The sequence below is a fragment of the Pseudomonas sp. S10E 269 genome (assembly GCF_002798465.1).
GTDB classification, from domain to species: Bacteria; Pseudomonadota; Gammaproteobacteria; order Pseudomonadales; family Pseudomonadaceae; genus Aquipseudomonas; species Aquipseudomonas pergaminensis.
In genome coordinates this window covers 4,575,444-4,633,114 of record NZ_PHIJ01000001.1, presented here as the reverse complement: position 1 = coordinate 4,633,114, position 57,671 = coordinate 4,575,444, and the positions used below count along the sequence as shown (strand labels likewise).

The following is a 57,671-nucleotide window of genomic DNA, read 5'->3' as shown; positions in this document are numbered from 1 at the left end:
CGGTGGCGCTGCGCATGGCACGTGGGATCGCTTCGGTGGGCGCGCACCTGCACCGGCACGGCATCACCCATGGTGACCTGTACGGCCACAATATCCTGTGGAATGAAGCGGGCGATTGTCTGCTGGGGGATTTTGGCGCAGCGTCGTTTCATGCGATGGCGAACACGGTGGAAACCAGGGCGTTGCAGCGCATAGAAGTGCGGGCGTTCGGGATTTTGCTGGGGGAACTGCTGGAACGGGTTGAAGGACAGGTGAGCAGTGAATTAGTCGAGCTGCAAAAAAGATGCTGTCAGCGCGACGTGCTGGCACGGCCGAGCTTCAACGAAATAACACACATCCTGTAGGAGCCGGGCTTGCCGGCGATGGCGTCCTTGAAGCCACCATCGCCGGCAAGCCGGACTCCTACAAGGCATTGTCAGTCAGCACGTAAGCGTCAGCCAGCCAACCCGACAAACATATCCTGCACGTCATCGTGGTTGTCCAGGCCTTCGAGGAAGGCTTCGACTTCCGCCATCTGCTCATCGCTCAAACCGCTCACCGGGTTCTTCGAGAGATAGCCCAGCTTGGCCGACAGCACGGTGAAACCCTGCTCCGGCAAGGCCTTCTGCACGGCGTCGAGGTCGGTGGTCTCGGTGATGAACAGGGTGGTGCCCTCTTCTTCACCGTCTTCGAAATCCTGGGCACCGGCTTCGATAGCGGCCATTTCCGGATCGGCATCCGGGCTGTCCGGCGAGGCTTCGATCAGGCCGACGTGGTTAAAGTCCCAGGCCACGGAGCCGGAAGCACCGAGCTGGCCCTTGCGGAACGCCACGCGGATTTCCGCCACGGTACGGTTGATGTTGTCGGTCACGCACTCGACGATCAGCGGCACCTGGTGTGGGGCGAACCCTTCATAGGTCACGCGGTGGTATTGCACGGTTTCGCCGAGCAGACCGGCGCCTTTCTTGATGGCGCGGTCCAGGGTTTCCTTGGGCATCGAGGCTTTCTTGGCCTGTTCCACGACCAGACGCAGGTGAGCGTTGGTGGAGGTGTCCGCGCCGTTGCGGGCGGCGATGGTGATTTCTTTCACCAGCTTGCCGAAGATCTTGCCCTTGGCATTGGCTGCCGCTTCTTTATGTTTGACTTTCCACTGTGCGCCCATGACTCACTCTCTTTTCGTCCATCGCGCCGAAACGTCTACTGGCCGGCGCTTTGGGGGCAGAGTTTATAGCGCAAAAACACTCTAATCCACCAAAAAACCGGCCAGGCCTTCAGGTGCGCAGGGGGTTGATCGCCACACTGCGGTCCGGCACGAAGTCGCCCGCCTGGGCCAGTACCGCCGGTCTGGCGTTCCAGTAAGGCATCAGCACCAGGGCGGAAAACAATGCGGCGCCGGCAAACACAATAAAGACCGTCACGGTGTCAAAGTAACCCGGCAACAAGCCGCCGAGGATCGCGCCGACCGAACCACAGCCGTTGACGAAGCCAGCCGCCGTGGCGCCCGCCTTGGCGGTACCGAAGTCGATCGCGGCGGTGCTGCTGATCATCGAGTCCGGCCCGTACAGGGTCAGGCCCATCACGAACAGCAAGGCCATCACCAGCATCACGCTGCCGGTGTGCAACGCGCCCATGAACAACGCCAGGGCCACGGTCAGCGCCAGCAGGCTCAGCACACAGGCGGGCATGCGCCGGGCACCGAACAGTTTGTCGGAGGCCAGGCCGATCAGGATCGGCCCAAGCAGCCCGGCCAGCTCGAACGCCGTGGGCACAATCGCCGCCCCGACCTTGCCCACCGATGGCATTTGCTCATAGACGATCACTGGGCCCCACAACAGGATCGCGTAGCGCGCCGGTTTCAGCAGGAAATACGCCAGCCCCAGGGTCAGCACCGTGCGGTTGCGCAGGATGGCGCGCAGCGGCTCCAGCATGCTGATGCGTTTTTCGGCGGCAGCCTGCTCTGCGGTCAAGACGGGCTCCGGCTCTACCGCGGGCAAGCCCACATCCTGTGGTGTGTTGCGCTGGAAGATGAAGAACAGTACCGCCACCACGCCCACCACCGCCGCGCTGGAGATAAACGCTGCGTGCCAACTGCCGACCAACGTGTAGGCCCACCACCCGGCGAAGGGCGACGCCACCAGCCCACCAAACGCGTAGCACGAACTCCACAAACCCAATACCCGCCCGCGCTGCTGCGCCGGGAAGAAGCTACCGAGGTTCTTGCAGAGCCCTGACCAACCGGTGGACTGCGCCAGCCCCTGGATCAACATGCAGGTGACAAAGATCGGCAAGGTCGCAAACGTGCCCATCACCAACGCGGCCGCTGCCGAAATCAGCAAGCCGCCCAGCACCACCACCCGTGGCCCGAAGCGGTCGGCCAGCATGCCCCAGGTGAATTGCCCCACGGCGTACGCCGCCAGGTAAAGGCCATCGAGGTTGGCCATCATCATTTTGTCGAGGGGGAAACTCGGGTCGTCACCGATCCCCAGCTTTGCAACGGAAAATGCTTTGCGCGTGAAATAGAAGGCGGCGTAGGCCAGCCAGGTGATGGCAAAAATCTGCACGCGCCAACGCTTGATGCTACCCATAGGAATATTCATGGTGGTTCTGACCTCAGGTGTGAGTGTGCCGGCAGAATCGAAAACAAATGCCTGTTTTTTTATTGTTGAGCACTGCAATGCCTGGCCTTGTAGGGCGCGGCATTGGTCAGATGAGCCCTGTTTGCCAGGACCCATGGTCACCGCAGTTGTAGGACTCAACCTACAGCGACTGGGGCGTATCAAAGCAACGGCTGACTAATAGGTAAAATCGATTTATCGTATTTCAAATATAAGTTCAGCTTGTAAGAGGATCTGCGATGTCGGTTTCCCACGCCCAACTCAAAGCCTTTCATGCCGTGGCACTCCACGGCAGTTTCACCCAGGCCGCCGAGCGCCTGTTCCTCACCCAACCGGCGATTTCCGACCAGGTTCGCAAGCTCGAAGAACGCTTTGGCGTGCTGCTGTTTCATCGCAATAAACGCTCAGTGCGCCTGACCGACCTGGGCGAGCGGCTGCTGGCCATCACCCAGCGCCTGTTTGTGATCGAGGCCGAAGCCGAAGAGTTGCTACAAGACTCTCGCGCCTTGCAGACCGGCACCCTCACCCTGGCGGTGGATGCTCCCGTGCACTTGCTCCCGCAGATCGCACGTTTCTGCCAACGCTACCCAGGGATCAGCGTGAAGATCGAAACCGGTAACACCGACGAATCGCTGTTTCGCCTGTACAACTACCAGGCCGACCTGGCCCTGCTGGGGCGCGACGTCGACGACGAACGCCTGCTGTCTCTGCCCTTGCCCGACGGCCAGTTGCTGGCCTTTGTCGCACGCAACCACCCCTGGGCCGGACGAGCATCCATCTGCCTCGCGGACCTTGACGACACGCCGCTGGTATTGCGCGAAATTGGCTCCGTGACCCGTCAGACGCTGGAACAAGAGATGAACCAGGCCGGGCTGCGCATTCGCCCGGCGATCCAGGTCGACGGCCGTGAAGCGGCGCGCGAAGCGGTGGTGGTGGGGATTGGGGTGGGTGTGGTTTCTGCCGCGGAGTTCGGCGCCGACTCACGGGTGTATGCCATGCCGATCCGCGATTGCAGCCAGCGGATGAAAGAGACCCTGGTGTGCCTCAAGGAACAGAGTTCACGCCGGGTGGTGGCGACCTTTCTCGACATCGTGCGCGACAGCCTTCAACCCGGCGCCAGCTCAAAGAACGCCTGAATCAAGCGCAGCGACCGGCGCCGCTCCATGCAACCGAGCATATGCCGGTTTACCAGGCCCTCCCCCTGGATCGGCACCGCCTGCACCCGGGGGTCCTGGCTGACCTCCATGGACGAAACCACGCCAACGCCCAACTCGGCCGCAACGGCCTCGGTCACCGCCTCACGGCTGTCCAGCTCAAGCAACACCTTGGGTTGCACGCCGGTGGCGGCACAGGCGTCGTCGAAGGTGCGCCGGGTGATCGAGCTGGGTTCTCGCAGCACCATGATCACCGCATCCAATTGCGCCAGGCGAATCCCCTTGGGCTGCAGCGTCCAAGGGTGCGCGGCCGGCACCAACGCGCAGATCCGCGACTCGCTCAACGGTTGCAGGTGCAGGCCATTGCGCGGCTCCACTTCCGTGAGCACCGCCACATCCGCATGCTCGGACAACAACGCCGCCAGGGTTTCCTGGGCGTTGCCCAGGCGCAGGTTGACGGTGATGCCCGGGTAACGTGCGCGCAGGCTGGCGATCATCGGCATGACCAGGTGCGGCCCGTCCGCCGCGACTTCCAGGCGCCCGGTGAGCAACTGGCGGTTGGCCTCCAACAAGGTCTGTGCCTCGTCCACCAGGCCGAAGATCGCCCGGGTGATTGCCGCCAGGCGTGCGCCCTCTTCCGTCAGCTCGACCCGTCGCGCGGTGCGGCGCAGCAGCGGGATTTGGTAGTACTCCTCCAGTGCCTTGATGTGCCCGGTCACCGCCGGCTGGCTGATGAACAGCCGCGCGGCGGCACGGGTAAAACTGCCCTCACGGGCCACGGCATCGAATGCACGCAATTGGAACAGGTTCATAGCTATCGGCCTCACTGATAGCTCGCATAACAACAAACAATTTGATTGATAACAAGCCAAACTGCAATTTAAGCGCCGTAGCTTCAACCCCCGATGCCTTGCGAGGACTTGAGATGACCACTGCCGCGCCCATCCTGCTGACCCCCGGTCCCCTGACCACCTCCGCCCGTACCCGCCAGGCCATGATGGTGGATTGGGGTTCATGGGATGACCGTTTCAACCAGCTCACTGCCAGCGTGTGCGAGCAATTGCTGGCGATCCTTCACGGCGAGGGCAGCCACCACTGTGTGCCCCTGCAAGGCAGCGGCACCTTCGCGGTGGAAGCGGCCATTGGCACCCTGGTCCAGCGTGACGGCAAAGTACTGGTGCTGATCAACGGCGCCTACGGCAAGCGCCTGGCGAAAATCTGTGAAGTCCTGGGCCGCGATTTCAGCACCTTTGAAACCGCCGAGGACGAACCCACCACCGCCGCCGATGTGGACCGCCTGCTGCAGGCCGACAAGGCCATCACCCACGTGGCGCTGATCCACTGCGAAACCAGCACCGGCATTCTCAACCCTCTGCCGGACATCGCCCAGGTGGTTAAAAGCCACGGTAAACGCCTGATCATCGACGCCATGAGTTCGTTCGGCGCGCTGCCCATCGACGCCCGCGAAGTGCCGTTCGACGCGCTGATCGCTGCCTCCGGCAAATGCCTGGAAGGCGTACCGGGCATGGGCTTCGTCTTTGCCGACAAGCAGGCATTGGCTGCCGCCCAAGGTCACTGCCATTCCCTGGCGATGGACCTGTTCGACCAACACAGCTACATGGCCAAGACCGGCCAATGGCGGTTCACACCGCCGACCCACGTGGTGGCGGCCCTGCACGAGGCGCTGCTGCAATACCAGGAAGAAGGCGGCTTGCCCGCGCGTCATAAACGCTACGCCAGCAACTGCCAGGCGCTGCTCGACGGCATGGGCGAACTGGGCCTGCGCAGCTTCCTGCCAGCAGATATCCAGGCCCCGATTATCGTCACCTTCCACGCGCCCCAAGACCCGCGCTACCAGTTCAAGGACTTCTACGAACGGGTCAAGGCCAAGGGTTTCATCCTGTACCCGGGCAAGTTGACCCAGGTGGAAACCTTCCGCGTGGGCTGCATCGGCCATGTCGACGCGACAGGGATGCGGGCGGCGGTCAAGGCGATAGCCGACGTGCTGCAAGAAATGGAAGTACTCGAGATTTGACTCCCCCGTGTAGGCGCTGGCTTGCCGGCTCCTACAGTGCCCCTATGACCCACAGGATTTGTAACCATGAACTATCAAAACCCCAACACCCTCCAGGCCGTGATCCTCGACTGGGCCGGCACCGTGGTCGACTTCGGCTCGTTCGCCCCCACGCAAATCTTTGTCGAGGCCTTTGCCGAGTTCGACGTGCAAGTGTCCATCGAAGAAGCCCGTGGCCCGATGGGCATGGGCAAGTGGGACCATATCCGTACCCTCTGCGACCAACCGCAAGTCGCCGAACGCTACCGCAAGGCCTTCGGCCGCACGCCCACCGACGATGACGTGACCGCCATCTACCAGCGCTTCATGCCGTTGCAGATCGAGAAGATCGCCGAACACTCGGCCCTGATTCCTGGCGCCCTCGACGTCATCGCCCGGCTGCGCGTGCAAGGCATCAAGATCGGCTCCTGCTCCGGCTACCCCAAGCAAGTGATGGACAAAGTCGTCGCCCTGGCCGCCACCAATGGCTATATCGCCGACCACGTGGTCGCCACCGACGAAGTACCCAACGGTCGCCCCTGGCCTGCCCAGGCCCTGGCCAACGTGATCGCGCTGGGCATCGATGACGTGGCGGCGTGCGTGAAGGTCGATGACACGGTGCCGGGCATTCTCGAAGGGCGCCGTGCCGGGATGTGGACCGTGGCCTTGACCTGCTCCGGCAATGCCTTGGGCCTGACGTATGAACAGTTCCGCGCCCTGGACAGCACCATCCTGGACCGCGAGCGCAAGCGTATCGAGGCCATGTTCGAAGGCTCGCGCCCGCATTACTTGATCGACACCCTCAACGACCTGCCCGCCGTCATCACCGACATCAACGCGCGCCTGGCCCGTGGGGAAATGCCGCAAAGCCACTGATAGAGGTCAACACAACGGCATTTACGCCAGGCAAAGCGCTCAAAACCGGCATACAGTTAAAGGACTCCATCGCCAAAGAATGGAGGTTTGCCCTGATGAGTGAGGAACCCAGCAATGCCGTGGAAAAACTCCGATACGCGCTACAGCACCATGTCGATCGCGTTGCACTGGTTGATGGTGGTGCTGCTGGCGGTGGTCTACGCCTGCATTGAGTTACGCGGCCAGTTCCCCAAAGGCAGCGGTGCGCGCACATTGATCGTCGAGATGCACTTTATGTTCGGCCTCACCGTGTTTGTGCTGGTGTGGCTGCGGTTGTTCGCACGCAGCCTGGGGGTGGCACCGAAGATCGTACCGGCGCCGCCGCAATGGCAAAGCCTTTTGGCGACCCTGATGCACTTCGCACTCTACGCGTTGATGATCGGCATGCCGATTGCCGGTTGGCTGATCGTCAGTGCCGAGGGCCATTCGGTGATGTTCTACGGGATGGAATTGCCGCCGTTGATCGGTGAGAACAAGGACCTGGCCAAGCAGATCGAAGGCTGGCATGTGTGGTTCGGCGAGGTCGGTTATTGGCTGATCGGGCTGCATGCACTGGCGGGGATTGCCCATCACTACATCCTGCGGGACAACACGGCGTTGCGCATGATGCCGGGGGGGAGCAGGCTTGCTCGCGAAGGCGGCGGGCCAGCCACCAAATCTGCTGAATGATAGACAGCATTCGCGGGCAAGCCTGCTCCCACAGGGGGTATTCGTTAAACTTCAAACCCTCGGCGGCCTTGGAGGCCGCCGGTGTGGACGAACACCAGGCGAGTACCGGGTGCGAAGCGCCCGGCCTCGATCTGCATCTTCAAGGCCAGTAACGCCTTGCCGGTGTAGAGCGGCTCCAAGGGCAGCGCGCAAGCCCGTTCCGTGGCGTCGATGAAGTCGAGCAGCACCGGGTCGACTTTGGCGAAGCCACCTCGGCTGGCGTCCAGCAGCTCATAGCCGCCCTGCACGAGGGCGTCGACGTTCTGTGCCGCGCCGTGGTCATCCGGCACCGCCATGGCGCCGTACACCCGGTGCGCGCCCGCCTCTGCCAGCACCAACCCCGCCAAGGTGGTCCCCGTACCCGCCGCCAACCACCACGCGTCGTAATCCGCCCAGCCCACGCGGTGTAACTGCGCACGCACCTGCTCGACCAGCACCGCACACCCCAAGGCACCCGCACGGCCTCCGCCGCCTTCGGGCACGGGGTGCAGGTCGGGATACTGCTCGCGCCATGGCAGCCAGAAACCCGGTTCATGCCGCGCGCGATAGCCGCCATAGCCCAGCCAATGCAGTTGCATGCCGAAGGCTTTCAGGTCTTGGATTGTGGGGTTGTCTTGAGGATGACCACGCAGCAGGCCCACCGTGGGAAAACCGAAACGCTTCCCCGCTGCCGCCAGCGCATGTAGATGGTTGGAGTAGGCACCGCCCAGGCTGATGATGCCGCGCGCATCTTGCGCCTGCGCCAAGTGCCCGGTGAGCTTGAACCACTTGTTGCCGCTGATCAGCAGGTCAATGCGGTCCAGGCGCAACACGGCCAACTCGACGCCGTTGAGCCATTCCAACCGCAAAGGTTCAAGCGGTGCGTGGGGAAGCCAATCGAAGGGACCCATCGGGAGGGATCTGCATGAAAAACGGGGCGGTAGTCTAACACCGCCCCGTCCGGGGTCTTACAACTCGGCCGCGAGTCGCGAGCCTTGGTTGATCGCGCGCTTGGCGTCCAGCTCGGCCGCCACATCGGCGCCGCCGATCAGGTGCACCTTCTGGCCGGCCGCGACCAGGCCATCCTGCAGTTCGCGCAGCGGGTCCTGGCCGGCGCAGATGATGATGTTGTCCACCGCCAGCACCTGGGGCTCGCCCTCGGCGCCAATGCGGATATGCAGGCCTTCATCGTCGATCTTCAGGTACTCGACGCTGTTGAGCATCTGCACCTGCTTGTTCTTCAGGCCGGTACGGTGGATCCAGCCGGTGGTCTTGCCCAGGCCATCGCCGACTTTGGAGGTCTTGCGCTGCAGCAGGAACACTTCACGCGCCGGTGCATGGGGTTGCGGTTTGATCCCAGCCACACCGCCACGGGCTTGCAACTGGGTGTCGATGCCCCACTCCTTCCAGAACGCTTCGCGGTCCAGGCTGGTGGAAACCCCCTGGTGCACAAGGAATTCCGACACGTCAAAACCGATACCGCCCGCGCCAATCACCGCGACGCGCTTGCCGACGGGTTTACGCGCCAGGATCACGTCCAGGTAGCTCAGCACCTTCGCATTGTCGATCCCTGGAATCGCCGGAGTGCGCGGGGCAATGCCGGTGGCCAGGATGATCTCGTCATAGCCGCCTGCCGCCAACTGCGCCACGTCGACGCGGGTGTTGAGGCACAGCTCCACGTGGGTGGTCTGCAATTTGCGCTTGAAGTAGCGCAGGGTTTCAAAGAACTCCTCTTTGCCCGGCACACGCTTGGCGATATTGAACTGACCACCGATCTCGCTGGCCGAATCGAACAGCGTCACCTGATGGCCGCGCTCCGCCGCCACCGTGGCCGCCGCCAGACCGGCAGGGCCGGCGCCGACCACCGCGATCTTCTTGATGTGCTGGACCGGCAGGTAGTTAAGCTCAGTCTCGTAGCAGGCCCGCGGGTTGACCAGGCAGGTGGTCAGCTTGCCACCAAAGGTGTGGTCCAGGCAGGCCTGGTTGCAGCCGATGCAGGTGTTGATCTCATCGGCGCGGCCGGCGGCGGCCTTGTTGACAAACTCTGGGTCAGCCAGGAATGGGCGCGCCATCGAGACCATGTCGGCATCGCCTTCGGCCAGGATCTGCTCGGCGATTTCCGGGGTATTGATGCGGTTGGTGGTGATCAGCGGAATCTGCACCGCACCGCGCAACTTGGCGGTGACTTTGCTGAACGCGCCGCGTGGCACTTTGGTGGCGATGGTCGGGATGCGCGCTTCGTGCCAGCCGATACCGGTGTTGATGAGGGTCGCACCGGCGCCTTCAATGGCCTTGGCCAACTGCACGATTTCTTCCCAGGTGCTGCCGCCTTCCACCAGGTCGAGCATCGACAGGCGGAAGATGATGATGAAATTCGGGCCCACGGCGTCACGCACGCGGCGCACGATTTCCACGGCCAGGCGCATACGGTTTTCGTAGCTGCCGCCCCAACGGTCGGTGCGATGGTTGGTGTGAGCCGCGAGGAACTGGTTAATGAAGTAGCCTTCGGACCCCATGATTTCCACGCCGTCATACTCGGCGACCTGGGCCAGCAGCGAGCAGGTGACAAAATCCTGGATCTGCTTTTCGATGCCCTCTTCGTCCAGTTCCTTGGGCTTGAACGGGTTGATCGGCGCTTGAATCGCACTGGGCGCAACCTGCTTGGGGCTGTAGGCATAACGGCCGGCATGAAGAATCTGCATGCAGATCTTGCCGCCCGCCTCGTGCACCGCCTGGGTGACGATCTTGTGCTTCTGCGCTTCTTCGTCGGTGGTCAGCTTGGCGGCGCCTGCATACACGCCGCCCTCGTCATTGGGGCCAATACCGCCGGTCACCATCAAGCCAACGCCGCCACGGGCGCGCTCGGCAAAATAGGCCGCCATGCGTTCGAAACCGCCGGGCTTCTCTTCCAGGCCGGTGTGCATCGAGCCCATCAGGGTACGGTTGCGCAAGGTGGTAAAACCCAGGTCCAACGGGGCCAGCAGGTGCGGGTAGGCAACAGCGGTCATGGTCAAGCTCCACAACGGATCATCACGGGACGTGGAAGGCTCGAATGGCCTGCCATCGGTTTATGTCCCACAGACTAAGAGGCGGTGGACGACGGCTCAATGACTGAAACTGACAACTTATTGATCCAAATGCACAGTGCCCCTTGGCAAGGCCGCCCATGCGCCCTACCCTAGTCGGCGAACCCTGCACACGGTCTGTTGTCTGTTCCCCCATGCGTAAACTTCTGATTTTCACCATCACCATGGCCCTGGTTGCCGCCATCGCCGCGTATCTGGTCTGGACCCAGGAGCGCCCCGTGGGGCATTACCTGTCGGACCTGCGTATCACACTGGCCGTCAACGAAGGCTTGCCTGCCGACCGTGGCAACTTGCTGGGCATCCAGCCGGAGTTGTTCCCCGCCGACTACCAGAGCCTGGAACGCCTGCACCTGAAGCTCGCGGCCTACCTGCAAAAAGCCCGTGACCAGGGGCTGATCAATGACAAGACTATCGTGGTGCTGCCCGAACATATCGGTACCTGGCTGATGCTCACCGGCGAAAAGAACGAGGTGTACCAGGCACTCCACGCCAAAGAGGCGATGAATTGGCTGTCGGTCAGCAACCCGCTGCTGTTCGCCCGCGCCTGGATCAGTGCCACGGGCGACAACCGCACCGACGACGCCTACCTGCGCATGAAAGCCCAAGACATGGCGCGGGACTATCAGGTGTTGTTCGGCGGCCTGGCCAAGGAGTTCGGCGTTACATTGGTGGCCGGTTCCATCACCCTGCCGAACCCGAGTGTGAGCCAGGGTCAACTGCAGGTCGGCCATGGCGCGCTGTATAACGCCAGCGTGGTGTTTGCCGCCGATGGCTTGCCGATCGGCGACCCACAGCGCCAGCTCTACCCGATCTACGATGAACGCGGCTTTATCCAGCCCGGCGACGAAAACGTCGTCAGCGTGGTCGACACCCCGGCCGGGCGCCTGGGTGTGCTGGTCGGCAGCGACAGTTGGTACCCGGACAACTACCGCAAACTCAACGAGCAAGGTGCGCAGTTGATTGCAGTGCCGGCCTTTGTGCTCGGTCGCGATACCTGGGATCGCCCTTGGCGCGGGTTCAAAAGCGTGTCCACCCCGACCGAAATCAGCCTCAAGCCCGAAGAGCTCAGCGAGGGCGAGGCCTGGCGTCGGCTCACGCTGATCAGCCAGCCCCCCATCAGCCAGGCCAGCGCCGGCATGAGCGTGTTCCTGCGCGGGCAGTTCTGGGACCTGGGCACCGCCGGGCACAGCTTTCTCAGCAGCAATGGGCAAATCAGCGCCGATGGTGAAGCCCGTGGCGCACGCCTGTTGAATATCTGGCTGTGAAACCGGTCCGGCTGGGGGATCTGTCGGTGGGCTTCGTGCACACCCTGGCCGATGCCATCCACAGCCACGGCCTGGACCCACAGCCGCTGCTGTTGCAATACGGCCTCGACCCGGCGCGCCTCGCCGAGGCCGGCGCACGCTTGTCGATCCCACGCTACATGCGCCTGGGCCATGCGGCCATCCAGCTCACCGGCGACCCGGGCCTGGGCTTGCGCATGGGCCAGCTCAGCCGCTTGAGCCAGGCCGGGCTGGCCGGCGTCACTGCCGCCCAGGCGCCCAACGTACGCGAGGCGGCACGCGCATTGACGCGCTTCGAGGCGCTGTACGGCTCCAATTATCGCGGGCAGTCGAGCTTTGTCGAAGATGCCGAAGGCGCCTGGCTGCGCTTCTATTCCATCAGCCCCTACAACGCCTACAACCGCTTTGTGGTGGACTCGATCATCGCTGGCTGGCTGCATCAATTGTCGAGCCTGGCCCAGCAACCGGTGCAAGCGCAGCGCATCGAAATCGAATTTGAAGCGCCGGACTACAGCGAAGACTACGAAGCGCTTGGAGACGTTCACTTCGGCGCCGACGCCAATCAATTGCGCCTCAACCAGCACACCCTGGCGCTGCGCAACCCGCAGCACTGCCCAAGCACCTGGCAATTGCTGTTACAGCTGTGCGAAAGGGAATTGGAGCAGTTAACGCGCACCCGCAGCCTGCGCGAGCGCATTACCCGTTTGCTCGGGCCGATGCTCAATGGCGGCCGGGAACCCGACCTGGAAGAAGTGGCGGCACGCCTGAAGCTGCCCACCTGGACGCTGCGCCGCAAACTGGCCGAAGAAGGCACTCAGTTCCGCGCGATTCTCAACGATACCCGCCGCGACCTGGCCATGACCTACATTCGCGATACGGAATTGGCGTTCGGCGAGATCGCCTACCTGCTCGGTTTTGCCTCGGCCCAGGCGTTTCAACGGGCCTTCAGGCGATGGAACAACCAGACCCCAGGGGAATTTCGCCGCAGTCAGCGGCATTCCGCCTGAAGTCGGTCTTACAGCTCTGTTGCATCGTCAGCGGGTTCCAGCGGGTCCGACTCAATCGCGTGGTACTCGAGCAGTTCTTCCTGGTAATCGTCCATGCCGGACTCCTTCTTGATGTTAAAAGCGGCTGCTGATTAATGACCTGCACAGCCAGCCTAAAGTGCCGTCATGACGAAAAAATGTCGACGCCATGACGTTCCTGCGCTCAAGGTTTAAACGTAGCAGCGTTGCAGGGATTTAGCACCCGGCCATCGAGACACTATTGCAATCATTGCAATTGCAATCACATACAGATTTCCATTAGGGTAATGGCATTCGTCGCCAGGTGACCCTCTCCATGACCACCGCTACCGCACACGCCGCGCAGCTTTGCATCGACGCCTTGAGTGCTGCCACGCCCGCCAGCCGCTCACCGCTGTACACCGTGACAAGCATGGCCGACACCCTCGAATTCAGCCGTCAGGCCTGGGTGATCCGCGGCCAGTCACGCTCGCGGCGCGTGGGTCATTGGCCTAGTTGGTTCGCCCGTAATACCGTCGAAAAACCCTTGCTGTACCTGCACACTGCGCAGTCGTCGGCGCAGTTGAGTGCGCTGTCCGACGCCGCCCACCAGCGCGGCATCTTGTGCAACGACATCGAAAACCAACCCTCCCGGTGGCCCAAGGGTGCGCAGCCTTCCCTGCCGTTATGGCTCGCCACCCACCCGCGCTGCACGCCGTATGACCCGGCCTCCGGCGAGGAAGCCCGAGCGATTGTGCTGGCAGCGTTGCGTAGCCTGTATGTCGACGGCAAGCCCGGGTTCTATTACCTGGCCCTGCATGATCATGAAAGCGCGGCGCCCCTGAGTGAGCAGGACCGAGAAGCCGCACTCAAGGGCATGTACCGACTCCAACCTGACACCCCTGCGGATGTGCGCCTGCTCGGCGCAGGCCGGGCGCTTGAAGAGGTGCTGCAGGCCAGGCAGCTGTTGGAACAGGACTGGGACATCACCGCGCAACTGTGGAGCTGCCCCAGCTACACACGACTGGCCCGCGAGGCTGGCGCGGCTGAACGCTGGAATCGCCTGCACCCCGGGGTGCCCAAGTGCAGCTGCCATCTGCGCGATTGCCTGGCCGGGAATGCAGCGCCAGTGATTGCAGTGACCGGCTATCCGCAGGCGATTGTCGATCAGTTAGCGGCGCACGTGGATGCACGCTTTGTGGCGCTGGGCGCGGGGTCGGTGCAGGCGGCGGCGCCGAGTCGGTATTGGATCGTGGTAACGGCGCTCAGGGCATTGGCGGATGAAGGGCGGATCGACGCACGGCAGGTGCAGGCCGCGATGAATCGCTATGCAGTCGAATGCGCTGGACTGTAGGAGCCGGCTTGCCGGCTCCTACAAGGTTTTCGTGGGGCTTTAGGTTTTGCGGCGGCTGCGGGTCTGGACGCCGGCATCCATCGCCAGCCCGGCGGTGCGCTCCAGTGCGTCGGCAAAGCACTGGCGTTGCTCGGGCTCGATCTGTGACAGGAACAGCTCATCCACCGTGCTTTCGTAGATCTTCCACATCTGTTTACGCAGCACCCGACCGGCCTCGGTGATCGAGGCAAACGCTGCGCGGCCGTCGCCGTCGGAGCGGGAACGCACCACCAGGCCGTCCTTTTCCAGGCGGTCGACCAGCCGTGTGAGGTTGTAGCGCTCGATGGCCAGCACATCGGCCAGTTCGTGCATGCGGCGGGTACCGTCGGGGCCGCTTTCCAGGCCCCACAACGCGTCATACCAGGCATAGGGTGGCAGGCCCGCCTCTGCCAGGCGCCGCTCGATTTCGCGGATGACCGTCCTGTGGGCCCTGACAAAACGGAACCATACATCCGGCTCTTTCGACGACATGCAACACCATCCGGGCAATTTCAAGAAGGTTGCAATAGTAGCTCATCCCGCGCTAGATTCGGTCATGTAGTTGCAATTGCAATTACATTTGCCGGCACTCCCACAAGGAGCCCGCCACTTGAAATCCGCCTACCCTGGAGCCTCACATGACCCCGAACAACGCAGTCAGACGCGATGACGATCCACAGGAAACCCGCGAGTGGTTGGACTCCATCGAATCGGTGCTGTCCACCGAAGGCCGCCCGCGCGCCCACTACCTGATCGATCAGTTGCTGGATTTCGACGTGGCGCGGCATGGCGACTTCTACGGGCGGGTGACCACGCCCTACGTCAATACAATCCCGGTGGACCGTCAGTTGCCCTACCCTGGCAACCTGGCCATCGAACGCCGTACCAATGCGTTTATCCGTTGGAACGCCATGGCGATGGTGTTGCGTGCAGGCAAACACTCAGGCGTCGGTGGGCACATCGCGACCTATGCGTCAGCCGCAGTGCTGTACGACGTAGGTTTTGATCACTTCTTCCGTGGCCGAACCGACAGCTTTGAGGGCGACCTGGTGTACATCCAGGGTCACTCCTCCCCCGGCATCTACGGCCGCGCCTACCTGGAAGGCCGCATCAGCGAAGCGCAACTCGACAACTTCCGCCGCGAGGCCGGTGGCGACGGTATTTCGTCCTACCCACACCCACGGCTGATGCCGGACTTCTGGCAATTCCCTACCGTGTCCATGGGCCTCGGCCCCATCACCGCCGCTTACCAGGCGCGCTTTATGCGCTACCTGGAATTGCGCGGCCTCAAGCAACACCAGGGACGCAAGGTCTGGGCCTTCCTCGGTGATGGTGAAATGGATCAGCCGGAATCCCTGGCCGCCATTTCCCTGGCCGGGCGCGAGAAACTCGACAACCTGATCTTCGTGGTCAACTGCAACCTGCAACGCCTGGACGGCCCCGTGCGCGGCAACGCCAAGGTGATCCAGGAGTTCGAAAGCCTGTATCGCGCCGCCGGCTGGAACGTGATCAAAGTGATCTGGGGCAGTGGCTGGGACGCGCTGCTGGACAAAGACCAAAGCGGCCTGCTGCGCCAACGCATGATGGAATGCGTGGACGGCGACTATCAGAACTACAAGTCACAGAACGGCGCCTATGTACGCGAACATTTCTTCGGCAAGTACCCGGAATTACTCGCGTTGGTTGCGGACATGTCCGACGACGAAATCTGGAAACTCTCACGGGGTGGACACGACCCGGACAAGGTCTACAACGCCTATGCGGCTGCCGTGCGCCATGGCGGCCAGCCCACTGTGATCCTGGCGAAAACCGTCAAGGGCTTCGGCATGGGTGAGGCCGGCGAAGGCCAGAACATCAACCATCAATTGAAGAAAATGGGCGCCGATGCGGTAAGAGCATTCCGCGATCGTTTCGACCTGGACGTCGCGGACGGCCAACTCGCCGACATCCCCTACCTCAAGCCCGCCGCCGACAGCGAAGAGGCCCGCTACTTCGCCGCTCGCCGCCAGGCCCTGGGCGGCTACGTACCGGCGCGCCACAGCGTGGTCGAACCCTTGCAGATCCCCGAACTGGCCGCCTTCGCCACCCAGCTCAAGGACACCGGCGAACGGGCAATCTCCACCACCATGGCCTTTGTGCGCATCCTTGGCACCCTGCTCAAGGACCCGCACCTGGGCAAACTGATCGTGCCCATCGTGCCGGATGAGTCGCGTACCTTCGGTATGGAAAGCCTGTTCCGTCAGATCGGCATCCACTCGGCCGTAGGCCAGCTCTACACCCCGCAGGACGCAGGGCAACTGAGCTACTACAAGGAAAGCAAGGACGGACAGATCATGCAGGAAGGCCTGAATGAATCAGGCGCCATTTCCTCATGGATCGCGGCGAGTACGTCCTACAGCAACCACGCTGTGATGACCGTGCCGTTCTATATTTTCTACTCGATGTTCGGCTTCCAACGCGTTGGCGACCTCGCCTGGGCGGCAGGCGATGCGCGGGCGCGCGGCTTCCTGCTGGGGGCCACGGCAGGCCGCACCACGCTGATGGGCGAAGGCTTGCAGCATGACGATGGGCACAGCCATATCCTGTCGTCAGTGATCCCTTGCTGCGTGTCCTACGACCCGACGTTTGCCTACGAGCTGGCGGTAATCATTCGCGAGGGCATGCGGCGGATGTACGTGCAGCAAGAGGACATTTACTACTACATCACCTTGCTGAACGAAAACTACCCGCACCCGGCAATGCCCGAAGGTGTGGAGGACGGCATTCTCAAGGGTATGTACCGGCTCAGTGCCAGCACGCAGGCCCAGGTGCAACTGATGGGCAGCGGCTCAATCCTGCGCGAAGTGATTGCGGCGGCCGAGTTGCTGCACAAGGACTTCGGCATCCACAGTAATGTATGGAGCACAACCAGCCTCACCGAGTTGCGCCGTGACGGGCATGCCGTGGAGCGCTGGAACCTGCTGCACCCACAGAGCGAGCCAAGGGTGAGCTACGTGGAGCACTGCCTGGCCAGTGAAACAGGGCCGGTGGTGGTGGCGACGGACTACATGAAGCTGTTTGCCGATCAGATTCGCCCCTTCGTTCCCGGCCGGCGCTTTGTGGCGCTGGGCACGGACGGTTTTGGGCAATCGGACACCCGTGAAACCCTGCGGGCGTTCTTCGAAGTGGACCGGCATTTCATCGCGCTGGCGGCCTTGAAGGCCTTAGCGGATGACGGCGTGATCGGACGCGAGAAAGTCAGTGAAGCGATCAGCCGCTACGGGATCAACGTCGACAAAGTCGACCCCGTGGCAGTCTGAGTTACTGCGCAGGCGTCGGCAGGGGCGGAATCGCTTCTGTCGGCGCAGGCAAGTCCGGGTTGCTGGTGGCCGGTGCGGGTTCCGCCTGCGGCGCAATCGGCGCGGCCTCGGCAGGTGGCGTGACGGGCTGGGAGACAGGCTGCGGGGCGGCAGGCTCTTCCTTCGGCGGCTCGACCTTCTCGGTAGCCGGGGCGGCCTTGGGTTCCGGCACCCCCAGCTCGGCTTTCGGTTGCTCGGGGATATGCTCGGCCTTCTTCACTTCCTGTGGCAGGAACACATCCACCAGCGAAAAATAACGCTCGTAGAATTTCGGCGCCGAAACGGTCTCGCTCGCCACCTTCACCATCGAGTCATCGGTGGAGCCGATCGGCATCGACACCGAACCCAACACCCCAACTCCCAGGCTCGCGGAGTTGTTGACCTTCTTCAGCGCGTAGCGATCCTGCAAGGCGTTGGCGAACATCGTCGAATGGTTGGTGCCTTTGCCATCATCGGCACACACCACGTTGAAGCTGATCTGCAAGTGGGTTTCGCCGGTCTGCTGGAAGCTCTTGTTACCCACGACCAGTTTCGGGTCGCTGCTGGTGATGATGTAGCCCTGGCTCAGCAAGGCGCGCCGTGCGGCTTCACACGCGGCGACGTCAGTCACCGGGTAATCCCGGGAAAACGTACCGGAGTCGTCGAAATTCTCATGTTCATAAATAGCGGTCTTGGGTGACGAGCAGCCCGCGGCGCCCGCCAACACCAGCGCCAACCCGAGGCTACGCAAGTGAAATGATGTCGACATTGAAAATCCTGAGGAAAACGGTCCGGGCGGTATTGTGCAACAGAACGAGGCCTTGGCGCGCGCATTCCTGTCGGTAAAACGTCACAGCCTTAGATTGCACCACTCGCAGGAAAAAGCCCTGCGCACATATGCTCAATAAACACGCGCAATTTGACCGAGGCATGGCGACTTGATGGCCATAACAGCCAGAAACTGCCCCGATGTTCCAGGTGGTCATCCAGCACCCGTTGCAGGCGCCCGTCGGCAACGGCCTGATTGACCATGTAGTCCGGCAGGCAGGCGATCCCCAGGCCTTCATGCACCACGTGGATGAGGGACTCGATGGTGGTACTGACCAACGGGGCGCGCAAGACAGGTTCCGAGGCGCCGGCAGCCAGGCGCAACGGCCAGGGCTCCAGCTTGCCCGTGGCGCAGAACTTGTGACGCAGGCAGGCATGCTCGCTCAACTGCTGCGGCAGTCGCGGGGTGCCATGCTCGCGGAAATAGGCCGGGGTGCCCACCACTACCAACTGGTAATGCCCCAGGTGACGCGCCATAAGGCGCGAATCTTCCGGCTTGCCCGTGCGAATCACCGCGTCGAAACCTTCTTCGATCACGTCCACCATGCGGTCGGAGAAATCCACATCCAACTCGATCTCCGGGTAAGCCCGCATGAAATCGCTGAGCACCGGCATTAACAAGCCGCGCACCTGCGGCACGCTGATGCGCAACTTGCCTCGGGGCGTGGCGCTGGCCTCTGTCAGTTCGCGCTCGGCGGCTTCGACTTCGGCCAGGATACGCCGCGAACGCTCAAGGAACAGCGCTCCCTCGCTGGTCAAGGTGATGCTGCGGGTGCTGCGGTGAAACAGCCGCACGCCCAGGCGTTCTTCCATCCGCGCGATGCTCTTGCCGACGGCCGACGATGACACACCCAGTACACGCCCTGCGAGGGTGAAGCTGCGCGTCTCCGCCACCTGCACGAATACCGAGAGGCTGCCCAAGTTGTCCATGATGCCTCGTAATGATTAAGGACGCCTACGTCCGATAAGTTCGGAACCTTAGCCTGTTTTTCCGTGGACAACAGCCCCCTACTCTGCCTGCTTGCCCTTTTGCATGGATAGAGTGTGATGACTTCCCTCACTGATTCCCCCGTGACCGCTCAAAAAGACACCCTACCGCTGGGTGGTTTGCTGGCCTTGGCCAGTGCCGGTTTTATTACCATCCTTACCGAAGCCATGCCCGCCGGCCTGCTGCCGCAAATGGGCGAAGGCCTGGGCGTGTCGCCCGCACTGGTTGGCCAACTGGTGACGCTGTATGCCCTGGGCTCACTCGTCGCCGCCATCCCGCTGACGCTGTTGACGCGCGGCTGGCGCCGCCGGCCGTTGTTGCTGGTGGCCATTGGCGGCTTCGCCCTGGTCAACAGCGTGACCGCGCTTTCCAGCCACTATGGGCTGACCCTGGTGGCGCGCTTCTTTGCCGGCGTGTTCGCCGGGCTGCTGTGGGCATTGCTGGCGGGGTATGCCAGCCGGATGGTCGCGCCACACCTGCAAGGTCGAGCCATTGCAGTGGCGATGCTGGGCGCCCCGCTGGCGCTGTCGTTGGGTGTGCCCGCAGGTACGTTTCTTGGCGCCGCCGTTGGCTGGCGCCTGAGCTTTGCACTCATGACCGGCCTGACGCTGTTGCTGTTGATAGGGGCGCGCCTGCAACTGCCGGATTTCGCCGGCGAACAGGCCGGAAAACGCTTGGCCCTGCATCAAGTGCTGAGCTTGCCGGGTATACGTCCGGTGCTGTGGGTGACCTTTACCTACGTACTGGCCCACAACATTCTCTACACCTACATCGCCCCATTGCTGGTGCCGGCGGGCATTGCCGCCGACATCGACCGCGTGCTGCTGGTGTTCGGCCTCGCCGCGCTGTTGAGCATCTGGCTGGCCGGTGTGTTGATTGACCGGTGGTTGCGTGCACTGCTGTTGATCAGTTGCGCGCTGTTTGGTTTGGTAGCCTTGGCCCTGGCGTTCTGGATGAACCTGCCAGCGGTGATCTACCTCACCGTGGCGTTATGGGGCCTGGCGTTCGGCGGCCTGCCGGCCCTGCTGCAAACGGCGCTGGCCAAATCGGCCGGCGAGTCGGCGGACGCCGCGCAATCGATGCTGGTGACCGTGTGGAACCTGGGCATCGCAGGCGGCGGCCTGGTGGGCGGTGTGTTGCTCCAGGGCTGGGGCGTCGGCGCATTTGCCTGGGCGGTTGTGCTGCTGATGGTACTGGCCCTGGCCGGCGCGTTACAGGCGGCGCCCCAACAACTGGCCCGGCCACCCTTCAAGGTCAAACGTTGAAATACGCTGATACCCGCACGCCTCGTAAAAACGCACCAGGTCGCCGGTGCCGCCGGCGTAACAGTCCACGCGCAGGCGGTTGACCCCGGCAGCGCGGGCACGCTCATCGGCGAAAGCCAACAGCTGCCGACCCAACCCACGCGCACGTGCATCACGTGCGGCGATCAGCAAACGCACATAGACTTCCGGCTCAGACGCTGGCGGCACGTAAGGCATGGGCTCGCCCAGCACGAGTGCCGCCAGCACCCGTCCTTCAGGCGTTTCAACCACCCAGGCACCGGGCATGCTACACGCGTCCGTGACTTGCGCGACCCGCCGGGGCAATGCGGACCAGGGCTCGGTGCCCCATTGAGCGTTATTACCCATCCCGACAAACCAGGCAATTACCTCGTCAAACACCTGCAGCACGGCCGGGGCATCCGCTGCGCTGGCACGACGGATCACCCAGCCTTCTTTTCCTTGAATAGACACGCTTGAGACTCCTGGGTCGGCGATAACGAATGCCCAGTCTAGCGCACATAAAAAAGCCCCCGGACTTTTCAGGCCGGGGGCTTTTTGTTCAAACCAACATCAGAACTTCTTGATGTCAGCCTTGGTTTCCAGCTGTTTGCGGTAGGCCGCGAAGTCCTGCTGGCCCACGCGGGAGGCGAGGAAGCGGCGGTATTGCGCCTTTTCTTCGTCCGTTGGGGCAACGGCTTCGTTGACGCCGTTCAAGCGCACGATCACCAGGCTACCGTCAGCCAGGGTCACGGTGGTGAAGGTCGGCTTGTCCTTGGCCGCAGGCTTGGGCATGCGGAACAGGGCTTGCAGCACGGCCGGGTCGATCGCTTCCTGGCTACGGGTAGCCGCTTCAGTGACCTTCCATGCCTGGCCGTCGACCGGCTGGTTCAGCGGGGTCTTGCCATCACGCAGGCTGGCGATCAACTCGTCAGCGTGGGCCTTGGCAGCCGCGCTGGCGCGTTCCTTGGCCATTTGGGTGCGAATCGCCGCTGCAACGCTTTCCAGCGGCAGTTGCGAAGGCTTCAGGTGCTCTTTGGCACGCAGCACGATGATGGTTTCCGGGTCAAGCTCGATGGCGGTGCTGTTGGCCCCCTCATCCAGGACTTCCGGGCTGAACGCAGCGGTGACCACGGCACGGTTGGCCGCGACACCTTCGCCACCGTCACGGCCAAATGGCGCGGAGGTGTGAACGGTCAGCTTCAGGTCGGACGCTGGCTGGGCCAGGTCGGAGGCTTCGAATGCCGCATCTTCCAATTGCTTGGTCGCTTCGACAAAACGCTGCTCGACCTGCTGGGTCTTGAGCTCTTTGGTCAGCTTGTCTTTCAGGCTGGCAAACGTCGGCACTTGGGGTGCTTCAACGCCCAGCAGCTTGATCAAGTGCCAACCGAAGGTGCTGCGCACCGGCGCCGAGACCTGGTCCTTGTTCAACGCGTACAAGGCAGCTTCGAAGTCCGGATCGTAGACGCCAGGGCCGGCGAAGCCCAGGTCGCCGCCACTGTTGGCCGAACCTGGATCCTGGGAGAACTCCTTGGCCAGGGCTTCGAACTTCTCACCTTTGGCCAGGCGTGCCTGGATTTCTTCGATCTTGGCCTTGGCTTGCGCGTCGGTGACCTTGTCGTTGACTTCAATCAGGATGTGCGCGGCACGACGCTGTTCAGCGAGGTTGGCGGTTTCTTTCTGATAGGCAGCCTGCAGCTCATCGTCCTTCACGGTAACCTGGTCGAAGAAGGAGGACTTCTTCAGTTCCAGATAGTCGATGACCACTTGATCAGGGGTCATGAACTCTTTGGCGTGCTGGTCGTAGTAAGCCTTGACCTCGTCGTCGGTAAGTTTCACCGCCGCAGGGTTGGCCTTGATGTTGACGGTGGCGAAGTCGCGAGTCTGTTTTTCCAGACGGGCGAATGCCAGCACTTCGGAATCGGTGACGAAACCGCTGCCGGCAATACCTGCGCGAACCTGACCGATCAGCATTTCCTGGGTCAGCATCTGCCGGAACTGCAGGCGGCTGTAGCCCAACTGACGAGTGACCTGGTCAAAACGGTCGGCGTTGAACTTGCCGTCCACCTGGAATTCCGGCGTCTGCAGGATCACTTGGTCCAGCGCGGCTTCAGAGAAGCCAAACTTGGAATCGGCGGCGCCTTGCAGCAGCAGCTTGCGATCGATCAGGCCCTTGAGGGCCGCTTCGCGCAGCAGTTTTTCGTCCAGCAGGGAAGCATCGAAATCCTTGCCCAGCTGTTGCATCAGCTGGCGACGTTGCATGTCGACGGCCTGGCTCAATTCGGTCTGGGTGATTTCTTCACCGTTGACCTTGGCCACGTCCTGCTTACTGTTACCCGAAGCCTGGAAAATGGCTTCGATACCGGTGAACGCCATCAATGCGACGATGATCCCGATAATGGTCTTGGCAATCCAGCCTTGTGAATTGTCCCTGATATTTTGCAGCATGCGTCCCCCAGAAACGGTTGAACTTCAAAAATAGGCAACCGTGGAGCGTGGGTAGAGTCCGGATAGAAGAAAGGCGCATCCGAGGATGCGCCTTCTCGTAACTGGCGGAGCGGACGGGGGTTTGAACCCACACCCCCGGCGTGGCGACCCGATGGATACGTGGGTCAGCTGCCGCTCCGCTGCCAGGTCGAACCTGAGTCCGACCCGGGTAGGCAAAGGCTAGATCGAAGCTTAGTTAACGGCTTCTTTCAGGGCTTTACCGGCTTTGAAACCTGGTTTCTTGGCAGCAGCGATTTGCAGTGCTTTGCCAGTCTGTGGGTTGCGGCCAGTGCGAGCTGGGCGGTCAGTCACAGAGAAAGTACCGAAGCCTACCAGTACCACGGAGTCGCCGGCCTTCAGAGCGCCAGTGACGGATTCGATTACTGCATCCAGCGCACGGCCAGCAGCAGCTTTCGGGATATCAGCGGATGCAGCGATAGCATCAATCAGTTCCGACTTGTTCACTCTAAGTCCCCTTATATATCTATTGAGTATGATTCTAAGTTTTTTGGTGAAAGCAAAAACCAGTGCTGAATGGCCTACAGACACTTAAGAGCCGCTTTATAACAAGGGCTCTAAAAAGCTGTCAAGGAAGCCACCAGGCTTTAACGCATTAATGCGTGCTAATTCTTTCCTTGGAATCAGACTCGCGTTTTTCGTCCTTTGCAACTATCTCCGGAGCCACATCCGGCAAGGGCTCCGGCGCGTATTGCAGCGCAATTTGCAGGACCTCGTCAATCCATTTAACCGGTTTAATCTGAAGATCTTGCTTGATATTGTCCGGAATTTCCTTCAAGTCGCGAACATTCTCTTCAGGAATGATCACGGTCTTGATACCACCGCGGTGTGCAGCAAGCAATTTCTCTTTCAGGCCACCGATAGCCAATACCTGGCCACGCAGGGTAATTTCCCCGGTCATGGCAACATCGGCGCGCACCGGAATGCCGGTCAATGCCGACACCAGGGCCGTGCACATGCCTACGCCAGCGCTAGGGCCGTCTTTCGGGGTCGCCCCTTCCGGCATGTGGATGTGAGTGTCGTGCTTCTCGTGGAAGTCCAGGGGGATCCCCAGGCTCCGGGCGCGGCTGCGCACCACGGTCTGCGCGGCCGTGATGGATTCGACCATCACGTCACCGAGGGAACCGGTCTTGATCAGCTGGCCCTTGCCCGGGATCACCGCGGCTTCGATGGTCAGCAACTCGCCGCCTACCTGGGTCCACGCCAGGCCAGTCACCTGACCGACCTGATCCTGCTGCTCGGCCAGGCCATAGCGGAATTTCCGCACGCCCAGGAAGTGCTCAAGGGAGTCGGCCGTGACCTTCACCGAGAAGCGTTTTTCCAGTGCATGTTCCTTGACCGCTTTGCGGCAGATCTTCGCGATCTGGCGCTCCAGGCCCCGTACACCGGCCTCGCGGGTGTAATAGCGCACGATGTCGCGGATCGCCTCGACCTCGAACTCGATCTCACCTTTCTTCAAGCCATTGGCCGAAGTCTGCTTGGGCGCAAGGTATTTGACGGCGATGTTGATCTTCTCGTCTTCGGTGTAACCCGGCAGACGAATCACCTCCATCCGGTCCAGCAGGGCTGGCGGAATGTTCATGGAGTTGGAGGTGCACAGGAACATTACGTCGGACAGGTCGTAGTCGACCTCCAGGTAATGGTCGTTGAAGTTGTGGTTCTGCTCGGGGTCGAGCACTTCCAGCAAGGCAGAGGCCGGATCGCCACGCATGTCGCTGCCCATTTTGTCGATTTCATCAAGCAGGAACAGCGGGTTGCGCACGCCCACTTTTGTCATCTTTTGAATCAATCTTCCTGGCATCGAACCGATGTAAGTTCGGCGATGACCACGGATTTCCGCTTCATCGCGTACACCACCGAGGGCCATGCGCACGAATTTACGGTTGGTGGCGTTGGCAATCGACTCGGCCAGGGAGGTTTTACCTACACCAGGCGGGCCGACCAGGCACAACACCGGACCACGAATCTTCTTCACGCGCTTTTGCACGGCGAGGTATTCGAGGATGCGTTCTTTGACTTCTTCCAGGCCGTAGTGGTCAGCGTCGAGGATGTCTTCAGCGCGCGCCAGGTCCAGGCGTACCTTGGTCTGGGCCTTCCACGGCACCTGCACCAGCCAGTCGATGTAGGAACGCACCACGGTGGCTTCGGCCGACATCGGCGACATTTGCTTGAGCTTGTTCAGCTCGGCGGTGGCCTTGGTCAGTGCGTCTTTCGGCAGGCCGGCGGCATCGATGCGCTTTTTCAGCTCTTCGATTTCGTTGTGGCCTTCCTCGCTGTCGCCGAGCTCCTTCTGAATGGCCTTCATCTGCTCATTCAGGTAGTACTCGCGCTGGCTGCGCTCCATTTGTTTCTTCACGCGACCACGGATGCGCTTCTCGACCTGCAGCAGGTCGATTTCAGCGTCCAGCAGCGCCAGCACATGTTCAACACGGGCCGACAGGTCGATGATTTCGAGGATGTCTTGCTTCTGCTCGATTTTCAGCGCCATGTGCGCGGCCATGGTGTCGACCAGGCGACTTGGCTCATCGATGCTGTTAAGGGAGGAAAGGACTTCAGCCGGGACTTTCTTGCCCAGCTGCACATACTGCTCAAATTGCGAGAGCAGGCTGCGTACAAATACTTCGGACTCGCGCTCCGGAGCCTCGACTTCGTCGATCAGCGCCACTTCAGCGCGCAGGTGGCCATCCACCTCCATGAAGCGTTCGACCGCGCCGCGCTGTTCACCTTCCACCAGCACCTTGACGGTGCCATCGGGCAGCTTGAGCAATTGCAGCACGGTAGCAATGGTACCGACGCGATACAGGGCGTCTTCGCCTGGATCATCATCAGCAGGATTTTTCTGGGCCAACAGCAGGATCTGCTTGTCGCCCGTCATCGCGGCCTCGAGGGCTTCGATAGACTTCTCGCGCCCCACGAACAGCGGGATAACCATGTGCGGATAGACGACGACATCACGCAACGGCAGGAGAGGCAATTCGATGGTTGTCTTCATGATTTCGCCTCTATGACAGTTGAAAAGTAAGCTTGAAACCAAGATGGGGGCTGCATGCAAAAAAAACAAGCTTATTGCCAGTAGTTAAACGCAGTAAACGCTCTGGCGTAAAAAACGCCGTAAAAACAAAGGGGCCCCTGGAGGCCCCTTTGTTCATACCGACACTGCGAAACGCTTACGCGTCTGGCGCAGCCTTGGCAGCCGGCTCACTGTTTTCGTAGATATACAGTGGCTTGGACTTACCTTCTATAACGCTTTCGTCGATCACCACTTTACTCACCTCGGACTGCGAGGGGATCTCGTACATGGTGTCGAGCAGCACGCCTTCAAGAATCGAACGCAGGCCACGTGCACCGGTCTTGCGCTCCAGTGCCCGCTTGGCCACTGATTTGAGTGCGTCGGTACGGAACTCGAGGTCTACACCTTCCATCTCGAACAACTTGGCGTATTGCTTGGTCAGGGCGTTTTTCGGCTCGGTGAGGATCTGGATCAGAGCCGCCTCATCCAATTCGTCCAACGTCGCGAGGACCGGCAGACGGCCAACGAATTCCGGGATCAGACCGAACTTGACCAGATCGTCAGGCTCGACTTCACGCAGGGACTCGCCCACCTTCTTGCCTTCTTCCTTGCTGCGCACTTCTGCACTGAAACCAATGCCACCACGGGTGGAACGCTGCTGGATCACTTTTTCCAGACCAGAGAACGCACCGCCACAGATGAACAGGATGTTGCGTGTATCAACCTGAAGGAATTCCTGCTGCGGGTGCTTGCGGCCGCCTTGTGGCGGTACGGAAGCAACCGTGCCTTCGATCAGTTTCAACAGGGCCTGCTGCACGCCTTCACCGGAAACGTCCCGAGTGATCGACGGGTTGTCCGACTTGCGCGAGATCTTGTCGATCTCGTCGATGTAGACAATACCCATCTGGGCTTTCTCTACGTCGTAGTCGCACTTCTGCAGCAGTTTCTGAATGATGTTCTCGACGTCTTCACCCACGTAGCCAGCCTCGGTGAGGGTGGTGGCGTCGGCGATGGTGAACGGAACGTTCAGTAGGCGAGCGAGGGTTTCTGCAAGCAGGGTTTTACCCGAACCTGTAGGACCGATCAGCAAGATGTTGCTCTTGCCGAGTTCAACTTCGTCGCCTTTCTTGTCACGCTGGTTCAAGCGCTTGTAGTGGTTGTACACCGCTACGGCCAGAACCTTCTTTGCACGCTCTTGACCAATCACATACTGATCAAGGATGCCGCTGATTTCTTTAGGCGAAGGCAATTTATGCGCACTGCTTTCGGCCTGGGCTTCCTGCACCTCCTCGCGGATGATGTCATTGCACAGGTCGACGCATTCGTCGCAGATAAACACCGAGGGGCCGGCAATCAATTTGCGTACTTCATGCTGGCTTTTGCCACAGAAGGAGCAATAGAGCAGCTTGCCGTTGTCCTCGCCGTTGCGGGTGTCAGTCATTCGTTCGATCCAAATCCGATAGGCTTGCAACACAAGATGAAGGCTTATGCGGGCTTTTTCAAGCCCGCCAGTGGTCGGCATGCCGACCAGCCCTATTTTGAGCAGCTTATATTAAGCGGGGCGCTGACTGATCACTGCGTCGATCAGCCCATATTCCTTGGCCGCTTCGGCACTCATGAAGTTGTCGCGATTGGTATCGCGCTCGATTTCTTCCAGGGTACGCCCGCTGTGCTTGGCCATCAGCGTGTTGAGACGCTCACGAATGAACAGGATTTCCTTGGCGTGGATTTCGATATCCGAAGCCTGGCCCTGGAAACCGCCCAATGGCTGGTGAATCATAACGCGCGAGTTCGGCAGGCAGAAACGCTTGCCTTCCGCACCCGCGGTCAGCAGGAACGCGCCCATGCTGCAGGCCTGGCCGATGCAGGTGGTCGATACGTTCGGCTTGATGAACTGCATGGTGTCGTAGATCGACATGCCTGCAGTGACCGAGCCGCCTGGGGAGTTGATGTAGAGATGGATGTCCTTGTCCGGGTTTTCCGCTTCAAGGAACAGCAGCTGCGCACAGATCAGGTTGGCCATGTAGTCCTCTACGGGGCCCACCAGAAAGATCACTCGCTCCTTGAGCAGGCGCGAGTAGATGTCGTAGGCGCGTTCGCCACGAGCGGACTGCTCGACAACCATCGGGACCAGGCCGCCAGCGGCCTGGATATCAGAGTTCTGCTGAATATAGGAATTACGGAACATGCTCTGCAGTTACTCCCAAATAGTCATGTCTTGAAAACGCATAAGCCAGCGCGAGGCTGGCTTATGGTTGAATTTTCCAACGAGTTGGACAATCAGTCGGCTTGTGCTGCTTCCGCCGGTTTGACTGCTTCTTCGTAAGAGACCGCTTTATCGGTCACCTTAGCCTTCTGCAGAACAGTATCCACAACTTGTTCTTCCAGCACAACCGAACGCACTTCGTTCAGTTGCTGATCGTTCTTGTAGTACCAAGCCACAACCTGCTCAGGCTCCTGGTAGGCCGAGGCCATTTCCTGGATCATTTCGCGAACGCGGTCTTCGTCAGGCTTGAGGTCGAACTGCTTGACCACTTCAGCCACGATCAGGCCCAGCACGACGCGGCGCTTGGCTTGCTCTTCGAACAGCTCGGCCGGCAGTTGGTCAGGCTTGATGTTGCCACCAAACTGCTGAACAGCTTGAACGCGCAGGCGATCCACTTCGTTGGACAGCAGAGCCTTAGGCACTTCGATCGGGTTGGCGGCCAGCAGACCGTCCATGACCTGGTTCTTGACCTTGGACTTGATGGCCTGACGCAACTCGCGCTCCATGTTCTTGCGAACTTCGGTGCGGAAGCCTTCGATACCGGTTTCCTTGATGCCGAATTGGGCGAAGAATTCTTCGTTCAGCTCTGGCAGCTTAGGCTCGGACACGCTGTTGACGGTCACGGTGAACTCGGCGGCTTTGCCAGCCAGGTCCAGGTTCTGGTAGTCAGCAGGGAAAGTCAGGTTCAGAACGCGCTCTTCGCCAGCCTTGGCGCCAACCAGGCCGTCTTCGAAGCCCGGGATCATGCGGTTGGAACCCAGCACCAGCTGAGTGCCCTTGGCGGAGCCGCCAGCGAACACTTCGCCGTCAACCTTGCCAACGAAATCGATGTTCAGCTGGTCTTCGTTCTGGGCAGCACGGTCGGCCACTTCGAAACGAGTGTTCTGCTTGCGCAGGATTTCCAGCATGTTGTCCAGGTCCGAATCAGCCACTTCGGCGCTCAGGCGCTCGATGGCGATACCGTCGAAACCGGCCACTTCAAACTCAGGGAACACTTCGAATACGGCAACGTATTCCAGGTCTTTGCCAGCTTCCAGCGACTTAGGCTCGATCGACGGCGAACCAGCCGGGTTCAGCTTGTGCTCAACGACCGCTTCGTAGAAGGAAGCCTGGATCACGTCACCCACAGCTTCCTGGCGCGCATCGGCACCAAAACGGCGCTTGATTTCGCTCATTGGCACTTTGCCTGGACGGAAACCAGCGATCTTGGCCTTTTGGGCAGTCTGCTGCAGACGCTTGTTGACCGCAGTCTCGACGCGCTCAGCCGGCACGGAGATGCTCAGGCGACGCTCGATAGCAGTAGTATTTTCAACAGAAACTTGCATGGATATTCCTCGTTGCACAGACGTTAGCCGGCCATTTCCGACCCCAATCAAGGGCATGCATTCTAGTGGGTCAAACTCAAGAAGTCACCCTACTGGAAATACGCCCGAAAACAGCCGGCAATTTATCGGTACGAAGGCACTGATGCACCCCGCCCCGGTGACAAATACAGCCCATCACGCCAGGGCTCTGCGCCGCCCCTTCTATATATAGAAGAAGTCGTCATCCATCTCCCTGACGGCCAACCCCTGAGACAGGCTGGCAGGCAGTGCGGCATCATCGAGATACATAAATACGACGAAACGCCCTGCCAGTGCGACCCAATGACTGCGGCCGCGGAATATTCGAACCGCTAAAACCAAAAAAGGCGCCAGACTTTTAAATCTGGCGCCTTTCGAATATGGGGTGGACGAAGGGGATCGAACCCTCGACAACGGGAGTCACAATCCCGTGCTCTACCAACTGAGCTACGCCCACCATATTGCGTTAACAAAGAAACCAAACCACTTCTTCTTTGTTGAGCCCTACCCTGTTTTTCAACGGGGCCAAGCTTTATTTGGTGCGGATGAAGAGACTCGAACTCTTACGCCTCGCGGCGCTGGAACCTAAATCCAGTGTGTCTACCAATTCCACCACATCCGCGCTTGAAGCTCTTAAAGCAAAGGCGCCAGACGATTAATCTGGCGCCTTTTAAAAATATGGGGTGGACGAAGGGGATCGAACCCTCGACAACGGGAGTCACAATCCCGTGCTCTACCAACTGAGCTACGCCCACCATATAGCGCTACTTGTGCCAAAGCTGCCTAATGGCGCACCCGGCAGGACTCGAACCTGCGACCATCCGCTTAGAAGGCGGATGCTCTATCCAGCTGAGCTACGGGCGCCTGATTAATCTGTACTCTTGGAGGATTACAAACTAAGTGCTTCCAGCCTTGCAGAACAACACGCCATTCTGCTCGACCTTCTTAACCAGTGCTAGGCTGTGCCCGACAAGTGCGACGAATAGTATAGACGCCCTCGAAACCCGTCAAATCTTTTTTGAAAAAAACTGATTTTATTTAAGGGGTTAGGGCAATTTGCAGACCAAGCGCCTTTGCCCTCACGTCCTGGCATGCGAGAATGCGCGCACTTTTCTTCCCCCTCTCGATGGTTAATCACGCGTAATGACTGCACAACTTATCGACGGCAAATCAATCGCCGCCAGCCTGCGCCAGCAGATCGCCAAACGAGTCACCGAGCGCAGCCAGCAAGGCCTGCGCACGCCGGGCCTCGCGGTGATCCTGGTCGGCAGCGATCCTGCCTCTCAGGTTTATGTCTCGCACAAGCGTAAAGACTGTGAAGAGGTCGGCTTTATTTCCAAGGCCTACGACTTGCCTTCCGAGACCACCCAGCAGGCCCTTACCGACCTGATCGACGGCCTCAACGACGATCCGGCGATCGACGGCATCCTGCTCCAATTGCCACTGCCCGAGCACCTGGACGCCTCCAAACTGCTGGAGCGCATTCGCCCGGACAAGGATGTCGATGGTTTCCACCCTTATAATGTCGGCCGTCTGGCCCAGCGTATCCCGCTGCTGCGCCCGTGCACCCCAAAAGGCATCATGACCCTGCTGGAAAGCACTGGTGTCGACCTGTACGGCCTCGACGCCGTGGTCGTCGGCGCGTCCAACATCGTCGGTCGCCCGATGGCCATGGAACTGCTGCTGGCCGGCTGCACCGTGACCGTCACCCACCGCTTCACCAAGGACCTTGCCGGCCACGTTGGCCGCGCTGACCTGGTGGTCGTCGCCGCCGGCAAGCCGGGCCTGGTCAAGGGTGAGTGGATCAAGGAAGGCGCCATCGTCATCGACGTAGGCATCAACCGCCAGGACGACGGCAAGCTGGTCGGCGACGTGGTGTACGAAACCGCCCTGCCCCGCGCCGGCTGGATCACTCCAGTGCCAGGCGGTGTCGGGCCGATGACCCGCGCCTGCCTGCTTGAGAACACCTTGTACGCCGCCGAAACCCTGCACGATTAATAACCAGGCGTACTGAAAAAGCCCTGCTTTATCGCAGGGCTTTTTATTGCCCGCAATAAAACCTGTTTTTTCTTAGTTTTTAAGCACTTTCGTCCGGTTCTAGAAGAACATTCGACAGTTTCTGATCCATACTCCTAAAATGTAACGGCATTTATCAAAAACCCGTTTCCGAACGGTATTTCCTTACTTTTTTAGCGAGTTCATCCGCGTGAAAATTCGTCTTTCTATCATCAGCCTATTTTTCGCTTTCACAGGCCACTTCGCGCACGCCGCCGAAACCACCCAGGCCCCGCGTGATACGTCCAAGCTGCAAATCGCCTCTGGCAGCGCCATGCTGGTGGACCTGCAGACCAACAAGGTCATTTATTCCAGCAACCCGGACGTGGTGGTGCCCATCGCTTCGGTGAGCAAATTAATGACTGGCCTGATCGTGCTCGAAGCCAAGCAGAACATGGATGAGTACATCGATATCAACATCACCGACACGCCGGAAATGAAAGGCGTGTTTTCGCGCGTGAAGATCGGCAGCCAGATGCCGCGCAAGGAAATGCTGCTGATCGCCCTGATGTCCTCGGAAAACCGCGCCGCCGCGAGCCTGGCCCACCACTATCCGGGTGGCTATGCAGCCTTCATCGCCGCGATGAACGCCAAGGCCAAGGCACTGGGCATGACCAGCACGCATTATGTCGAACCCACGGGCCTGTCGATCCACAACGTGTCCACCGCCCGCGACCTGAGCAAATTGTTGGCCGCCGCGCGTCACTACCCGTTGCTGAGCCAACTGAGCACCACCAAGGAAAAGACCGTGTCGTTCCGCAAGCCCAACTACACCCTGGGCTTCTCTAACACGGACCACCTGATCAACCGCGCCAACTGGGACATCAAGCTGACCAAGACCGGCTTCACCAACCAGGCCGGCCACTGCCTGGTGCTGGTGACCAGCATGGGCAACCGTCCGGTGTCGCTGGTGATCCTGGATGCCTTTGGCAAATTCACTCACTTTGCCGATGCCAGCCGCATTCGCAACTGGGTCGAGACCGGCAAAAGCGGTTCGGTGCCGGATGTGGCGTTGCGCTACAAGGCTGACAAGAACCTGAAAAACCGTCCTAACGCCGCCGAAGTACGTCGCTGATCACACACTGATGCAGGAGCTGGCGTGTGTGGGAGCTGGCTTGCCTGCGATCGCATCACTGCGGTGTAACTGGAACACCGCAGTGCCTGCATCGCGGGCAAGCCCGGCCCCCACACAACCCCGCTCCCACACTGGAGCGTTGGTGTGTTGTTTACTTGCGTTCCGCCAGCACCTTCAGCGCCTGCGCCGCCGCGCCCTCCTGCCCCGCCTGGCCCGTCGCGTTGGCCGCATCCCGCCAGCGCTGCGCGTCCACATTGGCCGGCAACTGGCTCGGGCGCTGGGTGAGGATCGCCCAACTTCCGGCGCTGTTCCACTTTGACTCAAAGTCGCTGAAGCTCATCAACAACCGTCGGTCCATGCCCGAGCGCAGCAACACCGTGCTTTTCTGTTGATTGAAACCCACCACGACCACGTAGCGCGCGTCCGACCACAGCCCGCCGCCGATCCGCGCCATCACTGGATAACCCGCCGCCACCTGTGCAAGCACCGCTGTCAGCTTGGCGTCCACCGGGTACACCATCAGCCCGTACTCGCGCGCCAGCACCTGCATGTTGCGCTCAAGGTCCGCTTCGCCGCCCGGCAGGTGCAGCGGCTTATCCAGCAACCCCGGTGTCATGACAATGCCTTGTTGCGACAGCATGCTGGCTAATGCCGTAGGACCGCTCTGATAAGCCTCGCTGCGAAACGTCGGCACGCCATTGAGTTCGACACGTTCCGGCAGGCCCGCCAGTTTCGACGGCGTCGCGGAACAGGCCGCAAGCCCCAGGGCGCAGGCCAATAGAACGGATGTTTTAAGGTTCGACCGTAACCGCAATTTTCTACTCTCTTGATCAACTGCCGGTAAGGGCCCTGATCATAGGACGCCCGGCCACGCGGGTATAGCCCGCAGGCTTAGTAAAGGGAATGGATAGAGCAAAGAAGTTGGAAGGACACGACCATTGGTCAATAGCAGGCAACGGCCAGGTAGCTAGACTGTCCATTGAGAAGACTGTGTGTGCCCCGGACGGGGCGTAAGGAGGCCCGAATGAGCCTTGCAACAACGATTTTCCTATTGATCTGCGGTTGGCTGGCGGTAGCCGGCGCCATGTTGTGGGGGGTGTTGCGCATAACCCGCCGGCACCATCCCCCCCACGTCAAACCCGCTGCACCTGCCAAGCCCCATAAGGCGGCAGTGCATCACGCCTAGCCAGGCATGCAATTGAAGTCCTGAGTCGCCGCGACTTCCTTGCCGTGGCCATCCATCAAGGCGGCGCGCACGGTGGTGCCGAGGCTGGATTCCACCAGGGTGTAGTGCTCACCCGCCTTGAAGTGCTTGTATTCGACGCGACCCTGGCAGTCCTGCTGGTTGTCGTCGCCCGGTTCTTCTTCGAACAGCGTTACATCCAAGCGATGGTCGCCCGGCGGCACTTCAAAAAAGCGCCCGTCATCCACGCGCTTGCCGTCTACACGCTCGGCCATCAGGTCGTTCGGTGCCTCTTCTTTCAGACCGATCCACGCTTCGCTCGGGTCAGCCTTGGGGATCGGGCCGGCGCACGCCGACAACAACAGCACGGCACCGAGGGCGGGGATCAACAGCAGTGGTTTGAGTGAAATGGTTTTGAGTGACTGGGTTTTGAGTGACATGGCAGGGCTCCAAAGCAGGACATGTGTCCGATGGGTTACAAGCTTGGGGAGCGGACCTGTGTAGAACAAATGAATACATATGAAACGATCTTCAGCGCCTACCTAAATGTTCCTTCACCTGGCTGAAAGGTGCGTGTTAGGTGGGTCGCGTGAGACTGCCGGGGTTTGCAATCCTGCTCCTCTGGAGGTTCACGCATGCTCGGGCTGGTAAAGACCGCACTGCAAAAGCCGTACACGTTTATCGTGTTGGCCATATTCATCTGCATCATCGGGCCGATGGCGGCCCTGCGTACCCCCACTGACGTTTTCCCGGATATCGGCATCCCCGTGGTCGCTGTGGTGTGGCAGTACAACGGCCTGTCGCCGGACGCCATGGCCGGTCGGGTGATCTACACCTACGAACGCTCCCTGAGCACCACCGTCAACGACATCGAACACATCGAATCGCAATCGCTGCCCGGCATGGGCATCGTGAAAATCTTTTTCCAGCCTGGCGTGGATATCCGCACCGCCAACGCCCAGGTGACGGCGGTGTCACAAACCGTACTCAAGCAAATGCCTCCGGGCATCACGCCGCCGCTGATCCTCAACTACAGCGCCTCGACGGTGCCGATCCTGCAGATGGCGTTCTCCAGCCCGAGCCTTTCGGAAGCGAAGATCCGCGACCTGGTGCAGAACAATATCCGCCTGCCGCTGAGCGCCCTGCCCGGCCTGGCCATGCCCACGCCCATGGGCGGCAAGCAGCGCCAGATCACCCTCGACCTCGACCCGCAGGCGCTCGCCGCCAAAGGCTTGTCGGCCCAGGACGTGGGCAATGCCCTGGCGTTGCAGAACCAGATCATCCCGGTGGGCACCGCCAAACTCGGCCCCAACGAATACACGATCCTGCTCAACAACAGCCCCAAGGCCATCGATGAACTCAACGACCTGCCGATCAAGACCGTCGACGGTGCGCTGATCACCATCGGCCAAGTGGCCCACGTACGAGATGGTTCGCCGCCGCAGACCAATATCGTGCGCGTCGACGGCCACCGCGCGGTACTGATGCCGGCACTGAAAAACGGCAGCATCTCGACCCTGTCGATCATCGACGGCATCCGCCAGATGCTGCCGCGCATCAATGAAACCCTGCCGCCGTCGCTGAAGACTTCGCTGCTCGGCGACGCCTCGGTGTTCGTCAAGCAATCGGTGGGCAGCGTGGCCCAGGAAGGCATCATCGCCGCGTTGCTGACCAGCGCGATGATCCTGCTGTTCCTCGGCAGTTGGCGTTCGACATTGATCATCGCCGCCTCGATTCCGCTGGCCGTGCTGTCGGCCATCGCGCTGCTGGCGGTCAGCGGGCAAACCCTCAACGTGATGACCCTCGGCGGGCTGGCGTTGGCGGTGGGGATCCTGGTGGACGACGCCACGGTGACCATCGAGAACATCAACTGGCACCTGGAGCAAGGCAAGGCGGTGAAGACTGCGATCCTCGACGGTGCCGCGCAAATTGTCGGGCCGGCGTTCGTCTCGCTGCTGTGTATCTGCATCGTGTTCGTGCCGATGTTTTTGCTGCAAGGCATCGCCGGCTACCTGTTCCGGCCGATGGCCCTGGCGGTGATCTTTGCCATGGCCAGCTCCTTCATCCTCTCGCGTACGCTGGTGCCGACCCTGGCGATGTTCCTGCTCAAGCCGCACATGCCCGAGGCCGGTGCAGGGCATCATCCGGAAGATGCGTTCATCAACCACCACGAGGGCGAGCAGCACACAACACCACGCAACGCGGTGCTGCAATCGGTGCTGAATTTCCAGCAAGGTTTCGAGCGCCACTTCTCGAATATCCGTGACACCTACCACGGCCTGCTGACCCTCGCCCTGGGCAACCGCAAGGGTTTTATCGTCGGTTTCCTGGCCTGTGTCCTGGCGTCCTTCCTGCTGTTGCCCAGCCTGGGCCAAGACTTCTTCCCGGCCACCGATGCAGGCGCCCTGGCCCTTCACGTGCGTTTGCCACTGGGCACGCGTATCGAAGAAAGCGCCGCCGCCTTCGACCGCATCGAAGCGCGGATTCGTGAAGTCATTCCCGCCGAAGAGCTGGACACCATCGTCGATAACATTGGCATCCCGCTCAGCGGCATCGACATGGCCTACAGCAGCAGCGGCACCATCGGCCCGCAGGACGGCGATATCCAGGTCACCCTGAAAAAAGACCACGCCCCCACCGCCGACTACGTGAAAAAACTGCGCGAAGCCTTGCCGCAAAGTTTCCCCGGCAGCCACTTCGCCTTCCTGCCGGCGGACATCAGCAGCCAGATCCTCAACTTTGGCGCCCCGGCCCCGCTGGACGTGAAAATCTCCGGGCGCAGCGATGAAGAAAACCGTGCCTATGCGGTGGAGCTTGAGCGTCGCTTGCAGCACGTACCGGGCATTGCCGACCTGCGTATCCAGCAGTCCACCGGCTACCCGTCGCTGCAGGTGAACGTCGACCGCATGCGCGCCAATGGCCTGGGCATCACCGAGCGTGACGTGACCAACAGCATGGTCGCCTCCCTCGCCGGCAGCTCCCAGGTGGCGCCAACCTTCTGGCTCAATCCGGCCAACGGCGTGTCCTACTCCATCGTAGCGGCGACCCCGCAATACCGCCTCGACAGCCTGCCCTCACTGGAAGCCCTGCCGGTAACCGGCGCTGACGGTCAGTCGCAGATCCTGGGCGGCGTGGCGACTATTGCCCGCGTGCAAAGCCCGGCGGTGGTCACCCACTACAACATCGAACCGACCCTGGACCTGTACGCCAACGTGCAAGGCCGCGACCTCGGCGGCGTGGCCCGCGACGTGCAAAAAGTGCTGGACGACACCGCATCCATGCGCCCCAAAGGCGCGGTGATCAGCCTGCATGGGCAGATCGACGCGCTGCATGAAGCCTTCAGCGGCCTGAGCTTCGGCCTGCTCGGTGCGGTGGTGCTGATCTACCTGCTGATCGTGGTCAACTTCCAGTCGTGGGTCGACCCGTTCGTGATCATCACTGCTTTGCCGGCGGCCCTGGCGGGGATTGTGTGGATGCTGTTCCTCAGCGGCACGTCTTTGTCGGTGCCCGCCTTGACCGGCGCGATCCTGTGCATGGGCGTGGCCACGGCCAACTCGATCCTGGTGGTGAGCTTCTGCCGCGAACGCCTGGCCGAACATGGGGACGCACTGAAGGCCGCCCTGGAAGCCGGTTACACGCGCTTCCGCCCGGTGTGCATGACCGCCCTGGCGATGATCATCGGCATGTTGCCCCTGGCGATTTCCGAAGAGCAGAACGCCCCGCTCGGCCGCGCCGTGATCGGCGGCCTGATCCTCGCCACCACCGCCACCCTGTTGTTTGTCCCCGTGGTCTTCAGCCTGGTCCACGGTCGTCACCCTACTCGCGCAACTGCTGGAGAAACGTCTCATGTCGTCTGATCACAAACCCTCGCGCAAGCGTCTGATGCTCATGGGTGTCGGCGGCCTGACCCTGGCCGCCCTGTTGGTCGCCAACGGCCTGCACGCCCGCACATTGCACGAACAATCGGTCACCGCCTGGACCGAGACCGCCGCCGTCCCGCAAGTGATGGTGTTCCAACCGCAGCAGAATGCCGCGGGCGACACCCTGCGCTTGCCGGCGCACCTGGAAGCCTGGAGCAAGGCGCCGATCCACGCCCGCGTCAGCGGCTACCTCAAGGACTGGAAAGCCGACATCGGCACCCAGGTCAAGTCCGGGCAGATCCTCGCCGAGATCGACAGCCCCGACCTCGACCAACAACTGGCCCAAACCCATGCGCGGCTGGTGCAGGAACAGGCCAATGCACGCCTGGCCGCCACCACCGCCACCCGCTGGCAGAACCTGCTGGCCAGTCACTCGGTGTCGCGCCAGGAGGCCGATGAAAAAACCTCCAACGCCGCTGCCGCCAAAGCCAACGCCGAAGCCGCCGCTGCCGATTACGCCAGGCTTACGGCACTGGAAAGCTTCAAGACTATCCGCGCGCCATTCGCGGGCACCATCACTGCACGCAACACCGACATCGGCCAGTTGATCAAGGCCGATACCGACAGCGACCCGGAGCTGTTCAACATCGCCGACACCCACCAATTGCGCCTGTATGTGCCGGTGCCGCAGAACTATGCGGCGGTCATTCACCCAGGCCTCGAAGCCGAGCTGACCGTGCCCGAGCACCCCGGCGAGCATTTCAAGGCGCGCCTGATCGGCGACTCCACCGCCATTGACCGCCGCTCCGGCACCCTGCTCGCGCAGTTCGTCGCCGACAACCCCAATGGCGAGTTGCTGCCCGGCGACTACGCCGAAGCCACCCTGCCGATTCCAGCGGACACCCATGGCGTGAGCATCCCGGCCAGCGCGCTGATCTTCCGTGCCCAAGGCACCCAGGTGGCGGTGCTGGATGCGCAGAATCATGTGCACCTGCAAGACATCCACATCGGCCTCGACCTGGGCGAACGCCTGGTCATCGACCAAGGCCTGAAACCCGCCGACCGCGTGGTCGACAACCCGCCCGACGCCCTGCGAGAAGGCGACCCGGTACAACTAGCCGACGCCTCTGGAGGTACGCATGCGCCCAAGGCTTAAGCCCCTCGCGGCGTTGATGCTATTGGCGTTGCAGGGTTGCTCGATGGCGCCCACCTACACAGTGCCGTCACTTGACCTGCCCGCAAATTACCGCGAACAGACCAGCGATGGCCCGTGGCACAGCGCGCAGCCCTCCGACTCATTGGCGCCCGATTGGTGGACCCTCTACCACGACCCGCGCCTGAACGACCTGCAACAGCAACTGCTCAAGGCCAACCCGGACCTGGCGGCGGCACTGGCACACTTCGATGCCTCCCAGGCGTATGCCAGCCAGCTGCATGCCGGGCTGTTCCCGCAGATCACCGCCAGCGCGCAGCCATTGCGCCAGCGTCAATCGGACTCGCGGCCATTGCGGGGGACCACGCAGCCGTCGGTGTACAACAGCAATACGGCGGGGTTTTCGCTGAGTTATGACCTGGACCTGTGGGGCAAAATCCGCAACCAGGTCGCGGCCGGCGACGCCCAGGCACAAGCGTCCGGCGATGACTTGGCCGTGGCGCGCCTGAGCCTGCAACATCAGTTGGCGACGCTGTATGTGCAACTCAATGGGCTGGATGCACAGGCGCGGATTCTCAACAGTTCGCTGGAGGATTTCCGCCAGGCACTGCAACTGACTCGCAGTCGGTATGAGGGCCAGATTGCTTCGGAGCTGGACCTCACCCGCGCGCAAAACCAACTCGCCGAAGCCAAGGCGCAACTGGATGAAGTCCGCGGGCAGCGCAATCTTACTGAACACGCCATGGGTGAGTTGGTGGGTGTGGCGGCCAGTGACTTCAGCGTGCCGCCGAGCCAGCAACTGATCGCACTGCCGGGCATCCCGTCGCAGTTGCCGAGCCATCTGCTGCAACGCCGGCCAGACATCGCGGCGGCGGAGCGTCGCGTGTTTGCCGCCAACGCCAACATCGGCGTGGCCAAGGCGGCGTGGTACCCGGATTTCAGCCTGACCGGCTTGATCGGCGGGCAGACCCAAGGGGTTGGTAACTTGTTGTCCGCTAGCAATCGCTATTGGGCGCTGGGGCCGTTGGTGAACTTGCCGATCTTTGATGGCGGGCGCTTGAGCGCCAATGAACGCCAGGCCAAGGCCGAGTTTGAAGAAGCCTCGGCGCACTACCGCAGCCAGGTGCTGAAGGCCGTGCGCGAGGTGGAAGACAACCTGGCACAACTGCGCGATTTGCAGCAGGAGGCGCAGGATGAGCAAGCGGCGGCTGATGCGGCGCAGCACACCCAAGCGCTGGCCATGAACAGCTACCAGGCCGGGGCCGTGAGCTACCTGGACGTGGTGACGGCGCAGACGGCAGCGTTGCAAGCGCAGCGGACCTTGCAGGCGGTGCAGACCCGGCAGTTACAGGCGAGCGTCGGGCTGGTGACCGCGTTGGGTGGCGGCTGGCAGCCCTCTTCCTGACACTGTCCTTCCTCCGTAGGAGCCGGCTTGCCGGCTCCTACGGTGGGCAGTGAAGGCTTAGGCGGCGAGCTTGCCGCTGGCGATTGCCGCCGATGCGGCCACCATGGCGCGCAGCAGCACCGCACACCCTGCCGCCAGGTCATCCGGCGCGGCATTCTCGATTTCGTTATGGCTGATGCCGCCTTCACACGGCACGAAGATCATCCCCGCCGGGCCCAGTTCGGCGACGAAGATTGCGTCGTGACCTGCCCCGCTGACGATGTTCATGTTCGACAGGCCCAGGCCATTCGCCGCATTGCGCACCGCTTCCACGCAGCCTTTGTCGAAGTACAGCGGCGGGAAGTCCGCGGTGGGCTCCATCTCGAAACTCAGCCCATGTTTGGCGCAGGTGTCTTCAATGACCTGGCGCACTTGGGCAATCATCGAGTCCAGGCGCGCCGGTTCCAGGTGGCGGAAGTCCAGGGTCATGCGCACTTCGCCGGGAATGACATTGCGCGATCCCGGATAAGCCTGCAAGCAACCCACCGTCCCACACGCATGGGGTTGATGACCCAGCGCTGCCGCGTTGACCGCCGCCACCACTGCTGCCGCGCCCACCAGTGCATCCTTGCGCAGGTGCATCGGCGTTGGCCCCGCATGCGCTTCAACCCCACGCAGCTTCAGGTCAAACCACTTCTGCCCCAGTGCGCCGAGCACCACACCGATGGTTTTCTTCTCGTCCTCAAGAATCGGGCCTTGCTCGATATGTGCTTCGAAATACGCCCCCACCTTATGCCCACTGACCGGCCGCGAGCCCGCATAGCCAATCGCATTCAATGCATCGCCGACGCTGACGCCGTCCACATCGACCTTGGCCAGTGTGTCCGCCAGGGTGAATTTCTCGGCGAACACGCCGGAGCCCATCATGCACGGCGGGAAGCGCGAGCCTTCCTCGTTAGTCCACACCACCACCTCCAAGGGCGCCTCGGTTTCCACCTTGAGGTCATTGAGCGTACGCAGCACTTCCACACCCGCCAGCACGCCAAAGCAACCGTCAAACTTGCCACCGGTGGGCTGGGTGTCGATGTGGCTGCCGGTCATCACCGGTGGCAGGTTGGGATTGCGCCCGGGGCGACGAGCGAAGATGTTGCCGATGCCGTCGACGGTCACGGTGCAGCCAGCGGCCTCGCACCACTGCACGAACAGGTCGCGGGCCTTGCGGTCAAGGTCGGTAAGGGCCAGGCGACAGACGCCGCCCTTGGGGGTGGCGCCGAGTCTGGCCAGGTCCATCAAGGATTGCCACAAGCGGTCGCGGTTGATGTGCTGATGGGTCGATTGCAGAACGTCGAGGGCAGCGTTCATGGGGGATCTCCTCAGGCTACATTTCTTATGGATTGATTCAATTCCATCAATGGAATGCGGTCATACATGTGGGAGCGGGCTTGCTCGCGAAGAGGCCGTGTCAGTCGCTGCAAATGTCGCCTGAAAGACCGCATTCGCGATGCGAGCCCGCTCCCACATGTGGATTGCATTTCAAATGATCTACAGTGGTGTTTTCACCGCGACCGGGCTGGCCCCGCGCTTGGCATTCAGGCCGTAATACAACAAGCCACCCAAGGCCGAACCGGTAAACCAGCCATAGCTGTAGAACCAACTGAACGCATCGCTGCCCAGTGACAGCAAGGTCAGCACCACCGGCACGCCAAAGGCGATGAAGCCGCTCCAGTTCCACGCCGGGTAAACGTCATCGCGGTACAGGCCCGCCAGGTCGAGCTGCTGTTTGCGGGTGATGAAGTAGTCCACCACCATGATCCCGGCAATCGGCCCCAGCAGGCTTGAATAGCCGAGCAACCAATTGGAATAAACGGTCTCCAGGCTCACATCGGAAACGATCAGCCCGAGTTTTTTCAGCAGCTCATGGGCCATCAACGCCAACCCCACCAGGCCGGTCAGGATCACGGCGGTGGTGCGGTTGATCAGCTTGGGGGCGATGTTCTGGAAGTCGTTGGTGGGCGAGACAATGTTCGCCGCGGTGTTGGTGGACAAGGTGGCGATGATGATCAGCGCCATGGCAATGGCGACCCACACCGGGCTCTGGATATGCCCGATCAGGGTCACCGGGTCGGACACGCTGACGCCCACCAGTTTCACCGAGGCGGCGGTCATGATCACGCCGAGGGCGGCGAACAGGAACATGGTCAGCGGCAGGCCGAATATCTGCCCGAGGATCTGGTCCTTCTGGCTTTTGGCGTAGCGGCTGAAGTCGGGAATATTCAATGACAAGGTGGCCCAGAAACCCACCATCGCCGTGAGGCCGGCCATGAAGTAACCGGTGAGGCTCGCACCCTCGGGACGCTTGGGCGGGATCGCCATCAGTTCGCTGATCGACACGTTAGGCATCGCCCACACCAGCAGGCCAATCCCCACCGCCACCAGCAGCGGCGCCGACAGGGTTTCAAGGCGCTTGATCGATTCGGCACCGCGCAGCACCACCCACAAATTCAGGCACCAGAAAATCATGAAGCCAATCACTTCACCCGTGCCGCCGAGGGATTTCCAGCCCTCGAAAATCGAGCCCAGGAACAGGTGGATCGCCAACCCGCCGAACATCGTCTGGATACCAAACCACCCGCACGCCACCAGTGCCCGAATCAGGCACGGCACGTTCGAACCGAGGATGCCAAACGACGAACGCAACAGCACCGGAAACGGTATGCCGTACTTCGTGCCAGGAAACGCATTGAGGGTCAGCGGGATCAGCACCACGATGTTGGCGAGCAAAATCGCCATCAGCGCTTCGCCCACCGACAGGCCGAAATACGCAGTGAGCACGCCGCCCAACGTGTAGGTGGGCACGCAGATCGACATGCCGACCCACAGCGCGGTGATATGCCACTTGTTCCAGGTGCGTTCATGCACCTTGGTCGGTGCCATGTCGTGGTTGTAGCGAGGGCTGTCGAGGACGTCGGGGCCGGCGTCGAGTTCGTACAGGCCGTTGCGCTCAATGACTTGCGATCTGTTCTGTTGCATGGCCGCTCCACGGTTTTTTCGAATTATTGTTGCTCGCCTGCCATTGGGTGCAGGCGGCCGGAGTACCTCGTAAACAACATGACATCACGGATCCGGCCAGCCGCCACTGCACTCAATAACCGTGCCGACAACCGATACCGCACCCACACCGCGTATATAACTGGCTGATGTTAATCAGCTTTCCGATTGAGCCTTCGGTACTTGCCGCGTTACTCAGGCTAGATAACGTGGAAGTTGCCCGAACGATCAGGACTCAATCTGGTGCAACACGATTATTTTTATTCACTGCCTTCGTCAAGAGGCATGTCTCAAGCGTCTGATTTGCAATAAGAAATGTTGCTCAATTAAAGAACCTGTCAAGTGCGTCAAAATGGTGAGAGCGCGCTACATTTTGGTGATTTCAAATTTTTTGCCTTATTAATCAATGAATTAAACACGATATAAGCTTATAAAAAATCTTCTTGCCCAATCGAAAAACTCGGGCTAGCTTCTATTCCTGTCACCGATGACAGGAATTAACCGACCATCGGTAAGCAGCATTACAACACTTAGAACTGGCACAAGCCGGTCAAGCCTGTGAGGAACTCGACATGTCGCTGTTGATCCGTGGCGCCACCGTTATTACCCATGATGAAAGTTACCGCGCCGACGTGTTATGCGCAGGCGGTCTAATTCGCGCCATTGGCACGAACCTGGATATTCCCGCCGGCACTGAAATACTCGATGGTAGCGGCCAATACTTGATGCCCGGCGGCATCGATCCCCACACCCATATGCAACTCCCCTTCATGGGCACCGTGGCCAGTGAAGACTTTTTCAGCGGTACGGCGGCAGGCTTGGCGGGAGGCACCACGTCGATCATCGACTTCGTGATTCCCAACCCACAGCAATCCTTGCTGGAAGCCTTCCACCAGTGGCGCGGCTGGGCGGAAAAATCCGCGTCCGACTATGGCTTCCATGTGGCGATCACTTGGTGGAGCGAGCAGGTGCGCGAGGAAATGGCCGAGCTGGTCAGCCACCACGGCATCAACAGCTTCAAGCATTTCATGGCCTACAAGAACGCGATCATGGCGGCGGACGACACTCTGGTCGCCAGCTTCGAGCGTTGCCTGGAACTGGGCGCAGTGCCTACGGTGCATGCCGAGAACGGCGAGTTGGTGTATCACCTGCAACGCAAGCTGATGGCCCAGGGCATCACCGGGCCGGAAGCGCACCCGCTGTCGCGTCCGTCCCAGGTGGAGGGCGAAGCGGCCAGCCGCGCGATCCGCATCGCCGAGACCATCGGCACGCCGCTGTACCTGGTGCATGTGTCCACCAAAGAGGCGCTGGACGAAATCACCTACGCCCGTGGCAAGGGCCAGCCAGTCTACGGCGAAGTCCTCGCCGGCCACCTGCTGCTGGACGACAGCGTCTACCAGCACCCCGACTGGCAAACCGCCGCCGGCTATGTAATGAGCCCGCCGTTCCGCCCGCGCGGGCATCAGGAGGCGCTGTGGCACGGCCTGCAATCCGGCAACCTGCACACCACCGCCACCGATCACTGCTGCTTCTGCGCCGAGCAAAAAGCCGCCGGCCGTGACGACTTCAGCAAGATCCCCAACGGCACCGCCGGTATCGAAGACCGCATGGCGCTGCTGTGGGACGAAGGCGTCAACACCGGGCGTCTGTCGATGCAGGCGTTCGTCGCACTGACTTCCACCAACACCGCGAAGATTTTCAACCTCTACCCGCGCAAAGGCGCGATTCGCGTGGGTGCGGATGCGGACTTGGTGCTGTGGGACCCAGAGGGCACGCGGACCATTTCCGCCAAGACCCATCACCAGCAGGTCGACTTCAACATCTTCGAAGGCAAGACCGTGCGCGGCGTGCCGAGCCACACCATCAGCCAGGGCAAGCTTGTGTGGGCCGATGGCGACCTGCGCGCCGAGCGCGGTGCCGGGCGGTATGTGGAGCGGCCGACGTATCCGCCGGTGTTCGAGCAGTTGAGCAAGCGGGCGGAGCGTTCCAGGCCCACTGCAGTGAAACGCTAAAAGCGGCCTTCGGCCTATCGCAGGCAAGTCGAACCGTCGCACCGCCGGCTCCCACATTTGAACGATGTGAACCCGATCCCATGTGGGAGCTGGCTTGCCTGCGATAAAGCCAGCAACGGCAACACAAAAACCAATGCCCATCAGAGGCAGCACCTCAATAACCGTGAGGCCACCACCGTGATCCAGACCCTGACCCACCTCCCCCATCCCGCTGAGGATGGCGCCACCCTCGCCAGCCACTTCACCGACCTGGCACCGCCCCTCAATGCGCGCCAGGCGCAACTGGAAGCGTCGCGCTGCCTGTATTGCTACGACGCACCGTGCGTGAACGCGTGCCCCAGCGAGATCGATATCCCCTCGTTTATCCGCAATATCCACACCGAAAACGTGCAAGGCGCGGCGCAGAAAATCCTCTCGGCCAATATCCTCGGCGGCAGTTGCGCGCGGGTCTGCCCCACGGAGATTTTGTGCCAGCAGGCCTGCGTGCGTAACAACGCCGAAGAGTGCGCACCGGTGCTGATCGGCCTGCTGCAACGTTATGCGGTCGACAATGCCCACTTCACCGAACATCCCTTCCACCGCGCCGCGTCCACCGGCAAGCGCATCGCCGTCGTCGGTGCCGGCCCCGCTGGCCTGGCTTGCGCCCACCGCAGTGCGTTGCACGGTCATGACGTGGTGATTTTCGAAGCCCGGGAGAAAGCCGGTGGCCTGAATGAATACGGGATCGCCAAGTACAAACTGGTGGATGACTTTGCGCAGAAGGAGCTGGATTTCCTCCTGCAGATCGGCGGCATCGAGATTCGCCACGGCCAGCGCCTGGGGGACAACCTCACCCTCAGCGAACTGAATCAGCAATTCGATTCGGTCTTCCTGGGGCTGGGCCTGGCCGCGAGCAAACAGCTGGGCCTGCCCTTTGAGGACGCCCCCGGCCTGCTCGCCGCCACCGACTACATCCGCGAGTTGCGCCAGGCCGATGACCTGACTCAACTGCCGCTGGCCGACCGTTGCATCGTGCTTGGCGCCGGCAATACCGCCATCGACATGGCCGTGCAAATGGCCCGCCTTGGCGCCCGCGACGTCAACCTCGTGTACCGCCGTGGCCTGGCTGACATGGGCGCTACCCACCATGAACAAGACATCGCCAAGGCCAACCAGGTGCGCCTGCTCACCTGGGCCCAGCCCGAAGCCGTGCTGCTGGATGACCTGGGCCACGTACGCGGCATGCGTTTTGTGCGCACGCGCATGGAGAACGGCCGCTTGCACCCCACCGGCGAAACCTTCGAGCTGGCCGCCGATGCGATTTTCAAAGCCATCGGCCAGGGTTTCGACAATGAGGCACTGCACGACCCGTTGGCGCAGCAACTGCACCGCGTCGGTGAGCGCATCTTTGTCGACGAACAGCTGCGCACCAGTATTCCCGGTGTGTATGCCGGTGGCGACTGCGTCAGCCTCGGCCAGGACCTTACCGTGCAGGCCGTGCAACACGGCAAGCTGGCTGCCGAAGCCATGCACGCCCAACTCATGCTGAATGTGGAGGCTGCGTAATGGCCGATCTCTCGATTGTGTTTGCCGGTATCAAAGCCCCCAATCCGTTCTGGCTGGCTTCCGCGCCGCCCACCGACAAGGCCTACAACGTGGTGCGCGCCTTCGAAGCCGGCTGGGGCGGCGTGGTGTGGAAAACCCTGGGTGAGGACCCGGCAGCGGTCAACGTGTCATCGCGTTACTCGGCCCACTACGGCGCCAACCGTGAGGTGCTGGGCATCAACAATATCGAGTTGATCACGGACCGCTCCCTGGAGATCAACCTGCGGGAAATCACCCAGGTGAAAAAGGACTGGCCCGACCGCGCACTGATCGTGTCGCTGATGGTGCCGTGCGTGGAGGAATCCTGGAAAAACATCCTACCGCTGGTGGAAGCCACCGGTTGCGACGGTATCGAGCTGAACTTCGGCTGCCCCCACGGCATGCCCGAACGCGGCATGGGCGCGGCGGTGGGCCAGGTGCCGGAGTATGTGGAACAGGTGACACGCTGGTGCAAGACGTATTGCTCGCTGCCGGTGATCGTCAAGCTCACGCCCAATATCACCGACATCCGTGTGGCAGCGCGGGCGGCGTATCGGGGCGGTGCGGATGCGGTGTCGCTGATCAACACCATCAACTCCATCACCAGCGTGGACCTGGAACGCATGGTCGCCCTGCCGGTGGTCGGCACCCAGAGCACCCACGGTGGTTACTGCGGCTCGGCGGTGAAGCCCATTGCACTGAACATGGTCGCCGAAATCGCCCGTGACCCGCAGACCGAGGGCCTGCCGATCTGCGGCATTGGCGGCATCGGCAACTGGCGCGACGCAGCGGAATTCGTCGCCCTGGGCTGCGGCGCGGTGCAGGTGTGCACGGCGGCGATGCTGCACGGGTTTCGGATCGTGGAAGAGATGAAGGACGGGCTGTCACGCTGGATGGACAGCCAAGGCTACACAAGCCTGCAGGAATTCTCCGGGCGCGCGGTGGGCAACACCACGGATTGGAAGTACCTGGACATCAACTACCAGGTGATCGCCAAGATCGACCAGGCAGCCTGCATTGGCTGCGGGCGTTGCCATATCGCCTGCGAAGACACCTCGCACCAGGCCATTGCCAGCCTGAAACAGGCGGATGGCACGCATAAATATGAGGTGATCGACGATGAGTGCGTGGGCTGCAATCTGTGTCAGATCACCTGCCCGGTGGCCGATTGCATCGAGATGGTACCGATAGACACCGGCAAGCCGTTTTTGAATTGGACGCAGGATCCGAGGAATCCCTACCGGGAGGCTGTGTAACCCGAAATAGTGTGGTGAGCGAGCTTGCCTCGCGCGGGGAAAGCCCGCTCACCACAACAATGGGATCAGCTCACCGATATCAAGGCTCCAACCCAATCCCCCGCAAAATCACACCTGTCACCGTCTGGATCGCCTTCTCGAACTGCATATCCGACAACGGCTGGTGATCATTCAAAATGTTCACTTGGTGATCAAAGTCGGCATAGTGCTGGGTCGAGGCCCAGATCATGTACAGCAGGCTCGACGGCTCCACCGGCAGGATGCGTCTGTCCTCCACCCATTGGCGAATTTTCGCTTCCTTCATCTTGGCCCAGTCGTACAGGCTTTCATCCAGCGCCTCACCCAGGGTCGGCGCACCATGGATGATTTCGTTGGCCCAGACTTTTGAACCATACGGCCGCGTGCGCGAGCGCTGCATCTTGGCGCGAATGTAGCTACTGAGCACCACCCGTGGGTCATCGAAGGTTTCGAAGCTCAGGGCGTCCTGCTTCCACACTTCCAGCAGGTCGAACAGCACGGCGCTGTACAGCTCGCTTTTGGTGGTGAAGTAGTAATGCAGGTTGGAGCGCGGCAGTTGCACTTCTTCAGCGATGTCGGCCATGGCGGTGCTGCCATAGCCTTTTTCGGCGAAGACTTTCTCCGCCGCCAGCAGGATTTTTTCGACGTTGACCCGACGAATTCCGATCTTGTGATTGCCCATAAGGGCTCCCTGACAACAACTTGGCTTAAAGACTACCATCGGCTCTAGATCGCGGCGACAGGCCATAATGAAACTTCTGACGCGAGCCTTTCGCCTGGAAAACGGATTGGTTAGGATCGCGATCCCCATGAAGGATCATTGCAATGACTATTCGACCTCGCGTGGCCACCGACGACCCTGTGCTGGGAGCGCTGTGGGAGCGCTCGGTACGCGCCACCCATGACTTCCTCCCCGAGGATGACATTCAACGGTTACTGCCCCTGGTGCGCGATACTTACCTGCCCATGCCCGCCCTGGAGGTGTGGGTATACGAGGATCAGGACGGTATCGCCGGTTTTATCGGCACCGGAGGGCAAAATGTCGAAATGCTGTTTATCGACCCGGACCGTCGTGGCCAGGGCATTGGCCGCCAGTTGCTCGACCACGCCCGCGCCCGTCACGACACCCTTACGGTGGATGTCAACGAACAAAACCCCCAGGCCGTGGGGTTCTACCTGCACTATGGTTTTATCCAGGTCGCGCGCTCGCCGCTGGATGGCGAAGGCAAGCCCTTTCCCTTGCTGCACATGGCTCTACCGACTCCCTGAACCTGAAGGTATTGAACAATGTTGATCAAGAAAAGCCTCACCACCGTCGCCCTGCTCGCCTCCCTGCTGGGCGCTTCGGCGGCGTTTGCCCATGCCCATCTCAAGAGCGCTGAACCTGCGGCAGACAGCAGCGTCGCTGCGCCCAAGGACCTGCGGCTGACCTTCAGCGAAGGCGTCGAAGCCACGTTCACCAAGGTGTCCCTGAGCAAGGACGGCACCGAAATCGCCATCAAGGGCCTGGAAACCCCGGATGCCGACAAAAAAGTCCTGGTCGTCACGCCGGCCGCGCCGTTGGCCGCCGGTAACTACAAGGTGGTGTGGAACGCAGTCTCGGTCGACACCCACAAGAGCAACGGTGAATACAGCTTCAAGGTCGGCCAATAACCCATGGCAACCCTGCTGGTGCTGTGCCGCTTCCTGCATTTCACCGTCGTGTTGTTGATGTTCGGGGCCTGTGTGTTCAGGCCCTGGCTGGTGGGCGCTGAACCGCAACCGGTACTCGACCGGCAACTTCACCGTATCACCCGTGGGCTGGCCTGGCTGGGGTTGGGCTCCGGCCTCGCCTGGTTGCTGCTGATCACTGCCAGCATGGCCGGCAGCTGGGCGGCGGCGTTGCAGCCGGCCACGGTGCAACTGGTTCTGGGCAAAACCTTCTTCGGCCAGGTATGGACCTGGCACCTGCTGCTGAACCTGCTGCTGGTCATCGTGCTGATCAAGCCCTGGCCGGCATTGCGCCTGCCGGTAATCGCGCTGCTGCTGGCGACGCTGGCGCCGGTCGGGCATGGCGCCATGCTCGATGGGCTCAGCGGACAATTGTTGATCCTCAACCAAGTGGTGCACTTGGTCTGCGTGGGGGCGTGGCTCGGCGGGCTGTTACTGCTGGTCCTGATCCTCAGGCAGCCGCATGGCCACCCGGTGCCGGCGATCCTCAGGCGCTTCAGCGGCGTGGGCTATGGCCTGGTCGCCGGGTTGCTGGTCACCGGCCTTATCAACGTGCGCGTACTCACCGGGCAACTGTGGCCCACGCCGTTGTTCAACGGGTTCGCGCTGATCCTGTTGATCAAGGTTCTGTTGGTGCTGGGGATGTTGGCGCTGGCCTTGTTGAACCGCCTGCGCATCGAACGCTGTGAAGCGCGACCGGACACGCTGAAGGCCAGCGTGATGCTGGAATGGTTACTGGGTGTTTCGGCGGTAGCCGCCGTTTCGCTGCTGGGAACCCTTCCGCCGATGGTCATGGCTGGCTAAAAAAGAAATTGGAATGCAATCAATGTGGGCGCTGGCTTACCGATGCAGACACTTCGGTACATCAGACAGACCGAGTCGATGCCATCGCCGGCAAGCCAGCTCCCACATTTAGATCGTGGGGCTACAGTCAGATAGCGGTCAGCTGTCCGGCCGCCTTCGCGAGCAAGCCCGCTCCCTCAGTTGGATCGCGGGGTAACGGTTAGATTGTGGTCGGCTGCCAGGCCGCTTTCGCAGGCAAGCCAGCTCCTCCACTGACCCTGCCCCTCTAGATCAAGCCACCCCAGGTCATCGTATAACTTCCGCTTGACAGCCCTCAAAAACCCCGCAAATATCCCCCTCAATGTTGTACGACGACGTACGACAAATAATAAAAACAACAAAAAGGGAGTTCCACTGTGAGTCAATTCGCCCGCAATTCCTCCTCGTCTATCGGCCTCCTCGGTCTAGGCAGCCTGGCATTTACCCTCCCCCTCAGCGTCCACGCCGACGGTTTTATCGAAGACGCCAAGGCCACGCTCAACCTGCGCAACGCCTACTTCAACCGCAACTTCACCAACCCGACCAACCCCCAGGGCAAGGCCGAAGAGTGGACGCAGAACTTCATCCTTGATGCCAAGTCCGGCTTCACCCAAGGCACCGTGGGTTTCGGGATTGATGTCCTGGGCCTGTACTCGCAAAAACTCGACGGCGGCAAAGGCACCGGTGGCACGCAGTTATTGCCGATCCACGATGACGGGCGCCCCGCCGACAACTTCGGCCGCCTGGGCGTGGCCCTGAAAACCAAGCTGTCGAAGACCGAATTGAAGGTCGGCGAGTGGATGCCGGTGCTGCCGATCCTGCGCTCCGACGACGGCCGCTCGCTGCCCCAGACCTTCCGTGGCGGCCAGGTCACCTCCAGCGAAATCGCCGGCCTGACCCTCTACGGCGGCCAGTTTCGCGGTAACAGCCCGCGCAACGACGCGAGCATGGAAGACATGTTCATGAACGGCAAAGCCGCGTTCACCTCCGACCGTTTCAACTTCGGCGGCGGTGAGTACAGCTTCAACGACAAACGCACCCAGGTCGGCGTGTGGTACGCCGAACTCACGGATATCTACCAGCAACAGTATTTCAACCTGACCCACAGCCAACCCGTGGGCGACTGGACACTGGGCGCCAACCTCGGCTTTTTCAACGGCAAGGAAGACGGCAGCGCCCTGGCCGGCGACCTCGACAACAAGACCGCCTTCGCCCTGCTCTCGGCCAAGTACAACGGCAACACCTTCTATGTGGGCCTGCAGAAACTCACCGGCGACAGCGTGTGGATGCGGGTCAACGGCACCAGCGGCGGCACCCTGGCCAACGACAGCTACAACGCCAGCTACGATAACGCCAAGGAAAAGTCCTGGCAGGTGCGCCATGACTTCAACTTTGTGGTGCTTGGCATTCCGGGGCTGACCATGATGAACCGCTACATCAGTGGCAGTAACGTACACACCGGGGCGATCACCGACGGCAAGGAATGGGGCCGCGAATCGGAACTGGCCTACACGGTCCAAAGCGGTGCGCTGAAGGACCTGAACGTGCGCTGGCGCAATTCGACCATGCGTCGGGATTTCAGCAATAACGAGTTTGATGAAAATCGGCTGTTTATCAGCTATCCGATTTCACTGTTGTAACCCGTCCAACGTGGGAGCTGGCTTGCCTGCGATGGCGGCGCATCAGCAATGTAGATGTCAACTGACCGTCCGCAATCGCAGGCAAGCCATTTCCCACAATTGTATTTTGGCGTCAGCAAGAACGTTGACAACCTAGGGAATCCCTAACGATACTTCGGCATAGTCATACGACAACCTACAACAACAATGGAACCCTCATGACCACCACCACAACCACGCCCGTTCCATTCAATCGCCTGCTGCTCACCGGTGCCGCTGGCGGCCTGGGTAAAGTCTTGCGCGAGCGCCTGCGACCTTACGCCCAGGTACTGCGCCTGTCGGATATCGCCAACATGGCTCCGGCTGCCGACGCGTGCGAAGAAGTGCAACCCTGCGACCTCGCCGACAAACAAGCCGTGCACCACTTGGTGGAAGGCGTTGACGCGATCCTGCACTTCGGCGGCGTATCGGTGGAGCGCTCGTTCGAAGAGGTCCTCGGCGCCAACATCTGCGGCATTTTCCATATCTACGAGGCCGCCCGCCGCCATGGCGTGAAGCGCGTGATTTTCGCCAGCTCCAACCACGTCATCGGCTTCTACAAGCAGGGCGAAACCCTCGACGCCCACTCCCCGCGCCGCCCGGACAGCTACTACGGCCTGTCCAAGTCCTACGGCGAAGACATGGCCAGTTTCTACTTCGACCGCTACGGCATCGAGACCGTGAGCATCCGCATCGGCTCGTCGTTCCCGGAGCCGCAGAACCGTCGGATGATGCACACCTGGCTGAGCTTCGATGACCTGACCCAACTGCTCGAACGCGCGCTGTACACGCCGAACGTCGGCCACACGGTGGTCTACGGCATGTCGGATAACCTCGACACCTGGTGGGACAACCGCTACGCCGCCCACCTGGGCTTTGCGCCAAAGGACAGCTCCGAGGTGTTCCGCGCCCAGGTCGAAACCCAGCCACCGGTGGCCGACAATGATCCGGCCAAGGTTTACCAAGGCGGCGCGTTCTGCGCAGCCGGCCCCTTCGGTGATTGACCCATGAGCGCCGAATTGATTGTCGACGCGCGCAATGCCGTGGGTGAATGCCCGGTGTGGGTGCCTGAGGAAAACGCCCTGTACTGGGTGGACATCCCCAAGGGCGGCCTGCAACGCTGGAGCGCCGCCAGCGGCCATATCGCCGCCTGGACAGCCCCGCAAATGCTCGCCTGTATCGCCCGCACCACGGCAGGCAACTGGGTCGCCGGGATGGAAACCGGCTTCTTCCAGCTCACCCCGCACAACGATGGCAGCCTCGACACCACGCCCCTGGCGAGCGTCGAGCACCCGCGCACGGACATGCGCCTGAATGACGGCCGCTGTGATCGCCAGGGCCGTTTCTGGGCCGGCAGCATGGTGCTGAACATGGGCTTGAACGCGGCTGAGGGCACCCTCTACCGCTACGCGTCCGGCGCGGCACCCCACGCCCAACTGGGCGGGTTCATTACCCTCAATGGCCTCGCGTTCAGCCCGGATGGCCGCACGATGTATGCCTCGGACTCTCACCCACTGGTGCAGCAGATCTGGGCCTTCGACTACGACATCGACACCGGCACGCCGTCCAATCGCCGCGTGTTCGTGGACATGCACAACCACCTGGGCCGCCCCGATGGCGCCGCCGTGGACGCCGATGGCTGCTACTGGATCTGCGCCAACGACGCCGGGCTCATCCACCGCTTCACCCCCGAAGGTCGCCTCGACCGTTCCCTCACCGTACCGGTGAAAAAACCCACCATGTGCGCCTTTGGCGGCAGTCGCCTGGACACCCTGTTCGTCACCTCGATCCGTGATGACCAGAGTGCACAGTCACTGTCCGGCGGCGTGTTCGCCCTCAACCCCGGCGTTGTCGGATTGCCGGAGCCCCAGTTCATCCTCTAGCTGCATCGCTGTGCCTTGAATACAACAATAACAAGACAGGAGAGACATCCCATGGACTTCAAACGCACCTTGCTCGCCGCTGCATTCTTCACCCTCAGCAGCGCCGCCCACGCGCTGGAAATCAAATTTGCCGACATCCACCCGGACGGTTACCCCACCGTGGTCGCCGAAAAGAACATGGGCGCGGCCCTGACCAAGGAAAGCAACGGTGAACTGACCTTCAAGTTCTTCCCCGGTGGCGTCCTGGGCTCCGAAAAGGAAGTGGTCGAACAGGCCCAGGTCGGTGCTATCCAGATGGCCCGGGTCAGCCTGGGTATCGTCGGCCCGGTGGTCCCCGACGTGAACGTGTTCAACCTGCCGTTCGTGTTCCGCGACCAGGCGCACATGCGCAAGGTTATCGACGGCGAGATCGGCGATGAGATCCTCGCCAAGATCACCGACTCGGAGTTCGGCCTGGTGGCCCTGGCCTGGATGGACGGCGGCACGCGCAACCTCTACACCAAGAAACCGGTCCGCAAGATCGAAGACCTCAAGGGCATGAAGATCCGCGTGCAAGGCAACCCGCTGTTCATCGAGGCCTTCAATGAAATGGGCGCCAATGGCATCGCCATGGACACCGGCGAGATCTTCAGTGCCCTGCAAACCGGCGTGATCGACGGCGCAGAAAACAACCCGCCGACCCTGCTGGAACACAACCATTTCCAGAACGCCAAGTACTACACCCTCACCGAGCACTTGATCCTGCCCGAGCCCATCGTGATGTCGAAAATCACCTGGAACAAGCTCACCCCCGCCCAGCAGGTCATGGTGAAAAACGCCGCCAAGGCCGCCCAGGCTGACGAGCGCGTGTTGTGGGACGCCAAGTCCGCCAGCAGTGAAACCAAGCTCAAGGCCGCCGGTGTCGAGTTCATCACCGTCGACAAAAAACCCTTCTACGACGCCACCGCGCCGGTGCGCGCCAAATACGGTGCGGCTTACGCCGACATCATCCAGCGCATCGACGCCGTTCAGTAACGCCCTCCTTCTCTAGCAAGGCCCGGCGCGGTCGGCACTGACGCGCCCGGTTACGGTGAACGCCATGAAGAATTTACTGCTGCGCATCAACGACCGCATCTACATGACCTGTATCTGGGTCGCCGGCCTCTCGGTACTGGGGGTCGCATTGATCATTCCCTGGGGCATCTTCGCCCGCTACGTCCTCGGCACCGGTTCCAGTTGGCCGGAACCCACCGCCATCCTGCTGATGCTGGTATTCACCTTCATCGGCGCCGCCGCCAGTTATCGCGCCGGGGCGCACATGTCGGTGGCGATGATCACCGACCGCCTGCCTCCCACCCAACGCCGCGTCGTCGGCATCGTTTCCCAGCTGCTGATGGCAACCATCTGCCTGTTCATGGCGATCTGGGGCACCAAGCTGTGCCTGTCCACCTGGAACCAGTTCATGAGCGCCATCCCCACGTTGCGCGTGGGCATCACCTACATGCCGATCCCGATTGGCGGGCTGCTGACCCTGGTGTTTGTGCTGGAGAAACTCCTGCTCGGTGACCAGAGCAACCGTCGGGTCGTGCGCTTTGACCTGGTTGAAGAAAGCGAAGGGGCCGCCTGATATGGACGCATTGATTCTGTTGGGCAGCTTTATCGCTTTGATCCTGATCGGCATGCCCGTGGCCTACGCCCTGGGGTTGGCCGCATTGATCGGCGCGTGGTGGATCGACATTCCGTTCCAGGCCCTGATGATCCAGGTGGCTGGCGGGGTGAACAAGTTTTCGCTGATGGCGATTCCGTTCTTTGTGCTGGCCGGGGCGATCATGGCCGAGGGCGGCATGTCGCGCCGGCTGGTGGCGTTTGCCGGGGTGCTGGTCGGTTTTGTGCGCGGTGGCCTGTCCCTGGTGAACATCATGGCCTCGACATTTTTTGGTGCGATCTCCGGCTCGTCGGTGGCCGATACCGCCTCGGTCGGCTCGGTGTTGATCCCGGAAATGGAACGCCGGGGCTACCCCAGGGAGTTCGCCACGGCCGTGACCATCAGCGGTTCGGTGCAGGCCCTGCTGACACCGCCCAGCCACAACTCGGTGCTCTACTCCCTGGCAGCGGGTGGCACGGTGTCGATCGCTTCGCTGTTCATGGCCGGCGTGGTCCCGGGCTTGCTGATGAGTGCCTGCCTGATGGTGCTGTGCCTGATCTTCGCCAAGAAGCGCGACTACCCCAAGGGCGAAGTCATCCCGCTCAAGCAGGCCCTGAAAATCTGCGCCGATGCGCTGTGGGGCCTGATGGCCATGGTGATCATCCTCGGCGGTATTCTCTCGGGCATCTTCACGGCCACCGAGTCCGCCGCGATTGCCGTGCTGTGGGCATTCTTCGTGACCATGTTCATCTACCGCGACTATAAATGGAGCGAGCTGCCCAAGCTGATGCACCGCACGGTGCGCACCATTTCCATCGTGATGATCCTGATCGCCTTTGCCGCCAGTTTCGGCTACATCATGACCCTGATGCAGATCCCGGCGAAGATCACCACGCTGTTCCTGACCCTGTCGGACAACCGCTACGTGATCCTGATGTGCATCAACGCCATGCTGCTGTTGCTCGGCACGGTGATGGACATGGCGCCGCTGATTCTGATCCTCACGCCGATCCTGCTGCCGGTGATCCTGGGGATCGGCGTCGACCCGGTGCACTTCGGCATGATCATGCTGGTGAACCTGGGGATCGGGTTGATCACCCCACCGGTGGGCGCCGTGTTGTTTGTGGGCGCGGCGGTGGGCAAGGTCAGCATCGAGAAAACCGTGAAAGCGTTGCTGCCGTTCTATGGCGTGCTGTTCCTGGTGCTGATGGCGGTGACCTACATCCCGGCGCTGTCGCTGTGGCTGCCCAGCGTGGTGCTGTAACCCTCCCCTTGTAGGCGCCGGCAAGCTGGCGCCTACAAGTGACCTGCATTTCAAGGTAAACATGTGATGCTGGAACTCAGCGATGAACTGACCGTGCTGACCCTGGCCCCGGCCGTGGGCGGCAGCATCGTCAACTGGAGCGTGCGCGCCACCGGCCAGCCGCTGTTGCGCCATAGCGACGAGCAGGCGATCAGTACCGGCCTGCCGGGCAAGCTGGGGTGTTACCCCCTGGCGCCCTGGTCCAACCGCATTGCCCAAGGCGGTTTCGACAACCCCGACGGCTGGTTGGCCCTCGCCCCCAACAGCCTGACCGACCCGTTGCCGATCCATGGCTCGGCATGGCAACAGGCCTGGCAGGTGCTGAGCCACACCGAGGATGAAGCGGTATTGGCGGTGGAGTGCGACACGCCCTTCGCCTATCGCGCCGAGCAGCGAT

48 protein-coding genes and 4 tRNA genes (2 of these 52 cut by a window edge) are annotated in these 57,671 nt (G+C 61.3%); 28 read left to right on the top strand and 24 right to left on the bottom strand.

Going from position 1 to position 57,671, the window contains the following annotated elements:
* Window positions 1–344, top strand: the 3' end of a protein-coding gene (locus CWC48_RS21630) for a protein kinase (protein WP_100492436.1). 940 nt of this gene lie to the left of the window's left edge; 344 of the gene's 1,284 nt are visible here — the last part of the coding sequence; the start codon falls outside the window, past its left edge; the stop codon is at window positions 342–344.
* Window positions 345–433: 89 nt separating this feature from the next.
* Here the strand turns inward: CWC48_RS21630 and CWC48_RS21625 are convergent, their stop codons facing one another.
* Window positions 434–1,141, bottom strand: coding sequence for a YebC/PmpR family DNA-binding transcriptional regulator (locus tag CWC48_RS21625; protein WP_028616915.1), 708 nt, complete (start codon window positions 1,139–1,141; stop codon window positions 434–436).
* 109 nt (window positions 1,142–1,250) lie between these two features.
* Window positions 1,251–2,576, bottom strand: coding sequence for an MFS transporter (locus CWC48_RS21620; RefSeq protein ID WP_078049261.1), 1,326 nt, complete (start codon window positions 2,574–2,576; stop codon window positions 1,251–1,253).
* Window positions 2,577–2,833: 257 nt separating this feature from the next.
* On the opposite strand from CWC48_RS21620, the gene CWC48_RS21615 reads away from it, so the two are divergent.
* Window positions 2,834–3,730 carry a LysR substrate-binding domain-containing protein gene (locus CWC48_RS21615; protein WP_100490272.1) on the top strand — a complete coding sequence of 299 codons (897 nt, stop codon included), beginning with the start codon at window positions 2,834–2,836 and terminating at the stop codon, window positions 3,728–3,730.
* Here CWC48_RS21615 and CWC48_RS21610 read toward each other — a convergent pair.
* Window positions 3,700–4,560: a LysR substrate-binding domain-containing protein gene (locus CWC48_RS21610; protein WP_078049263.1), complete on the bottom strand. Its 861-nt coding sequence runs from the start codon at window positions 4,558–4,560 to the stop codon at window positions 3,700–3,702. The two genes, CWC48_RS21615 and CWC48_RS21610, sit on opposite strands and share 31 nt — an antisense overlap.
* 113 nt (window positions 4,561–4,673) lie before the next feature.
* On the opposite strand from CWC48_RS21610, the gene CWC48_RS21605 reads away from it, so the two are divergent.
* The 3 genes from CWC48_RS21605 to CWC48_RS21595 all read left to right on the top strand — a co-directional run bounded on the left by CWC48_RS21605 (window position 4,674) and on the right by CWC48_RS21595 (window position 7,385).
* The gene (locus CWC48_RS21605) at window positions 4,674–5,783 is read left to right on the top strand and encodes a 2-aminoethylphosphonate--pyruvate transaminase (RefSeq protein WP_100490271.1); all 1,110 of its coding nucleotides are present in this window, start codon (window positions 4,674–4,676) and stop codon (window positions 5,781–5,783) included.
* 66 nt (window positions 5,784–5,849) lie between these two features.
* Window positions 5,850–6,677 (top strand): phosphonoacetaldehyde hydrolase, encoded by an 828-nt coding sequence (gene phnX, locus CWC48_RS21600; protein WP_100490270.1) that lies wholly within the window; start codon window positions 5,850–5,852, stop codon window positions 6,675–6,677.
* A 114-nt stretch (window positions 6,678–6,791) separates the two neighbouring features.
* A complete protein-coding gene (locus CWC48_RS21595; protein WP_100490269.1) occupies window positions 6,792–7,385 on the top strand; it encodes a cytochrome b in 594 nt (197 codons plus the stop codon).
* Window positions 7,386–7,429: 44 nt separating this feature from the next.
* Here CWC48_RS21595 and CWC48_RS21590 read toward each other — a convergent pair whose 3' ends face one another.
* Both CWC48_RS21590 and CWC48_RS21585 read right to left on the bottom strand, forming a co-directional pair.
* Entirely contained in the window at window positions 7,430–8,314 is an 885-nt protein-coding gene (locus CWC48_RS21590; protein ID WP_100490268.1) for a 1-aminocyclopropane-1-carboxylate deaminase/D-cysteine desulfhydrase, read from the bottom strand.
* A 57-nt stretch (window positions 8,315–8,371) separates the two neighbouring features.
* Window positions 8,372–10,411 carry an NADPH-dependent 2,4-dienoyl-CoA reductase gene (locus CWC48_RS21585; protein WP_100490267.1) on the bottom strand — a complete coding sequence of 680 codons (2,040 nt, stop codon included), beginning with the start codon at window positions 10,409–10,411 and terminating at the stop codon, window positions 8,372–8,374.
* A gap of 212 nt (window positions 10,412–10,623) precedes the next feature.
* On the opposite strand from CWC48_RS21585, the gene CWC48_RS21580 reads away from it, so the two are divergent.
* From CWC48_RS21580 to CWC48_RS21570, 3 genes are all read left to right on the top strand, one after another.
* Window positions 10,624–11,754, top strand: coding sequence for a carbon-nitrogen hydrolase family protein (locus CWC48_RS21580; RefSeq protein WP_078049269.1), 1,131 nt, complete (start codon window positions 10,624–10,626; stop codon window positions 11,752–11,754).
* Window positions 11,751–12,779 (top strand): AraC family transcriptional regulator, encoded by a 1,029-nt coding sequence (locus CWC48_RS21575; protein ID WP_078049270.1) that lies wholly within the window; start codon window positions 11,751–11,753, stop codon window positions 12,777–12,779. The genes CWC48_RS21580 and CWC48_RS21575 overlap by 4 nt, the downstream gene beginning before the upstream one ends.
* A 334-nt stretch (window positions 12,780–13,113) precedes the next feature.
* Window positions 13,114–14,130, top strand: coding sequence for a pyruvate dehydrogenase (locus tag CWC48_RS21570; protein ID WP_100490266.1), 1,017 nt, complete (start codon window positions 13,114–13,116; stop codon window positions 14,128–14,130).
* Window positions 14,131–14,169: 39 nt separating this feature from the next.
* Here CWC48_RS21570 and CWC48_RS21565 read toward each other — a convergent pair whose 3' ends face one another.
* Window positions 14,170–14,640: a MarR family winged helix-turn-helix transcriptional regulator gene (locus CWC48_RS21565; RefSeq protein WP_100490265.1), complete on the bottom strand. Its 471-nt coding sequence runs from the start codon at window positions 14,638–14,640 to the stop codon at window positions 14,170–14,172.
* A gap of 146 nt (window positions 14,641–14,786) precedes the next feature.
* On the opposite strand from CWC48_RS21565, the gene aceE reads away from it, so the two are divergent.
* Entirely contained in the window at window positions 14,787–17,447 is a 2,661-nt protein-coding gene (gene aceE, locus CWC48_RS21560) for a pyruvate dehydrogenase (acetyl-transferring), homodimeric type (protein WP_100490264.1), read from the top strand.
* Window position 17,448: 1 nt separating this feature from the next.
* On the opposite strand, the gene CWC48_RS21555 is transcribed toward aceE, so the two are convergent.
* Entirely contained in the window at window positions 17,449–18,234 is a 786-nt protein-coding gene (locus tag CWC48_RS21555; protein WP_078049274.1) for a DUF2242 domain-containing protein, read from the bottom strand.
* Window positions 18,235–18,323: 89 nt separating this feature from the next.
* Window positions 18,324–19,223, bottom strand: coding sequence for a LysR family transcriptional regulator (locus CWC48_RS21550; RefSeq protein ID WP_078049275.1), 900 nt, complete (start codon window positions 19,221–19,223; stop codon window positions 18,324–18,326).
* 117 nt (window positions 19,224–19,340) lie between these two features.
* On the opposite strand from CWC48_RS21550, the gene CWC48_RS21545 reads away from it, so the two are divergent.
* Window positions 19,341–20,546, top strand: a complete 1,206-nt coding sequence (locus tag CWC48_RS21545; RefSeq protein ID WP_100490263.1) for an MFS transporter — start codon at window positions 19,341–19,343, stop codon at window positions 20,544–20,546.
* Here CWC48_RS21545 and CWC48_RS21540 read toward each other — a convergent pair.
* The 11 genes from CWC48_RS21540 to CWC48_RS21490 all read right to left on the bottom strand — a co-directional run bounded on the left by CWC48_RS21540 (window position 20,493) and on the right by CWC48_RS21490 (window position 30,531).
* Window positions 20,493–21,017: a GNAT family N-acetyltransferase gene (locus CWC48_RS21540; RefSeq protein WP_100490262.1), complete on the bottom strand. Its 525-nt coding sequence runs from the start codon at window positions 21,015–21,017 to the stop codon at window positions 20,493–20,495. The genes CWC48_RS21545 and CWC48_RS21540 overlap by 54 nt on opposite strands.
* Before the next feature lie 99 nt (window positions 21,018–21,116).
* Complete coding sequence (locus CWC48_RS21535; protein ID WP_078049278.1) at window positions 21,117–22,991, bottom strand: SurA N-terminal domain-containing protein; 1,875 nt, start codon at window positions 22,989–22,991, stop codon at window positions 21,117–21,119.
* A 231-nt stretch (window positions 22,992–23,222) separates the two neighbouring features.
* Window positions 23,223–23,495 (bottom strand): HU family DNA-binding protein, encoded by a 273-nt coding sequence (locus CWC48_RS21530; protein ID WP_003174819.1) that lies wholly within the window; start codon window positions 23,493–23,495, stop codon window positions 23,223–23,225.
* Window positions 23,496–23,643: 148 nt separating this feature from the next.
* Window positions 23,644–26,040 (bottom strand): endopeptidase La, encoded by a 2,397-nt coding sequence (gene lon / locus CWC48_RS21525; RefSeq protein WP_078049279.1) that lies wholly within the window; start codon window positions 26,038–26,040, stop codon window positions 23,644–23,646.
* A 175-nt stretch (window positions 26,041–26,215) separates the two neighbouring features.
* The gene (clpX, locus tag CWC48_RS21520) at window positions 26,216–27,499 is read right to left on the bottom strand and encodes an ATP-dependent Clp protease ATP-binding subunit ClpX (protein WP_010209414.1); all 1,284 of its coding nucleotides are present in this window, start codon (window positions 27,497–27,499) and stop codon (window positions 26,216–26,218) included.
* A gap of 111 nt (window positions 27,500–27,610) precedes the next feature.
* Window positions 27,611–28,246 carry an ATP-dependent Clp endopeptidase proteolytic subunit ClpP gene (gene clpP, locus CWC48_RS21515; protein WP_034107269.1) on the bottom strand — a complete coding sequence of 212 codons (636 nt, stop codon included), beginning with the start codon at window positions 28,244–28,246 and terminating at the stop codon, window positions 27,611–27,613.
* Window positions 28,247–28,338: 92 nt separating this feature from the next.
* On the bottom strand, window positions 28,339–29,649 hold the full coding sequence (gene tig, locus CWC48_RS21510; RefSeq protein WP_028616936.1) for a trigger factor: 1,311 nt from the start codon (window positions 29,647–29,649) through the stop codon (window positions 28,339–28,341).
* A gap of 399 nt (window positions 29,650–30,048) precedes the next feature.
* Window positions 30,049–30,124 (bottom strand) — tRNA-His (locus CWC48_RS21505).
* An 80-nt stretch (window positions 30,125–30,204) separates the two neighbouring features.
* Window positions 30,205–30,289: transfer RNA gene (locus CWC48_RS21500), tRNA-Leu, on the bottom strand.
* A gap of 57 nt (window positions 30,290–30,346) precedes the next feature.
* Window positions 30,347–30,422: transfer RNA gene (locus tag CWC48_RS21495), tRNA-His, on the bottom strand.
* Between the two features lie 32 nt (window positions 30,423–30,454).
* A tRNA-Arg gene (locus CWC48_RS21490) sits at window positions 30,455–30,531 on the bottom strand.
* Window positions 30,532–30,810: 279 nt separating this feature from the next.
* Between CWC48_RS21490 and folD the strand changes: the two genes are divergently transcribed.
* Both folD and pbpG read left to right on the top strand, forming a co-directional pair.
* Complete coding sequence (gene folD, locus CWC48_RS21485) at window positions 30,811–31,665, top strand: bifunctional methylenetetrahydrofolate dehydrogenase/methenyltetrahydrofolate cyclohydrolase FolD (RefSeq protein WP_078049280.1); 855 nt, start codon at window positions 30,811–30,813, stop codon at window positions 31,663–31,665.
* Between the two features lie 208 nt (window positions 31,666–31,873).
* Window positions 31,874–32,797: a D-alanyl-D-alanine endopeptidase gene (gene pbpG / locus CWC48_RS21480; protein ID WP_078049281.1), complete on the top strand. Its 924-nt coding sequence runs from the start codon at window positions 31,874–31,876 to the stop codon at window positions 32,795–32,797.
* A gap of 151 nt (window positions 32,798–32,948) precedes the next feature.
* Here pbpG and CWC48_RS21475 read toward each other — a convergent pair whose 3' ends face one another.
* Both CWC48_RS21475 and CWC48_RS21470 read right to left on the bottom strand, forming a co-directional pair.
* Window positions 32,949–33,611 carry a peptidase C39 family protein gene (locus CWC48_RS21475; RefSeq protein ID WP_100490261.1) on the bottom strand — a complete coding sequence of 221 codons (663 nt, stop codon included), beginning with the start codon at window positions 33,609–33,611 and terminating at the stop codon, window positions 32,949–32,951.
* A gap of 368 nt (window positions 33,612–33,979) precedes the next feature.
* Window positions 33,980–34,390: a hypothetical protein gene (locus tag CWC48_RS21470; protein ID WP_100492435.1), complete on the bottom strand. Its 411-nt coding sequence runs from the start codon at window positions 34,388–34,390 to the stop codon at window positions 33,980–33,982.
* A 225-nt stretch (window positions 34,391–34,615) separates the two neighbouring features.
* Between CWC48_RS21470 and CWC48_RS21465 the strand changes: the two genes are divergently transcribed.
* The 3 genes from CWC48_RS21465 to CWC48_RS21455 are packed head-to-tail and all read left to right on the top strand — an operon-like array spanning window position 34,616 to window position 40,398.
* Complete coding sequence (locus CWC48_RS21465; protein ID WP_100490260.1) at window positions 34,616–37,837, top strand: efflux RND transporter permease subunit; 3,222 nt, start codon at window positions 34,616–34,618, stop codon at window positions 37,835–37,837.
* Complete coding sequence (locus tag CWC48_RS21460; protein ID WP_099492948.1) at window positions 37,827–38,996, top strand: efflux RND transporter periplasmic adaptor subunit; 1,170 nt, start codon at window positions 37,827–37,829, stop codon at window positions 38,994–38,996. Before CWC48_RS21465 ends, CWC48_RS21460 begins: the two co-directional genes overlap by 11 nt.
* Window positions 38,980–40,398, top strand: coding sequence for an efflux transporter outer membrane subunit (locus CWC48_RS21455; RefSeq protein WP_100490259.1), 1,419 nt, complete (start codon window positions 38,980–38,982; stop codon window positions 40,396–40,398). Before CWC48_RS21460 ends, CWC48_RS21455 begins: the two co-directional genes overlap by 17 nt.
* Before the next feature lie 57 nt (window positions 40,399–40,455).
* Here the strand turns inward: CWC48_RS21455 and CWC48_RS21450 are convergent, their stop codons facing one another.
* Window positions 40,456–41,739: a Zn-dependent hydrolase gene (locus CWC48_RS21450; RefSeq protein WP_100490258.1), complete on the bottom strand. Its 1,284-nt coding sequence runs from the start codon at window positions 41,737–41,739 to the stop codon at window positions 40,456–40,458.
* Window positions 41,740–41,919: 180 nt separating this feature from the next.
* The gene (locus CWC48_RS21445) at window positions 41,920–43,407 is read right to left on the bottom strand and encodes an NCS1 family nucleobase:cation symporter-1 (RefSeq protein ID WP_100490257.1); all 1,488 of its coding nucleotides are present in this window, start codon (window positions 43,405–43,407) and stop codon (window positions 41,920–41,922) included.
* 590 nt (window positions 43,408–43,997) lie between these two features.
* On the opposite strand from CWC48_RS21445, the gene hydA reads away from it, so the two are divergent.
* From hydA to preA, 3 genes are all read left to right on the top strand, one after another.
* Window positions 43,998–45,437, top strand: coding sequence for a dihydropyrimidinase (hydA, locus tag CWC48_RS21440; RefSeq protein ID WP_078049288.1), 1,440 nt, complete (start codon window positions 43,998–44,000; stop codon window positions 45,435–45,437).
* Between the two features lie 177 nt (window positions 45,438–45,614).
* Entirely contained in the window at window positions 45,615–46,982 is a 1,368-nt protein-coding gene (locus CWC48_RS21435; protein WP_100492434.1) for an NAD(P)-dependent oxidoreductase, read from the top strand.
* Complete coding sequence (gene preA / locus CWC48_RS21430; RefSeq protein WP_099492951.1) at window positions 46,982–48,256, top strand: NAD-dependent dihydropyrimidine dehydrogenase subunit PreA; 1,275 nt, start codon at window positions 46,982–46,984, stop codon at window positions 48,254–48,256. The genes CWC48_RS21435 and preA overlap by 1 nt, the downstream gene beginning before the upstream one ends.
* 79 nt (window positions 48,257–48,335) lie before the next feature.
* Here preA and CWC48_RS21425 read toward each other — a convergent pair whose 3' ends face one another.
* Window positions 48,336–48,956 (bottom strand): TetR/AcrR family transcriptional regulator, encoded by a 621-nt coding sequence (locus CWC48_RS21425; protein WP_100490256.1) that lies wholly within the window; start codon window positions 48,954–48,956, stop codon window positions 48,336–48,338.
* A gap of 143 nt (window positions 48,957–49,099) precedes the next feature.
* On the opposite strand from CWC48_RS21425, the gene CWC48_RS21420 reads away from it, so the two are divergent.
* The 10 genes from CWC48_RS21420 to CWC48_RS21375 form a co-directional block, all read left to right on the top strand.
* Entirely contained in the window at window positions 49,100–49,543 is a 444-nt protein-coding gene (locus tag CWC48_RS21420; protein WP_078049291.1) for a GNAT family N-acetyltransferase, read from the top strand.
* A gap of 18 nt (window positions 49,544–49,561) precedes the next feature.
* Window positions 49,562–49,927: a copper homeostasis periplasmic binding protein CopC gene (gene copC / locus CWC48_RS21415; RefSeq protein ID WP_099492953.1), complete on the top strand. Its 366-nt coding sequence runs from the start codon at window positions 49,562–49,564 to the stop codon at window positions 49,925–49,927.
* A gap of 3 nt (window positions 49,928–49,930) precedes the next feature.
* Complete coding sequence (copD, locus tag CWC48_RS21410) at window positions 49,931–50,788, top strand: copper homeostasis membrane protein CopD (RefSeq protein WP_100490255.1); 858 nt, start codon at window positions 49,931–49,933, stop codon at window positions 50,786–50,788.
* Window positions 50,789–51,183: 395 nt separating this feature from the next.
* Window positions 51,184–52,446, top strand: a complete 1,263-nt coding sequence (locus CWC48_RS21405; RefSeq protein ID WP_078049294.1) for an OprD family porin — start codon at window positions 51,184–51,186, stop codon at window positions 52,444–52,446.
* A 197-nt stretch (window positions 52,447–52,643) separates the two neighbouring features.
* A complete protein-coding gene (locus tag CWC48_RS21400) occupies window positions 52,644–53,468 on the top strand; it encodes an NAD(P)-dependent oxidoreductase (RefSeq protein WP_099492956.1) in 825 nt (274 codons plus the stop codon).
* Window positions 53,469–53,471: 3 nt separating this feature from the next.
* Window positions 53,472–54,347, top strand: coding sequence for an SMP-30/gluconolactonase/LRE family protein (locus tag CWC48_RS21395; RefSeq protein ID WP_078049296.1), 876 nt, complete (start codon window positions 53,472–53,474; stop codon window positions 54,345–54,347).
* Between the two features lie 51 nt (window positions 54,348–54,398).
* A complete protein-coding gene (locus CWC48_RS21390; RefSeq protein WP_099492957.1) occupies window positions 54,399–55,361 on the top strand; it encodes a TRAP transporter substrate-binding protein in 963 nt (320 codons plus the stop codon).
* A gap of 64 nt (window positions 55,362–55,425) precedes the next feature.
* A complete protein-coding gene (locus CWC48_RS21385) occupies window positions 55,426–55,953 on the top strand; it encodes a TRAP transporter small permease (protein WP_078049298.1) in 528 nt (175 codons plus the stop codon).
* Window position 55,954: 1 nt separating this feature from the next.
* Window positions 55,955–57,235 (top strand): TRAP transporter large permease, encoded by a 1,281-nt coding sequence (locus tag CWC48_RS21380; protein ID WP_078049299.1) that lies wholly within the window; start codon window positions 55,955–55,957, stop codon window positions 57,233–57,235.
* 66 nt (window positions 57,236–57,301) lie between these two features.
* Window positions 57,302–57,671 carry the 5' end (the start) of an aldose 1-epimerase gene (locus CWC48_RS21375; RefSeq protein ID WP_078049300.1) on the top strand. Its footprint extends 509 nt past the window's final position, so 370 of the gene's 879 nt are visible here — the first part of the coding sequence; it begins with the start codon at window positions 57,302–57,304; its stop codon lies off the right edge, out of view.

Excerpts from the sequence above, each read along its gene's own strand:
- copC (WP_099492953.1), top strand. The coding sequence starts at position 49,562 with ATGTTGATCAAGAAAAGCCTCACCACCGTCGCCCTGCTCGCCTCCCTG.
- folD (WP_078049280.1), top strand. The coding sequence starts at position 30,811 with ATGACTGCACAACTTATCGACGGCAAATCAATCGCCGCCAGCCTGCGC.
- lon (WP_078049279.1), bottom strand. The coding sequence starts at position 26,040 with ATGAAGACAACCATCGAATTGCCTCTCCTGCCGTTGCGTGATGTCGTC.
- CWC48_RS21445 (WP_100490257.1), bottom strand. The coding sequence starts at position 43,407 with ATGCAACAGAACAGATCGCAAGTCATTGAGCGCAACGGCCTGTACGAA.
- CWC48_RS21420 (WP_078049291.1), top strand. The coding sequence starts at position 49,100 with ATGACTATTCGACCTCGCGTGGCCACCGACGACCCTGTGCTGGGAGCG.
- aceE (WP_100490264.1), top strand. The coding sequence starts at position 14,787 with ATGACCCCGAACAACGCAGTCAGACGCGATGACGATCCACAGGAAACC.
- CWC48_RS21565 (WP_100490265.1), bottom strand. The coding sequence starts at position 14,640 with ATGTCGTCGAAAGAGCCGGATGTATGGTTCCGTTTTGTCAGGGCCCAC.
- clpX (WP_010209414.1), bottom strand. The coding sequence starts at position 27,499 with ATGACTGACACCCGCAACGGCGAGGACAACGGCAAGCTGCTCTATTGC.
- CWC48_RS21385 (WP_078049298.1), top strand. The coding sequence starts at position 55,426 with ATGAAGAATTTACTGCTGCGCATCAACGACCGCATCTACATGACCTGT.
- CWC48_RS21595 (WP_100490269.1), top strand. The coding sequence starts at position 6,792 with ATGCCGTGGAAAAACTCCGATACGCGCTACAGCACCATGTCGATCGCG.
- CWC48_RS21460 (WP_099492948.1), top strand. The coding sequence starts at position 37,827 with ATGTCGTCTGATCACAAACCCTCGCGCAAGCGTCTGATGCTCATGGGT.
- CWC48_RS21465 (WP_100490260.1), top strand. The coding sequence starts at position 34,616 with ATGCTCGGGCTGGTAAAGACCGCACTGCAAAAGCCGTACACGTTTATC.
- CWC48_RS21570 (WP_100490266.1), top strand. The coding sequence starts at position 13,114 with ATGACCACCGCTACCGCACACGCCGCGCAGCTTTGCATCGACGCCTTG.
- CWC48_RS21395 (WP_078049296.1), top strand. The coding sequence starts at position 53,472 with ATGAGCGCCGAATTGATTGTCGACGCGCGCAATGCCGTGGGTGAATGC.
- CWC48_RS21615 (WP_100490272.1), top strand. The coding sequence starts at position 2,834 with ATGTCGGTTTCCCACGCCCAACTCAAAGCCTTTCATGCCGTGGCACTC.
- CWC48_RS21535 (WP_078049278.1), bottom strand. The coding sequence starts at position 22,991 with ATGCTGCAAAATATCAGGGACAATTCACAAGGCTGGATTGCCAAGACC.
- CWC48_RS21550 (WP_078049275.1), bottom strand. The coding sequence starts at position 19,223 with ATGGACAACTTGGGCAGCCTCTCGGTATTCGTGCAGGTGGCGGAGACG.
- CWC48_RS21610 (WP_078049263.1), bottom strand. The coding sequence starts at position 4,560 with ATGAACCTGTTCCAATTGCGTGCATTCGATGCCGTGGCCCGTGAGGGC.
- hydA (WP_078049288.1), top strand. The coding sequence starts at position 43,998 with ATGTCGCTGTTGATCCGTGGCGCCACCGTTATTACCCATGATGAAAGT.
- tig (WP_028616936.1), bottom strand. The coding sequence starts at position 29,649 with ATGCAAGTTTCTGTTGAAAATACTACTGCTATCGAGCGTCGCCTGAGC.
- CWC48_RS21400 (WP_099492956.1), top strand. The coding sequence starts at position 52,644 with ATGACCACCACCACAACCACGCCCGTTCCATTCAATCGCCTGCTGCTC.
- CWC48_RS21425 (WP_100490256.1), bottom strand. The coding sequence starts at position 48,956 with ATGGGCAATCACAAGATCGGAATTCGTCGGGTCAACGTCGAAAAAATC.
- CWC48_RS21545 (WP_100490263.1), top strand. The coding sequence starts at position 19,341 with ATGACTTCCCTCACTGATTCCCCCGTGACCGCTCAAAAAGACACCCTA.
- CWC48_RS21580 (WP_078049269.1), top strand. The coding sequence starts at position 10,624 with ATGCGTAAACTTCTGATTTTCACCATCACCATGGCCCTGGTTGCCGCC.
- CWC48_RS21455 (WP_100490259.1), top strand. The coding sequence starts at position 38,980 with ATGCGCCCAAGGCTTAAGCCCCTCGCGGCGTTGATGCTATTGGCGTTG.
- CWC48_RS21625 (WP_028616915.1), bottom strand. The coding sequence starts at position 1,141 with ATGGGCGCACAGTGGAAAGTCAAACATAAAGAAGCGGCAGCCAATGCC.
- CWC48_RS21590 (WP_100490268.1), bottom strand. The coding sequence starts at position 8,314 with ATGGGTCCCTTCGATTGGCTTCCCCACGCACCGCTTGAACCTTTGCGG.
- CWC48_RS21620 (WP_078049261.1), bottom strand. The coding sequence starts at position 2,576 with ATGAATATTCCTATGGGTAGCATCAAGCGTTGGCGCGTGCAGATTTTT.
- CWC48_RS21380 (WP_078049299.1), top strand. The coding sequence starts at position 55,955 with ATGGACGCATTGATTCTGTTGGGCAGCTTTATCGCTTTGATCCTGATC.
- CWC48_RS21555 (WP_078049274.1), bottom strand. The coding sequence starts at position 18,234 with ATGTCGACATCATTTCACTTGCGTAGCCTCGGGTTGGCGCTGGTGTTG.
- CWC48_RS21390 (WP_099492957.1), top strand. The coding sequence starts at position 54,399 with ATGGACTTCAAACGCACCTTGCTCGCCGCTGCATTCTTCACCCTCAGC.
- phnX (WP_100490270.1), top strand. The coding sequence starts at position 5,850 with ATGAACTATCAAAACCCCAACACCCTCCAGGCCGTGATCCTCGACTGG.
- copD (WP_100490255.1), top strand. The coding sequence starts at position 49,931 with ATGGCAACCCTGCTGGTGCTGTGCCGCTTCCTGCATTTCACCGTCGTG.
- clpP (WP_034107269.1), bottom strand. The coding sequence starts at position 28,246 with ATGTTCCGTAATTCCTATATTCAGCAGAACTCTGATATCCAGGCCGCT.
- CWC48_RS21585 (WP_100490267.1), bottom strand. The coding sequence starts at position 10,411 with ATGACCGCTGTTGCCTACCCGCACCTGCTGGCCCCGTTGGACCTGGGT.
- CWC48_RS21450 (WP_100490258.1), bottom strand. The coding sequence starts at position 41,739 with ATGAACGCTGCCCTCGACGTTCTGCAATCGACCCATCAGCACATCAAC.
- preA (WP_099492951.1), top strand. The coding sequence starts at position 46,982 with ATGGCCGATCTCTCGATTGTGTTTGCCGGTATCAAAGCCCCCAATCCG.
- CWC48_RS21605 (WP_100490271.1), top strand. The coding sequence starts at position 4,674 with ATGACCACTGCCGCGCCCATCCTGCTGACCCCCGGTCCCCTGACCACC.